The following is a 54916-nucleotide window of genomic DNA, read 5'->3' as shown; positions in this document are numbered from 1 at the left end:
CTCGACAGGTCGACCGCGCCGTCGATGGTGATCTTGTTGTCGTCCCACAGCACGATCAGCCGGCCCAGGTTCAGGTGCCCGGCAAGGCCGATCGCCTCATGGTTGATCCCTTCCATCAGGCAGCCGTCGCCCGCGATCACCCAGGTGCGGTGATCGACCAGATCGTCGCCGAACTGGGCATTGAGGTGCCGCTCCGCGATCGCCATGCCGACCGCGGTGGCGAGGCCCGATCCGAGCGGCCCGGTGGTCGCCTCGACACCCGCCAGCTCGAAATTCTCCGGATGGCCAGCGCACGGGCTGTGCAGCTGGCGGAAGCTGGCAATGTCCTCGATCGTCGGGCGGGCATAGCCGGTCAGGTGCAGCAGGCTATAGATCAGCATCGATCCATGGCCCGCCGACAGGACGAAGCGATCCCGGTCGGCCCAGCTGGGCAGCGTCGGATCGAATTTCATATAGTCGCTGAACAGCACCGTCGCGACGTCCGCCATGCCCATGGGCATGCCCGGATGCCCGCTGTTCGCGGCTTCAACGGCGTCCATGGACAGCGCACGGATGGCGTTGGCGAGCGACTTTTCGGAAACGGTCATGGCGGGCGGGCGTCTTTCCTGGGCTGATGCGCTATGGGCCCGCGCGCATGCGGGCGAGTCGAGTTGGCGCTTCCTTTGTCGCGTCAAGCCCTATGCGTCAACCATGGCCGGGGGCAAAGCCGCGCCGGTCCGCGCCATGGCGGGCTTTTGCCGCGCCGGGTCTTTGGCTATGACGACTCCATGGCAAGCGAGCGCATGATGCAGGCGATCGGCACGCTGGAGCGTGCGGTCGACCGGCTCGAACAGGATGTGGCCCATTATGTTTCGGCCGCCGCCTCCCCCTCCCCGTCGATCGACGTGCCCGCCGCCCGCGCGGCGCTGCGCTCGCTCGACGATCTGATCGACGAACTCAAGGGCCGGACCGATGGCTGAAATCACGCTGCAGATCGCCGGCCGGCACTATGATATCGGCGTGCGCGACGGGGACGAGCCGCACCTCGTCCAGCTCGCGCGTCTGATCGAGGAAAAGGCGCGCGCGGCGCAGCAGAACACGCCCGGCCTGACCGAAGTGCGCACGCTCCTGTTCGCCGCCCTGTTCCTGGCCGACGAACTGACCGACCTGCGCAAGGCAGAGGCCGGACGTCAGGAAAGGCTGAGCCTGGAGGCGGACGATGAGCGGGCGGCGCAAAGCGTCGAAGCGCTGGCGGCTCGGATCGAAAAGCTGCGCCAGACCCTTGCCGCAGCGGCCGCGGCCGCCTAGATTGCATGGCGACGGGCACTGCGCGGCACGAGCTTTTGCGAACATCCCTGAGGCGATAAAGACATCCTAGGGGGCTGTCCCTGGGCGGGCTCCGGCCCGATCTACATGGCCCCCACCTGACGTTGAGGCGTCAGAGGATTTTCCAGCAAACGACCGAGGCGGTCCCGTCACCCCCTTCGCAAGCGAGAACGCAGTCATGAGCGACGACAGCCCAGCCGCCGACAAGGTCAGCCTGCGCGCTATCGCCCGTCAGCGGCGTCGCAACTTCGTCGCCACGCTCGATCCTCTCGCTCATCGCCTGGCGTTCAAGGCCGTCCCCTCTCCGCTCGCCCGCCGCATCGCCGATGCCGGCGTTGTCGCTCTCTATATGGGGCTGGATGACGAAGCGCCCGCGCAGCGGCTGGCGCCGCCATTGCAGGCCATGGGCAAGATCGTCGCCCTTCCGCGCGTAATCGATCGGCTGGGCAGCATGGAATTTCTCGCCTGGAATGCCGATGACCAGCTGTTTCCCGGCCTCTATGGCACCAGCCACCCCGAACCGGCCGGCGGCGCCGTGACGCCCGACGTCATTGTCGCGCCGCTGATCGCCTTCGATCGCGCTATGAACCGGTTGGGCCAGGGCGGCGGCTATTATGACCGCGCCTTCGCCCGGTTCCCCGACGCGCTGCGCATCGGCCTCGCCTGGTCGGCGCAGGAAATCGACATGGTCCCCGCCGACCCCTGGGACTTGCCCCTGCATATGGTGATGACCGAAGTCGAACTGATCGAGGCGCTGGACCAATGACCATCGACCCGCGCCATTATCATCAGCCCAGCTGGCGCAAGCCCGTCGGCATGCTGGCGATCGTCGCGCTTATCGCCTTGTGGGCCGTGCTGGTGGGCAGCCTGTCCGGCTGGATCGGCAGCCTGCCGGTCTGGGCGCAGGTGCCGGTCTATGTCGTGCTCGGCATCGTCTGGATCTGGCTCCTCCCGCTCAAGCAATTGATGCGGTGGATGGAAACAGGGCTGTGGCGAAGATATTGAAATTCCCCGGCGGCAGCCGCGGGAATGGCGCGAGTGACGGGGCTCGAACCCGCGACCTCCGGCGTGACAGGCCGGCGCTCTAACCAACTGAGCTACACCCGCGCAGGGCGGCATCTGATCGTGACCTTCGCGGTCACCAGACGATGCTGATCTGGAAAACCTTTTTCCGCTTTCCCGTGTCGGAAAAGTGGCGCGAGTGACGGGGCTCGAACCCGCGACCTCCGGCGTGACAGGCCGGCGCTCTAACCAACTGAGCTACACCCGCGTTCGGTGTGGGCGGCCGTCTATGCGGGTCCGCAGATACTGTCAACCGTCCGCAACATCAGTTTCATCTTTATCTGCATTTTCTTTCGGCCGCGATACCGTCAGCGTGCCCTGCTCGAACAGGAAACCGGCAATATCGGGCGTTCCAGCGGCCGCGATCACCGTCTGCAGGATGATGAGCAGCGGCACGCCCAGCAGCGCGCCAGGCGTCCCCCACACCCATCCCCAGAAGGTCAGCGACACCAGAATCAGCAGCGGGTTCATCGTCAGCCGCCGGCCGAGCAGCATCGGCGTGACGACATTGGCCTCGACCAGGTGGAAGCCGACCTGCAACGCCGCCGGCAACAGCGCGACCCACACATCGTCGAACACCATCAACCCGCCCAGCGCCAGCAGCACCGCCGCCAACATCGGTCCGAAATAGGGCACGAAATTGAGCAGCGCGACGATGCCGCCCCACATCAGCGGGGACGGCATGCCGATCAGCCACAGCGCCACCGCGACGGCCAGGCCAAGGCACAGGTTGATCGTCGCGATGGTGATGACATAGGCCGACGTCGCATCGACCACATTCTGGATCACCCGCGCCACAGCCATGGCGCCGTCGAAACTGCCGCGGCTGTTGATCGTGCGCCGGCGCAGCCGGGTCCAGCCCGCGAGGAAGAAATAGATGATGAGCAGCGCGAACACCATCTGGATGATCGCAGCCGGCGCGGATGTCGCGGCAAACTGCAGCAGCGATCGCGGCGCTTCCACCGCCGCGGTCTGCGCCGCCGCTACTGGCCCCGTCGCCAGCATCTGCACGGTTTCGTCGACGAAGCGCTGCAAATTGGCGTAGAAGTCGATCACCGGCGCCAGGTTCGCCTGGATTTGCGGCAGCCGCTGGGGCAGCGCGCTGAACCAGTCGGTCGCCGGCACAATGATCAGCACAAGCGCGGTATTCGCCACCACGAGAAAGCCGATCACCGCCAGCAGCGCGGCAAGGCCCGAAGGCAGGCCGCGCCGCTCCATCCATTCCAGCAGCGGCACCAGCGCGATCGCGATCACCAGCGCGGCCGTCAGCGGCAGGAAGAATTCCGCCCCCGCGCGCAAGGCGAAGGGCAGCGCGAGGATAAGGCCCAGACCGGTCGATAGCGCGATCGACGCGAGCAGACGGTCGCGCCGCCGATTAATCTCCTGCTGTTCCGCCGCCGTCACGCCTGATTCTCTTCCCTGTTCCACCTGTTCGATGTGCGCTGCCCGTTCCCGCGCGTCAATTTGCAAAGCCGTTTGCGCCCTTCAGGGAAAACAGCGGCTTAACTATTTGTTGGCATCCGGCTGCTAGGCGAAGGCTCGGCCGGTCAAGGGGGGCAAGGCATGAACGCAGGATCAATGCGCCTTGGCGCCATCGCGGCAACGCTGGTCGCCTATGCTCTTGCCGCGCCCGCGGCCGCCGCGCAGCCGCCGCTGCGCCTCTTCAGCCAGACCTTTGTCGAGCGCGTCGCAACCGACCTCAACGGCCGCGCGCGCCGCATCCTTGCCAGCGCCGATCGCACTGCGCCGGGCGACCAGTTGATCGTCATCCTCGACTGGCGCAACGATGGTCCCGCGCCGCTGCGCAACATCGCGATCACGCGCCCTGTCCCGCGCGGGCTGGAGCCCGACCTCGACGATCCGATGATGCAGATGTCGGTCGACGGCGGCGCGCATTGGGGCCGCCTGGACGATCTATGGTTGCCGACGCCGCTGGGCGGCGTGCGCCGCGCGGTGCCGGCGGACGTCACCCATATACGCTGGCCGCTGCCCCAGGCGGCGCCCGGCCAGTCCGGCCGCCTCAGCTACCGCCTTACCCTGCGCTGACGCATCCGAGGCTTGAGGCCGGCGCTGGTCCTGATCTGCGAAACATGTGGCAGCCTTTCCGACTCGCCCCGCCCGTCAGTCCACGAACAGGAAGGCCGGCGCCTCCAGCAGCTTGCGCACCGCCTGGACGAAACTCGCCGCGTCCCAGCCATCGACCACGCGATGGTCGCAACTGACCGACAGGTTCATCAGCTTCGCCGCCACGACCTCCTTGCCGCGGAACACCGGCCGCTCGATCACGCGATTGGGCCCGATGATCGCGACTTCGGGCCGGTTGATGACGGGGGTCGTCGCCATGCCGCCCAACGGTCCGAGCGACGTCAGCGTCAGCGTCGATCCGCTCAGTTCCTCCGACTTGGCCTTGCCGCTGCGCGCCGCGTCGGCCAGCCTGCGGATCTCGCTTGCCAGTTGCCAGATATTGCGGTCCTGCGCGTCGCGGACCACCGGCACCATCAGCCCCGCATCGGTCTGCGTCGCAAGCCCCAGATGCACCGAGCCATGCCGCGTCACCACGCCCGCCTCGTCGTCATAGCGCGCATTGAGCATCGGAAAATTGGGCAGCGCCTTGCAGATCGCAACGATCAGCAGCGGCAACATGGTCAGCTTGGGCCGCTCGCCCCGGCCGGCATTGAGCTGCGCGCGCAGCTCCTCCAGCGCCGTCACGTCGATTTCCTCGACATAGGTGAAGTGCGGGATGTGCCGCTTGGACGCGGCCATATTCTCGGCGATGCGCCGGCGCATGCCGATGACCTTGACCGTCTCGTCCGCGCGCTTCGCCGATCGGCCGGCCGGCGCATAGCCCTGCCCCGCGCCATAGAGCAGATAGGCGTCCAGATCGGCATGGCGGATGCGATCGGCGGCGGGCTTCACCTGGGCAAGGTCGATGCCCAATTCCTTCGCGCGCGCGCGGACGGCGGGGGATGCGAGGATCGGCTGGCCAAGCACCTCGTCCTGCTGCGAAGGCAGGAGCCCAGGGTCCAGAGGCGGAACCTGGCTGCCCTGGGCGCCTGCTTCCGCAGGAGCACCGCTGCCGTCAGGAGCGGCTGCCTCCGCAATCACTGGCTCCACGGGCGCCTGCGCGTTGCGCGTTTCGTCAGCCGGCGACGGCGCAACCGCCCCCTCTCCGTCGACCTCGATCTCGACCAGCATCGAACCGATCGGCACCTGGTCTCCCGGTTCCCCCGCCAGCCGCACGACGACACCCGCAACCGGGCTTTCCATCTCGACCGTCGCCTTGTCAGTCATCATGTCGGCGATCGGCTGGTCCTCCTCGACCCGATCCCCGACCTGGATGTGCCAGCCGACGATCTCGGCTTCCGATATGCCTTCGCCGATGTCCGGCAGCTTGAATGTAAAGAGAGCCATGCGCTCAATCCTTCATGATCTTGGAAATGGCTTCGCCAATCCGCACCGGCCCCGGGAAATAGGCCCATTCAAGGCTGTGCGGATAAGGCGTGTCGAAACCGGTGACGCGCTCGATCGGCGCTTCCAGGTGGTAGAAGCAGCGTTCCTGCACCTGCGCGAGCAACTCCGCGCCAAAGCCGCTGGTCCGCGTCGCTTCATGCACGATCAGGCAGCGGCCGGTCTTCCTGACCGACGCCTCGATCGCCGCGATGTCGAGCGGCACCAGCGTGCGCAGGTCGACAATCTCGGCATCAATGCCCATCGTGGCGACCGTATTTTCCACCACATGCACCATCGTGCCATAGCAAAGGATGGTGAGCGCCTCGCCCGCCCGCGCGATCCGCGCCTTGCCCAGCGGAATGCGATAATGACCGGTCGGCACCTGCGCCTGGACATGGCCCGCCCAGCTTTTCGCCGGGCTGTCATAATGGCCGTCGAAGGGCCCGTTATAGATGCGCTTGGGCTCGAAGAAGATGACCGGGTCATTATCCTCGATGGCCGCGATCAGCAGCCCCTTGGCGTCATAAGGAGTGGACGGGATCACCGTCTTGACGCCGGACACATGAGTGAAGATGCCCTCCGGGCTCTGGCTGTGCGTCTGCCCGCCGAAGATGCCGCCGCCAAAGGGGGAACGGACCGTCATCGGCGATATGAACTCGCCCGCCGACCGATAGCGCAACCGCGCCGCCTCGCTCACCAGCTGGTCGAGCGCGGGATAGATATAGTCGGCAAACTGGATTTCGGGGACGGGCCTGAGGCCATAGGCGCCCATGCCCACCGCTACGCCGATGATCCCGCATTCGGTGATCGGCGTGTCGAACACGCGGTTCTTGCCATATTTCTGCTGCAGGCCCGCGGTGGCTCGGAACACGCCGCCGAAATAGCCAACATCCTCGCCCATCACGACCACGTCGGGATCGCGATCCATCATCACGTCCAGCGCGCTGTTGATCGCCTGGATCATGTTCATCTGCTGCGTGTCGGCCGCAGCCTCCATCACATCATCTGCCATGATGCGAATCCTCTCCATGCGTCATGCCACCGCAGGCTGGCATCCTTGTCTTGTTGGCCCTCTTCAAAAGAAGAGGGATCCCAGCCTTCGCTGGGATGACGGCGTTGGTACGCACCGCCCCCCTCACAGCCCGGCCGCCTTCCATTCGTCCAGCATCTGCTGCTGCTGTTCCTTCAGATGCCAGGGCATCTCCTCGAACACATCCTCGAACATCGATTCCATCGGATGATGGAGGCCATGGCCCAATATGCCGTTCTTCTCCGCCTCACGCGCCGCGTCGCGGACCATTTCGGCCAATTCCTTGTCCATCGCCGCGTGCCGCTCCTCGTCCCAGATGCCGATGGCGATGCAATGCTGCTTCAGCCGCGCGATGGGATCACCCAGCGGCCATTGGCTGCTTTCCTCGGCGGACCGGTAGGCGCTCGGGTCGTCCGACGTGCTGTGCCCTTCCACGCGATAGGTGAAATGCTCGATCAGCGTCGGCCCGGCATTGGCCCGCGCCCGGTCGGCCGCCCAGCGTGTGGCGGCATAGACCGCCAGCACGTCATTGCCGTCGACCCGCAAGCCGGCGATGCCATAGCCGACCGCACGCGCGGCGAATGTCGTCGCCTCGGCTCCCGCGAAACCTGAAAAGCTGCTGATAGCCCACTGATTGTTCACGACGTTCATGATCACCGGTGCGCGGTAGACGCTCGCGAAGGTGCAGGCCGAATGGAAATCGCCCTCCGCCGTCGATCCTTCGCCGCACCAGGTCGCCGCGATCCGCGTGTCGCCCTTGGCCGCGCTCGCCATCGCCCAGCCGACCGCCTGGGGATATTGCGTCGTCAGATTGCCGGAAATGGAGAAGAAGCCGGCCTCCCGCGCGGAATACATGATCGGCAACTGGCGACCCTTCATCCGGTCGCCCTTGTTGGAATAGATCTGGTTCATCATGTCGACGATGGACCAGTCGCGCGCGATCAGTATGCCCTGCTGGCGATAGCTGGGGAAACACATGTCGTCACGCGACAGGGCCAGCGCCGCGCCGATCGACACTGCTTCCTCGCCGGTCGACTTCATGTAGAAACTGGTCTTGCCCTGGCGTTGCGCGCGGAACATGCGCGCGTCGAACGCCCGCGTCAGCGCCATGTAGCGCAGCATCCTCAACAGCGTTTCGGCCGGCAGCCGCGGGTCCCAGGGACCGACCGCCCGCCCCTCCTCGTCCAGCACGCGCACCAGGCCATAGGCCATGTCGCGCATGTCGCCCGGCTGCGCCGCTTCGTCCGGGCGCGGCTGCGCGCCGGCTGCTGGAATGTCGAAATGGGTGAAATCCGCCGCTTCGCCGGGCCGCGCGGGCGGCTCGGGCACATGCAGGCGCAGCGGCGGGAGATTGCGTCCCGCCTGCCCTTCGCCGCCCGCTGATCCGGTGGGATCGCTCATCCTGCCTCCTATGGTGCATTGCAATAATATTGCTTACCGCAGATATTATATTTCAACGCGCCGGAAGGCAAGCCTTGCTGACCCAATTTACCCCTCTATCTGTCGCTTTCGCCGTCGGTCTTCATACAGCGACCGGCGCTGCGATATGGGCCTGCGGCGCGTAATCGAGCACCTCGAAATCCTCGATCCTGTAGTCGAAAATCGATGAAGGGCGCCGATTGATCCGCAGCTTCGGCGCGCCTGCCGGCGTCCGGCGCAACTGCTCCTCCACCAGCTCGGCATGGTTGAGATACAGATGCACATCGCCGCCCTGCCAGACGACTTCCCCCGGCTCCAGATCGCATTGCTGCGCCAGCATCCGCGTGATCATCGACAGGCCGAAGATGTTGAAGGCAAAGCCCAGCCCCAGGTCGCAGCTGCGCTGAAACAGCAGCCCGTTGAGCTTCCCGTTCGAGACCTGGAACTGATAGGTCATATGACAGGGCGGCAGCGCCATGCGCGGCACGTCCGCGACGTTCCAACCGGTGAAGAGCAGCCGGCGCGACCCCGGCGACGTGCGGATCGCTTCGACCAGTTCGGCAATCTGGTTCCGGCCCTTCTCCGCCTTGCGGTAGAGACCATCCCCCACGGCTTCATAGACCGGCCAGTTCACCCACTGCGCGCCATAGACGGGGCCTAGGTCGCCCCAGCGCTCGGCAAAGTCCGCGTCGGCAATGATCCGCCCTTCGAAGGCATCCCGGCCGATCGCCTCGCCCGTTGCCCGGCGATAGGCGTCGAGCGGCCAGTCGGTCCAGATATGCACGCCCTGCCGCACCAGCTCGCGGATATTGGTGTCGCCGGTCAGGAACCACAGCATCTCGCGCGCCGCCACCTTCCAATAGACGCGCTTGGTCGTCAGCAACGGCACGGCATCGTCCGCCAGCGAGAATCGCATCGTCGCGCCCAGGATCGATCGCGTGCCGACGCCGGTGCGGTCGATCCGCTCGTCGCCATCCCGCCAGATCCGCCGCATCAGGTCCAGATATTGCTGCTCATAATGCGGCGCGGGCGAGGCGGCTGTGTCGGTCAAGGCGATGTCCTGCAGATGTGAGTCCGGTCGCCCCGGCTCTAGCCCAGCCGGTGCGGCGCGCCAATCTTCCCGTCGAAACGGAGCCTTCTCCCGCTCGATCCCGCCGTTTCGGACCCGCTTCCCCTGGCATTGCGGCGCGCCGCGTTCGCACATTCGCCCCATGTCGGGACCCGCCGCCCTTGCCGTAACGATCCTGGACGATAGGTGGCGGCCGCGCCGCCTGCTACCGGTGCGCGAATCCTGGAGCGCAGTGCTGCCCGATCTGCTGATGCACGAAGGCCGCTGGATCGCGCTCATGCAGCGCCGCCCTTCGGACTCGTTCGCCGCGCCCCGGCCCGCCGACATCGCCCTCACCCGCGCCATCATCCGCAGCCTCAGGCCCTTGGACCTGCGCCTTGCCGACCACCTGATCGAGGCGCGCGACCAGCGCTTCAGCTTCCGCGACGCCGGCCTTCTGTAGGACGTGCAAAAAAAGCGTCATTGCCCGCTTGCCAGTGCGGAAAGCCCTCTCTATAGGCGCACTCCTGCCTTACGGGGCCGCTTTCGACGGCGGTTTCGGCATCGGTCGGGGAATAGCTCAGCCTGGTAGAGCACTGTCTTCGGGAGGCAGGGGCCGGAGGTTCGAATCCTCTTTCCCCGACCATTTTTGCTCACGGTTTTCCGTCATTTTTACCACCCCTATAGACAGGGGCTAAGCCTTCATTCTGAACCTGGATTTGCTTCCTTCGATCCCGTTCACGACGTTGCGAAGGTGCTCAGGACTGAATCGGGCATAGTGTTTCTGAGTCGTGCGATCATCGTCATAGCCCATCTTCTGGGCGAGTTCAGCCATCCAGACGCCGCCTTCTGCTGCCCGAACCGCAGCGGTGTGACCGACTTCACCGGCCTGCCGCCTGGCTCGATCGCATCTGCTGTCTGGCACGTCTGGCTGCGGTCAATCGGGTGCGACGTCCATCGTTCATAGTGACGACTCGCCGCGCTCGTCAGTCCGGCGGGCGAGGGCGATCACACCTCATTCAAAGTAGATTCGATCTCACGTCCGACGCCCGGTCCCGCCTGGCCCTTTGCGCTTGCCTGGCTCATCGCCAGCGCGTTGCTCTGGTGGTTCGAACGCAGCCGCTTGGGCCGCGATCAACCGACCCGGTCAACCATGTAGAAATCGCGCAGCGCACGCGCGTCGTGCAGCGCATTATGAGGCACCCTGCTGTTGGCCGCCGCGCTGAAGCCCGCCGCGTTGATCAATTCCAGCTTCAGCCCGAAATCGATTCCCGCCATGCGTCCCGGCCCGGTCACCAGCAAGGCGCAGAAATGCGCCAGATCCTCCGGCCAATCCGCAATGATGACCGGATCGGGATCGCCCGCCAGATAGGCCGCCACCAGATCGGCGGCTTCCGCCCGGTCCAGTTCATGGTCGATCCCGGGCGGCACATGGCGCAGATAGGGGATGACATGCCCCGCCACCCACGGTTCGATCACCTCCGGCAGCGGCAGCGAGACATAGCATTCCTGGTCGCCATGCTCAGGCACCAGGGCCACGCTGATCAGCGTGCCGCCAAAGCCGTTGAATTCGGTGTCGAGGAAATAGCGCATGAAGAAAGAGGCTGCCTGTGGAGAGTCGCAAGGAAGTGGCGGGCCGATAGCATCCGCCGCACGGGTCGGCCAATCGGCGGCCGCCCCACGCGACCGCCTGTAGCATTTGCGCGACGGAAGCCAAGCTGCCATGCGCTCTGGCTGATCAGACGATGCTAGGGAATGAACATGACGCCGCGTGAATATCTTGGCTCCGCCGCCGTGCCGGGCGGGCAGGAGTTGAAGCTCTACCGCCGCGGCGGCGATTACATGATCGTGCTTGATCGCAACGAGTTGATGAGCAGCCGCATGAGCGGCTCGGAAAAGCAGCTGGCGCTGATGACGATCGATCGGCTGCGCGGACGCAAGGCGCCGCATCTGCTGATCGGTGGCTACGGCATGGGCTTCACGCTGCGCGCCGCCCTGGGCGCGCTCGCGCACGACGCCACCGTCACGGTGGCCGAGCTGGTGCCCGAAATCATCGCCTGGGCGCGCGGGCCGATGGCGGATCTGGCGGCAGGATGCCTGGACGATCCCCGCGTGCGGCTGGTCATCGACGATGTTGTCGATGTCATCGCCGCGGGCCGCGGCAGTTACGACGCGATCCTGCTCGACGTCGACAATGGTCCTGACGGCCTTACCGCCGCGGCCAATGACCGGCTCTACGATCGCAAGGGGCTCGACGCCGCCCGCGCGGCGCTCAAGCCCGGCGGCATCCTCGCTGTCTGGTCCGCCGGGTCCGACGACGCCTTCACGCGCCGCCTGCGCAGCGCCGGCTCCTCGGTCGAGGAGGTCGCCGTGCGCGCCCGCGACAACGGCAAGGGGCCCCGCCACGTCATCTGGTTTGCACAAAAAGGCTGAACATGCTGCATTGCAGGATGCGCCCAGCCGCGCGAGAAAGACCAACTTCATGACCATGCAAGGGATGCCGGCGTGATCCAGACCGTTTCCACTACCCCCTTCACCGACCAGAAGCCCGGCACGTCCGGCCTGCGCAAGAAGGTGCGCGTCTTCGCCCAGCCCCATTATGCGGAAAATTTCATCCAGTCGGTGTTCGACAGCCTGGACGGCTTTGCAGGCCAGACGCTGGTCGTCGGCGGCGACGGCCGCTACCTCAACCGCGACGTCATCCAGACCGTGCTCAAGATGGCGGCGGCCAATGGCTTCGGCCGCGTGCTGGTCGGCCAGGGCGGCATCCTGTCCACGCCCGCCGCTTCGCACCTCATCCGCGCGTCGGGGGCCTTTGGCGGCCTGGTTCTTTCGGCCAGCCATAATCCGGGCGGACCGGACGAGGATTTCGGCATCAAATATAATATCGGCAATGGCGGCCCCGCGCCTGAAAAAGTGACTGACGCCATCGCCGCTCGCTCGCTCATCATCGACCGCTACAGGATCGCGGAGGCCGCCGATGTCGACATCGACAGCCTCGGCACACGCCAGATCGGCGACATGGTCGTCGATATCGTGGATCCCGTCGCCGGCTATGCCGACCTGATGGCCAGCCTGTTCGACTTCGACGCGATCCGCGCGATGATCGCGGGCGGCTTCACCCTCGCCTTCGATTCGATGAGCGCCGTCACCGGCCCCTATGCGAAGGAGATTTTCGAGCGTCGCCTCGGTGCGCCCGCAGGCACGGTGATGAACGGGACGCCGCTTCCCGACTTCGGCCATCATCATCCCGATCCCAACCTCGTCCATGCCAAGGCCCTTTACGAGCGGATGATGGCGCCAGATGCGCCCGATTTCGGCGCAGCATCGGATGGCGATGGCGATCGCAACCTCATCATCGGGCGCCATTGCTATGTGACGCCCTCCGATTCGCTGGCCGTGCTCGCCGCCAATGCCCATCTTGCGCCCGGTTATGCGCAGGGGCTGAAGGGCATCGCCCGCTCCATGCCGACCAGCGGCGCAGCGGATCGCGTCGCTGAAAAGCTCGGCATTCCGCTCTACGAAACGCCCACGGGCTGGAAATTCTTCGGCAATCTGCTCGACGCAGGCATGGCGACGATCTGCGGCGAGGAAAGCGCCGGCACCGGCTCGGACCATGTCCGCGAAAAGGACGGCATCTGGGCGGTGCTGCTCTGGCTCAACATCCTCGCCGCGCGCAAGCAGAGCGTGGCGGACATCATGACGGAGCATTGGGCGACCTATGGCCGCAACTATTATGCCCGCCACGACTATGAAGCGATCGCCAAGGACAAGGCGGACGCCTTGATGGCCGCGCTGCGCGAACGGCTCGACAGCCTGCCGGGCACGTCGAACAGCGGCGGCGCGATCCAGAGCGCCGACGATTTCGCTTATACCGATCCCACCGACCAGTCCGTCAGCCGCAACCAGGGCGTGCGCATCCTGTTTGCGGACGGATCGCGCGTCGTGTTCCGCCTGTCGGGCACCGGCACCGAAGGCGCGACTCTGCGCGTCTATATCGAACGCTATGTCGGTCCGGACGGCGACCTGCGCATGGAGACGGCCGAAGCGCTCGCGCCGCTGATCGCCGCCGCGCAGGAACTGGCCGACGTTCGCGGCTTCACCGGCATGGATCGACCCAGCGTCATCACCTGATCTGGCCGGCTCATTTCCGTCCGAAGAGCTTCTCTATGTCCCCATGGCCCAGCTTCACCCAAGTGGGCCGGCCATGGTTGCATTGGCCCGACCGCGGCGTTACTTCCATTTCGCGCAGCAGCGCGTTCATTTCCGCGACGCTCAGCACCCGGCCCGCGCGGACCGATCCGTGACAGGCCATGGTGGCGGCAACCAGGTCGATCTTCTCCTTCAGGGACAAGGCGCTGTCATAGGCGGCAAGGTCATCGGCCAGATCGATGACCAGGCCCTGTACGTCCGACTGGCCCAGCATCGCCGGCACCGCGCGCACCAGCATGGCGGAGGGGCCGAAGCGTTCGAGTTCCAGGCCGAAATCCCGCAGCTCTCCGGCCCGCGCCTCCAGCCGATCGCAGGCGGGTTCATCCAGTTCGATCACTTCGGGCAGCAGCAGCGCCTGGCTGGCGACCCCCTGACCGGCCATCGCCCGGCGCATCCGCTCCAGCGTCAGCCGTTCATGCGCGGCATGCTGGTCGACGATCACCAGCCCGTCCTCCGCTTCCGCGACGATATAGGTGCGCGCCACCTGTCCGCGCGCCACGCCGAGCGGGAAGCTTGTTCCCTCGGGCGCCGGGGCGGCGGCGGGTTCGGCGCGCGCCTGGGGCGGCGGCGCGTGGAAGGTGGGACGACGATCCGCCAGCGACGATGGCGCGGACTGGCTATAGCTCGCGCTCGCGGCGCTCCCCAGCCCATTCGCCGCCTCGAAGATCGGCATCGCGCTGATCGGGGTCGGCGACACCGGCTCGGGCCGCCACGCGGCAAGGCCCGCCGGATCGGCATGCTGCACCGCCCGAAACCCTTCCGCGTCCAGTGCGCGCCGCAGGCCGGACACGATCATCCCGCGAATGAGCGCCGGATCGCGGAAGCGCACTTCCGTCTTGGCGGGATGGACGTTCACGTCCACTTCCTGCGCCGGCACGTCCAGGAACAGCGCCACCACCGGGTGCCGGTCGCGCGCCAGCATGTCGGCATAGGCGCCGCGCAACGCGCCGATCAGCAGCCGATCCTTCACCGGACGGCCATTGACGAACAGATATTGATGATCGCCCACACCGCGATTGTAGGTCGGCAGCGACGCCACGCCCGACAGCCGCACCCCTTCCCGCTCCAGGCTGACGATCACATGATTGTCGGCCAGTTGCCGGTCGGTGAGCGCCGCCACTCGCTCCTCGCGCGCATCGCCGGCCTGCACGCCCAGCACACGGCGGCCGTCATGCTCGACCGAAAAGGCGACGGCGGGATGCGCCATGGCAAGGCGGCGGATGCAATCGAGGCAGGCGGCATATTCCGCCTTGGGCGACCGCAGGAACTTGCGCCGCGCCGGCACCTTGGCGAACAGCTGCTCCACTATGATGCGGGTGCCCGGCGGCAGCGCGGCAGGGCCTTCGGCGACCAGTTGGCCATTGTCGACCGTCCGGTTCCACCCGTCCGCGCCCCGCGGCCGGCTGTCGATGGACAAACGCGCGACGCTGGCGATCGACGGCAGCGCCTCACCGCGAAAGCCCAGCGTCGCCACATTCTCGATCGCGTCGTCGGGCAGCTTGGATGTCGCGTGCCGCTCCAGCGCCAGCGCCATCTCGCCCGAATCCATGCCGCAGCCATCGTCGCTCACTTCGATGCGATCGAGCCCCCCGTTGGACAGCCGAACCGCGACGCGGGTTGCCCCTGCATCCAACGCATTTTCGACGATTTCCTTGAGCGCGCTGGCGGGTCTTTCGACCACTTCACCGGCAGCGATACGATTGACCAGATGTTCGGGCAGACGGCGTATTGACATTGATTAGTGACTAGCCCAAGCGAGCGCTCTCCGCGAGCCGCGAACCGCAACTTTTTTGCACCGCAAGGTGCAATGGCGACAGGTAGGCGCTCAAGCGAACCGTAATCCGACCGGCCCCTTTCGCGTCGCGGGGACGGCGGGCGAAACAGGATAAGGCATGTCGATCTTCTCGCGTCTCTTGAAATTCTCCTCTCAGGATATGGCTATCGACCTCGGCACCGCCAACACGGTTGTCTATGTGCGCGGCCGCGGCATCGTGCTCAATGAACCCTCGGTGGTGGCGGTCGAGACGCTGAACGGCGTCAAGCGCGTCAAGGCCGTGGGCGAGGACGCCAAGCTGATGATGGGCAAGACCCCGGATTCGATCGAAGCCATCCGCCCGCTGCGCGACGGCGTCATCGCCGACATCGATGTCGCCGAACAGATGATCAAGCATTTCATCACCAAGGTGCATGGCGGCAAGCACAGCCCCTGGCGTGCGCCCGAAATCGTGATCTGCGTGCCGTCGGGCTCCACCAGCGTCGAACGCCGCGCCATCCGCGACGCCGCCAGCAATGCCGGCGCCAGCCAGGTCTTCCTGATCGAGGAGCCGATGGCCGCCGCGATCGGCGCCGACATGCCCGTCACGGAACCGATCGGGTCGATGGTCGTCGACATTGGCGGCGGCACCACCGAAGTCGCCGTGCTGTCGCTGCGCGGCCTCGCCTACACCACTTCGGTGCGCGTGGGCGGCGACAAGATGGACGAAGCGATCGTATCCTTCGTGCGCCGCCACCATAATTTGCTGATAGGCGAAGCCACGGCCGAGCGGATCAAGAAGCAGTTCGGCGTTGCCCAGCCGCCCGAGGATGGCGTGGGCGAAACCATCCACATCAAGGGCCGCGACCTTGTGAACGGCGTGCCCAAGGAAATCTCGATCAACCAGGGACAGATCGCCGACGCGCTGGCCGAACCGATCAGCACCATCGTCGAGGGCGTCCGCATCGCGCTGGAAAACACCGCGCCCGAACTGGCGGCCGACATTGTCGACCAGGGCATCGTCCTCACCGGCGGCGGCGCGTTGCTCAAGGGGCTGGACGACGAACTGCGCGACGAAACCGGCCTGCCCGTCACCATCGCCGAAGATCCGCTGACCTGCGTTGCGATCGGCACCGGCCGCGCGATGGAGGATCCGATCTTCCGGGGCGTGCTCCAGACCGCCTGATCGAAGGGGACCGCACATGGCGCGGCCACCCAGCCGACGCCCCGGCATCAACCGGAAGGCGCAATATAGCCTGTTTGCAAGCTATGTCGTGGCGGTCGCCGGCGCGGTAGCCGGGCTGCTGCTGGTCGTCATCGCGATCTTCGATCCGACCGGGTTCGCCGGGCTGCGCACCGTGACCGCGGAAGCGACGCGGCCGGTATCCGTCGGGCTCAAGAATATGGTCAGCGGCATCAGTTCTGTGGACGAAGTGCTGGCCGCCTATTGGCGCGCCGGCTCGCAGAATGTCTCGCTGCGCCGCCAGGTGGAGACCAATCGCAACCGCATCATCGAAGCGCGCGCGATCGCCCAGGAAAATGCCCGGTTGAAGCGCCTGCTCAAGCTGGTGGACGAGGATCAGAGCGATCTGTTGACCGCGCGGCTGATCAGCTCGACCTCGGGCAGCACGCGGCGCTTCGCCCGTCTCAATGCCGGTCGCTGGCAGGGTGTGCGGCCCGGCATGCCCGTGCGCGCCGCCGAAGGATTGATAGGCCGCGTTGACAGCACCACGCCCAATACCGCCGAAGTGCTGCTGCTCACCGACACTGGCAACATCGTGCCCATCCGCCGCGCCAATGACAGCGTGCCGGCCATCTCGACCGGCGCGGGGGACGGATCGCTGGAAATCCGCCCGCTGTCCGCCGGTCGCAACCCCTTCAAGCCCGGCGACCTGCTAGTGACGTCCGGCATTGGCGGCATTTATCAACCCAACATACCTGTCGCAGTCGTTGTCCGGGTTCAGGGGGAAATCGCCTGGGGCTTCCCGCTCGCCAACCCCTCGCGGATCGACGCGGTGGTGGTGGAGCGCGCCTTCGAGGAAGTGGTGACGCGGCCCGACCCGGCCGGCGCTGCGGCCGAGACCGCCCCCCCCAATGCCATGGCGGCGCCGTGATCGACCCGCATCTCTACCATGTGCCCAGACTCGGGCGACATCCGGGCCGCTTCCGCCTTGCGGGCACGCCGGTCATCATGGTCATGCTGGGCTCTGCGCTGACCGCCTTGCCCTTCGTTGCCCAGTCGCCGGTGATGCCCCCCTTCGGCCTGATGCTGCTGCTCGCCTGGCGCCTTTTGCGCCCGGAATTGTGGCGCGCCTGGATCGGGCTGCCCCTCGGCCTGTTCGACGACATGCTGAGCGGACAGCCCATCGGATCGGCCATGTTCCTGTGGACGGTCACGCTCATCGGCGTCGACGCGTTCGAACATCGGCTGGTCTGGCGCAGCTACCGACAGGACTGGCTAATCGCCTGTCTTGCCATTATCTTCTGCCTCATTGGTGGTTGGTTCTTCGCGCGCATCACGGGCGGAGGCGAAATTAGATTGCTCTTGGTCACGCCGCAGATGCTCTGGTCGATCCTGCTCTTCCCCTTCGTCGTCCGGCAATGCGCGCGGATCGACCGCTGGCGCGTGATGGCATGAAGTTTCCGTCCAAGCGCAAGATCGTCACCGAAGCCACTCAGTCCTTCACTTTCACTCGCCGCGCGATGGTCGTCGGCGGGATTCAGGGCGCGATTGGCGCGCTGCTGGTCGGTCGCATGGCCTGGATCAGCGTCGCCGAGAACGAAAAATATTCCGCGCTGTCGGAAAGCAATCGCGTCAACCTGACGCTCATTCCGCCCCGGCGCGGCTGGATCCTCGATCGCAACGGCAATGCGCTGGCGAACAACCGCACCGATTTCCGGGTCGACCTCATCCCCCAGCGGATGGTCGATGCGGACGGCACGATCCGCCATCTCGCGCAATTGCTCAGCCTGGAGTCGGATCAGGTTGATCGCATCCGCGACGAGCTGGAAAAATCGGCCGGTTTCCGCCCGGTGCAGGTCGCCGACAAGCTGACCTATGACCAGTTCGCCGCCGTCAGCGTCCGCCTGCCTGACCTGCCCGGCGTCGCGCCCAGCCAGGGCTTTTCCCGCTACTATCCCGCCGGCGCGACGGTCGGCCATCTGCTCGGCTATGTCGGCGCCGCCACGGCGGAGGATTATCAGGAGCGCAAGGACCCGCTGCTCATCACCCCGGGGTTCAAGGTCGGCAAGGATGGGCTGGAAAAGGCGTTCGACCGGCATCTGACCGGCAAACCCGGGGCGAAACGGGTCGAGGTGACTGCGCGGGGCAAGATCGTGCGCGAACTGACCACGCGGCCGGACACGCCGGGCCGCTCGATCAAGCTCACCATCGATGCTGGTCTGCAGGAATATGCAGGCCGCCGCCTGGCGACGCAAAGCGGTGCGGTGGTCGTTCTCGACTGCACCAATGGTGATGTGCTGGCCATGGCCTCCATGCCCAGCTTTGATCCCAACAGCTTTTCCGACGGCATCAGCCATCTGGAATGGAACATGCTGTCGCAGGACGATCATGTCCCGCTGCGCAACAAGACGCTGCAGGGCCTCTATCCCCCGGGCTCCACCGTCAAGCCGATGGTGGCGCTGGCGCTGCTCGAAGCGGGCGTGGGGCCGCAGGAGACGATCAGTTGCGGCGGCGCGATCCGCGTCGGCAACACATTGTTCCACTGCCACAAGCGGCGTGGCCACGGACCGCTCAACATGCGCGGCGCGATCGCCCAGAGTTGCGACATTTATTTCTACCAGATGGCGCAGCGCATCGGCATGGAGCGCATCGCCGAAATGGCTCGCCGTGTCGGCATGGGCCAGCGATTCGACCTGCCCTTTCCCAGCCAGAGCTATGGCACCGTCCCCGACCCGACGTGGAAGGAGCGGAAATATGACCAGAAATGGCAAGTCTACGACACGGTGAACGCCACCATCGGACAGGGCTATATGCTGATCAACCCGCTGCAAATGGCGGTGATGGCGGCGCGGCTCGCCACCGGGCGGCAATTGATGCCCAACTTTCTATATGGCGCGCCCCGACCCGATCCGGGACTGGTGGGCGCCAGCGAGGATCATCTGGCGATCATCCGGGACGCGATGAGCGCGGTCGTCAATGGTGGTGGCACGGGCGGTGCGGCGCGCATGAACATTCCCGATGTGTTGATAGCGGGCAAGACCGGGACGGCGCAGGTGCGGCGCATCACCATGGCGGAGCGCGCTGGCGGCGTCCGCGGCAATAGTTCGCTCGCCTTCAAGCTGCGCGACCATGCGCTGTTCCAGGGCTTTGCTCCGTTCGACAAGCCGCGCTATGCGGTGGGCTGCATCATCGAACATGGCGGTCACCTGATCCGCAACGAGGACGCGCCCATGATCGCCAGCGACACCCTCTCCTATCTGTTCGATCCGACGCGGGCGATGGAGAAGCTGGTGACGCTGGAAAAAGGCTGGGGCGGCACGCCGGGCGAACGGCAGGCGCGGCAGATGGCGGCCTTTCGCATGGCCGATGCGATCCGCAAGGGCGAAGTCCCGCCGCCACCGGCCGCCAGCGGGTCCAACGCTGCGGATGCCGCCGAAGGCAACGCCGCTTCCCCCGCGCCCGACAATGGCAGCGACGCGGCCGACGCGCCATGAGCATCATTCCCCAGCCCCTCACCCAATTTCCCTGGCGCGTGCTGGCGCTCCTGCTGGCGATCGCGGGCTTCGGCACGCTGGTGCTCTACAGCTCGGCGGGCGGAAGCATCTTTCCCTGGGCCTTCAATCAGGCGGTTCGTTTCTGCATTTTCACGGTGATGGCGCTGGCGCTCAGCCGAATCCCTGTCGAAGTCTTCGCCCGCTACACCTTTCCTGCTTATGGCGCGGTGCTCGTAGCGCTGGTGCTGGTGGAATTGATCGGCGGTGTCAGGGGTGGCAGCCAGCGGTGGATCAACCTGGGCTTCATGCAACTCCAGCCCTCCGAATTCATGAAGCCGATCATCGTGCTGACGGTCGCGCGATTCTATTCCTTGCTGCCGGTGGGCGAAATCCGCCGCTGGAACGCCATCTGGCCCGCCCTGGTGCTGATCGGCCTGCCCTGGGCGCTGGTGCTGGTTCAGCCCGACCTTGGCACTGCGACGATGATCGCGGCGGGCGGCGTGACGGTCATGTTTCTGGCCGGTCTGCCGCTTCGGCTGTTCATCGGCTCGGGGCTAACCATCGCCGCCGCCATCCCGATCGCCTTCAGCTTCCTGCACGACTATCAGCAGAAACGCGTCCTCATCTTTCTCGACCCCGAAAGCGATCCGCTGGGCGCTGGCTATCATATCACCCAGTCGAAGATCGCGATCGGTTCGGGCGGCATCTGGGGCAAGGGCTTCCTGCAGGGTACGCAAAGCCATCTCGACTATCTGCCCGAAGGCCACACCGACTTCGTCTTCGCCACCATGGCGGAGGAATGGGGGTTGGTCGGCGGCGTGCTGATGATCGGGGCGTTCATGCTGCTTTTCCGCTGGGGACTGCGCGTCGCCATGCGGACGCAGGACAAGTTCGCCCGCATGGCCGCTGCCGGTCTCATCACTACGGTCTTCTTCTATGTGGCAATCAACCTCATGATGGTCATGGGCCTGGCCCCCGTCGTGGGTATTCCCCTCCCCTTCATGTCCTATGGCGGGTCGTCGATGCTGACGGTCATGCTGTGCATCGGCATCATCATGGCGATCGACCGGTCGGGCCGGCGCAAGCGGCGCCCGGGCAACTGGGCCTGACGTCGGGCCCGGGGCAAAAAAATGGCCGCGCCTCGATTTTTAAGGTTTGCAAAAGTCGCAGCCACTGCTACCAGCCCGCCCACGCCGGAACGATGGCCCTGCCGCCACCCCGGAATGGACGCATAGCTCAGTTGGTAGAGCAGCTGACTCTTAATCAGCGGGTCCTTGGTTCGAGCCCAAGTGCGTCCACCACTACTTTCTTAATAATTTCAGTGACTTGTCACAGTAACCTAAGGTCGATTTTCGATCAAGATTCCGCTGGTGTGCAGCAAACTGTGCAGCAGATTTCACGTGATGCGAGGCTCCCAGAGGTTCGGGAATGTTCCTGCCAGTGACGCCTTGTTCGCGTGCGCCGACCTCAAAATCTGCCGTGCAAGACCTGACTTGAGGCATCTAGCCCTGGCTTGTGAACGAGCCTTATGCTGCTCACGGAAAGCCGATTCGCAAGCGACGTTCGGGGAAGGCTTTGCCTGCGCACCGTTCGGAACTAGCGGACGTTCGGTCTGCTATCGTGAAAATTGACTATGGGTTTCCTGGCCGCGATGCCAGAGCCTCATCCCGGGCGGCCTTTCGCTGATCCAACCAGTCATCGATCTCGGAAGCTATCCAGCGGTTCGTGCCTACGCCCAGTTTGATCGGTGCGGGAAAGCGCCCCTGCTTGATCAAGCGTGCCACATGCTGGCGGGTGAAAGGAATATCCTTCGCCTTTAGATCGGAGAATGCCAGCAGATTACGCATTGCAACGTCCGATCGGGTCGCCTGCCGACTTCAGTGTTGTGGTTGAGGGATTGGGGTCTTCGACAGTTGTCTGTCCGCTGCTTCCGCTTCCTTCCCTCTCCCTTCCCTTCCGGCCGATTTGGAACGGTTGGACCGCCATCCGGCCATTACGCGAACGCGTTCGCCGAAGCTGATCGTATGAGTCCGCATGGGAATAGCGCATGGATTGCTACCCTGTGGGCAACGCAGGCAGGCCATGACGCGCAGCCAATCTAGCATTTCCGGAGCGGCTTCCAAAGGACGAAGATCGCGCTTTCAGGCAAGCAAATGCCGCATATTGCGTTCTCGCTTATCATTCCCGCGGCGGGATCTCGTCGCTTAGCTCCGGTGTATGCCACCGCCCGCCCGGAACAGTTGTCAGCCTGTCCCTAAATAATATAGGGGGGTATAGTATGGCACACACATCTCGAAACGACTCCGATCTCATGGCGCGGGTCAAACGCATCGCAGGACAGGTCGCAGCGGTCGAACGCGGCCTCACTGACAAGGCGCCCTGCGCCGATATTCTCCAACTCGTCGCGGCGGTGCGCGGCGCTGTGAACGGGTTGATGGACGAGATCATCGTCGAGCATCTCAATGAGCATGTCGCACGGCCCGGCCTTGACGATACCGAGCGCGCGGCCGGCGCCGCGGAGCTGACAACCGTGATCCGGCGCTATTCCAAATGACTCGCGATACGGACGTCTTGCGAAGCGCCGAGACCCTCGCGCACTATCACAACTTCCTGGGCGCGAGCCATGACGAGAATGCGCGGCGCACCCGCATCGTCGTCGTGCTGACCTTCGCGATGATGATCGGCGAGATCGCCGCCGGCTATCTGACCGGATCGATGGCGCTGCTCGCGGACGGCTTCCACATGGCGACCCATGCGGGCGCGCTCGGCGTCGCGGCCTTCGCCTATGGCTATGCCCGGCGCCATGCGCGCGATCCGCGCTTCACTTTCGGCACCGGCAAGGTCGGCGAGTTGGCCGGCTTTGCCAGCGCCCTCGTGCTGGCGATCATCGCGCTCGGTATCGGCATCGAGTCGGTCCGGCGACTCTTCGCGCCCGCCGACATCGCCTATGTCGAGGCGATCTGGATCGCGATCCTCGGCCTGATCGTGAACCTCGTCAGCGCCTGGCTGCTCGGCAGCCATCATCATCGCCACGGTCACGAGGGCCATCACGATCATCATGCGCACGACCATCACGGGCATTATCGCCATCATCACGAGCACGACAACAATCTGCGCGCGGCCTACTTCCATGTCCTCGCCGACGCGCTGACCTCGCTGCTGGCGATCGCCGCGCTGCTTGCCGGTTTGTTTCTCGGCTGGCGCTGGATGGATGCCGCCATGGGAGTCGTCGGTGCGGTCGTGATCGCCCGCTGGTCATTCGGCCTGCTGCGCGACAGCTCGGCCGTGCTGGTCGACGCGGCCGCCAATACCGAGCTTGAAGACGAGATCCGCGAGGCGATCGAGGACGGCGATGCCCGCATCACCGATCTTCACGTCTGGCAGGTGGGTCCGGGCAAGTTCGCCGCGATCGTCGCTCTGGTCGCGGAACGACCCTTGCCTCCCGGGGATTATGCCAGACGGGTCCGGGTGCATGACGAGTTCGTCCACGTCACGATCGAGCCGCACCCCGCCAGAGAAGAGACCGGGCACATATGCGGGCTGTGTAGTCGCTGACCGTTGGTCTGGATCCAGCTGCGTTGGCCGATCATCGCAAAGCAGCTGTGGCCCTATTTGTCTGCGGGTCAATCGGATCGAACAATATCCGCTCGATGAAGATGCGCCGCAGTTCGGAGCGGTCGCGGGTTTCATATCTGGCCGCAATCATCGCCGCGCCGCCATTGGGGTGAGAGATCCTGCTTGAGCGCGGTGAGCACCGAATCCGATATCATCTCGATGCACTTGCGCTCGATGGCGGGCAGATCGCCGTAGATGAGCTGACGCGGGAACCGCATGCGCTGGCCCGCAAAGAGGATCGAGAAGGCGATATGTCCCGTCGGCATACCGAGGCTGAGCGTGGCTTTCAGATGATCCTCCAGCTTCGTGCCCGGCGCCCCGGCCTCGATCTCGCGCATCCAGCGCGGGCTGCCGCCCATGTTGGCGGCAAGCTCTATTTGCGTGATGCCGCGCAGGTTCCGCTCGTGCCTGATCCGCTCGCCGGACAGCAGCTTGATCTCCCTGAAGATCGACGTGTCGACGGCGGCAAATTTATCGTCGGGCTCCATGATCTCGTCCTCCGCAGCAACGCGTCCTGGCGCGATGGATCGCCCGAAATATCTAATTAGCCCAGACGGTCGTCCGCAATAATAGATGCCGATGATTTTAGAGGAATATATCTACCGAATAGGCATGAATACGTGCCCGCACCAGTCGAATACGGTATAGTCGGCATTTCGTTGCCGAATTCATCCAAAATGGGGTGTTTCGGAGTTTATCTTCCGAAAGTGCGACAGAGCGGCGCGAACGAACCCATCATACCGAAATAAAGCTATTTTCGAGCAATTCCGGCTAATTTCGAAGCTGGCGGCACTCAGCTGCCGGGGCCTGTTGCAATCGACTTCGAATCCCATCAGTCAAACCTCGTTCCGAACAACTCAAGTCGAATCGGGCCTGATACTTCGGATCGTTAAGTAACTTTAACCTTGGCGCGTTGCGCCGACATGGAGTCGTGCATGAAGCCGATTGCCAAAGCGATGACGGCTGCCCTGGGCGTCCTCGTCCTTACGACGACAGCCTGCGCGACGCCGGACAATCGCTCCCAGCGCCTCAGCTCCATGCCGGACGTGGGGCGGCATCGGACCATCGCCGCGACGGCGGACGGCTTTGTGATCCGCGCGGCGGCATCGGCCCCGGCGGAGAACGGCGGCCTGTCGGCCACGGCCCGTGAACACATCCCGGTAGGATCGGGCACGCATCTCGATGCGCGCCTGCTCTCACCTCCGGTTAGCGCCATTCAGGAGATTTCGCATGCGCATCCGTAAGCTCGGGCCAAAGATCGGGGCAGCAGCCCTCGCCCTGCCTCTGATCCTCGCTGCCCAAAGCGCCGCCTCGGCGCAGCAAGCCGATCCGCTCGCCGCGGCGGCGCGCGAAGCCGAGAGCGAACTGCGGCAGACCTTCACCAATCTCCAGTTCGAGGATTTCGGACCGGCGCCGGTCAAGGGTCCGATCTACCAGGCGAGCGCGGGTGGTCGCATCATCTACTACGCGCCCGAGAGCGAGCACCTGCTGTTCGCGGAGGTCTACGACCGCAACGGGCAGAATCTGACCGCGCTGGCGCAGAATTCCACTGCGGCGAGGAAGCTCGCCGCGATCGACACCAGCAAGGCCCTAGCTATCGGCCCCGAAGGCGCACCCGTCGTCCTCGAGTTCACTGATCCCGATTGCCCCTACTGCCGCGCGCTCGACCGCTTCTGGGCAGCAAAGGCCGCCGAGGGCAAGCCGGTGCGCCGCCTCATCTTCTTCGTCTCCGGCATCCATCCCGAGGCTGCCGCCAAGGCCGAGCATGTCCATTGCTCGCCCGACAAGGAAGCCGCGTTCAAGGCGATCTACGCCGGTGCCGCTCCCGCGCAGTTGCGCAAATGCGCGGAAGGCAAGGCGCGGGTCGAAGCCGACGCCGGCGTCGTGCGCAGCGTCGGGATCACCGGCACGCCGACGCTGATCGCGGAAGGCAAGATCATCTCCGGCTTCCGGCAGGCCGAGATCGAGGAGTTCCTCGCCGGGACGAAGGCGCTCGCCAATGCCGGGCGCTGACCACGTCCCGATCCCTGGTGCGGCGATCACCGCGCCAGCCCCATGCCGGCGGCGAGACCCGAGACGGGCCGTCCAGCCTCGCCGCCGGCCGACAGCGATCCCCATCGATGCCGGCAAGCAGATCCCGGAGCGGCCCATCTTCACAGGAGCAAATGCATGTTGAGGACCATCGGTCGGCAGACCGTCTCGCTCGCCAATGTCGGCATCCCTTTGACCGCGCTCGCGCTGCTCGGCGCCGGTGGGGCTCACGCCTTCTCCGCGCCGGCCGCGGGTGACCTCGGCTACGACATCTACGATATCGTCGTGAACCAGGGCGTCAAAGGCCCGCTCGGCTTCGTCGGCGGCGTCGCCGCCTTCCTGTTCGGCGTGAGCAGGCTGTTCTCGAACATCATGATCGGCATCCCGACGATCGTCGCGGCGGTCTGCCTGATCAAGGCGGACTCGATCCTCCAGACCTTCGGGATGGTCATCTGACGGTTCGGTCCGTGGTCCGCCCACGCGGACCGCGGGCCTCAACGGGCCAGCGCGCACAGGCGCGATGGCGAGACAGCCCACGAAGTTCAACCGGCTTCGGAAGGGAGGTCACGACGCAAGGAGGAGAAGGCTCATGAACGAGCGGCTACCCCAATATCTGCACAAGCCGGTCCAGATCCTGTGGTTCGGATCGGACGAATTCGTGCTGGTGATCACCGTCATCTTCGTCGCCGTAGTCCTCGGCGGGATGCTCGGTTGGGCGCTCGTTGCGGGTCTTCTCCTTTTCGTCCCCTGGCTTCGCACCAAGCCGCGCGGGTTCATCCCGCACATGGCCTGGCGCTGGGGCCTCGTCAGCTTTCGCAACTATCCGGGTCCGACGCAGACCCGCTTCTTCGAGTGAGTCCAAGCGATGTTCGGACGCAAATCCCCCGACGCGCCTCCACGCGACCCCCTGCTCGGCAAGCCCGCAAGCTTCGGCATGCACCGCTACCTGCAGGGCGCGAGCAACCTGTTCGAGGAGAACCGGCTGCTGAAGCTCGCCGTGATCGGCCTGTTCGGCATTACCGCCGTGCTCGGCACGCTCATCTACACCTCGAACCAGAACACCCGCACCGTGGTCGTGCCGTTCGGCAGCGGCGGCGACCTCTATGTGACCGGCAGCGAGCCGTCCGAGGCATACCTGCGCACGATTACGCGCAACGTGGTGTCGCTGTCGGGCACCTATTCGGCTTACTCGGCGGACCGGCAGTTCCAGGAGCTGCTCTCGATCGTCCACCCCTCGACCTACAATAGCGTGCGCGACAGTCTCAACCGCCTGCTCGACGAGCTGGCCGACAATCCGACACTCTCGATCGCGACTTATATCCGCCCCGATCAGCCGGTGACCTGGACCAGGACCGAGATCCTCGTTCCCGTCGAAAAGGTGCGCGTGATCGGCGGCGTGATCCGCAAGTTCCGGGGCAATCTGCGGATCCGATACGTGATCGACAACGGCCGCTTCTGGCTGACCGCCCTCAATGAGGAGAAGTTTGATGCACAGCCCCGCTAAGCGGCTGCTGGCGCTCGGCCTCGCCCTGATGCCGCTGCCCGTCATGGCGCAGACCATCGTCGCGCTGCCCGACCAGACCAGCACGATCCGCCTGTCCAACCGCGACATCAATCATGTGATCTGCGCGGGCGGCGAGATCGAGGACGTCAAGTTCTCCGCCGAGAAGGCGATCGCCGTCGAAAAAGCCGGACGCGACGCGTGGATCAAGTTTCTCGTCCGCGAGATCGACGACGCCGGTGCGGTGACGCGGACTTTCGTGACGGTCCCGTCCGAATTCTTCATCACCTGCAACGGCGCGGTCTTTGCGCTTTACGCCGAACCATCCGACATTCCGGCGCAGACGGTGACGTTGCAGCCGGGGGGCGCCCAGCGCGCGCAGGCGAACGAGGAACTGCTCGGACCGCTGGTCGAGGAAGAACGCGCGGTCTCGATCACGCTCTCGATGCTCCAGGACCGGATACCGGCGAGCTTCACCAGCGTCGCACCGCGCTCGGGCCCGCTCCGCCTGGGGCTGCTCCCCGATGCCAGCATCGAGGAACGGCGCCGCATTGAGGTCGACGGCTCGGGCCTCTCGGCCTCGGAGTATCTGGTGTCGGTGGCGAGCGACACGCTGCTCGACGAACGCAGCTTCCTCGACAGCGCGCTCGGCGCCAATATCTTCGCGGTCACGCTCGACCGCGGCACTCTGTCGGCGGGCGAGACGGCCCGGCTGATCGTCGTGCGCCGGGGAACCATACAATGAGCCCCGCCGGTCCCAATGATCGCAGCCCCGGCAATCGCGGCGGTCGCGGTGATCGCACGCTTCAGGACCGGGACGGCGAACTCGACCTCGACGGTTTTCAGGAGGAACGCGTTCGTCCCGACCTCGCCTCGCGCGGTCCGGCATTGCTCGATCTCAAGGCGCGCTGGCAGACGCTGAGCGCGCGCCAGCAGCTGCGCTTGAAGCAGCTCGGCGTCGCCGGCGTGATCGGCGCGCTGGGGCTCGGCCTCTATTCGGCGAGCGGCGACAAGGCCGAGGAAGCCGCCGCGCCGCCGAGTTCGCATCTCGACATGGGTGCGGGACTTCGCGGCGACAGCCTCGAGATCAAGCTGCGCGGCGACCTGAAGAAGATCCTCGACGGTCAGACGCTGCTCGGCGAGCGCGTGACCGCGATCGAGGAAGGCAAGATCGTGCCTGGGACCGGCACGGCGGGCGCGATCGACGGCGACCTGCCGCCGGCGATCCCCGGCGCGGTTCCCGACTTTCCCGAACCGCCCGCGACCGGCGACATCGATCCATCGGCGTCCGCTCCTCCGGCGCCTCCCGCGGCCCCGCCCGCACCCCCTGCTCCGCCGGTCGAAAAGACAGTGGGCGCGATCGGCGCGGCGACCGCGCCGGTCGGCGGCGGAGATGCGGCAGCGGGCGCTAAAAAAAAGGCCCGGACGATCTATTTGCCGCCTGGTTTCATGAAGGCGCGGCTGCTGACCGGGATCGACGCGCTGGCGAGCCGGGACGCGACCAACAATCCCGAGCCGCTGATCGCGCGTGTCCAGGCGCCTGCCGTGCTGCCCAATGACGTCAAGGCCAACCTCTCCGGCTGCTTCGTCATCGGCAACGCCACCGGCAGCCTCGCCAAGGAGCGGGTCGAAGTCCAGCTGGTCTCGCTGTCCTGCGTCGACTTCGACGAACGCTCGGTGGTCGATCAGCCGATCAAGGGCTTCTTCGTCGATGCCGACGGCAAGAAGGGCCTCTCCGGCAAGGTCGTCACCCGTGCCGGCGCGGCGCTGGCCCGCTCCTTTATCGCGGGCACCATCACCGGAGTCGCGCAGACGGTCGAGAACACGGTCGGCAATGTCTCGACCTCGGCGCTGGGCTCGGTCCGCACGCTGGATGCGGGCGACGCGGCGCAGGCGGGCATCGCCGGCGGCCTGTCGCGCTCGTCGGACAAGCTGACAGACTTCTATCTCGATCTCGCGCGCCAGGCCGGCCCCATCGTCGAGGTCGGCGCGGCCAAGGATGTCGTCGTCGTCATCCAGGAAGGCGTCAGCCTCGAAATCAAGCCCACCGCGGGGAGCAAATTCTGATGCGCCCGCCAGCAAACACCAGGGGAGTACGTCCCATGTTTCATCGTCCGCGAGGCCGCGCGATCCGGGCCGCTGCATTGATCCTCACGCTTCCCTTGCTCGGCGGCTGCGCGACGCTGGGATCGGTGATGTCGCCCTACAGCGAGAAGTTCAGCTGCAAGAACGACGATCATGGCCAGTGCATCCATCCCGACAAGGCCTATGCCGACGCCGTGGCTGGCGTGGCGTCGAAGTCCGATCCGGCCGTCACCAACGACAGGAAGCTGCTGAAGGACGGCAAGCCCGCGCGCGGTTCCGGCAAGGCAGGCACCGCAAAGACAGGGTCGGGCGCGTTCGCGGGCTATCGTGACTCCGTATATCGCGAACTGCAGGGCCTGATCGAGCAGCCAGTCACGCCGATGCTGAAGCCCCCGCGCACGGTACGCACCCTGATCCTGCCCTATGCCGATCGGCAGCGGCCCGACCGGCTCTACATGCCGCGCTATGTCTATTCTTTGGTCGAGCGCCCGCAATGGGTTGTGGGCGACTATCTGGTCACGCCCGTATCTCCGGCATCGCGCGCGAACGTGCTCGAACAGGTCAGGGATCGTGCCGACGACGGCCAGAACGACACGGGACCGCGGCCATGACCAGCTACCAATCGGGCATGACGCTCGCGCGGCTGCGCCGCAGCGTCGAGCGCGACAGCTATTCCGACTATCTGCCGCTCGCCGCCTGGGTCGAGGAAGAGCAGGCCTTCCTCACCATCGACGATGGCTGGGGCTACGCCTGGGAGCTGGTTCCCACCGCCTATTTGTTCGCGCATGTGCATGAGGCGTTGCTGGGGCTCCTCAATGTCAACTTTCCCGAAGGGACGATCCTCCAGCTTCAGAGCTTCGCCGATCCGCTGGTCGAAGGCGCTCTCGATGCCTTTCTCGATCTCAAGACGCGCCCCGATCCGCTGATCCAGGCATCGGCGCGGCGGACCTTCGACTATCTCCAGGCGGGAACCATGGGGCTGAAAGCGCTCCACGGCATCCCGGTCCGCAATTTCCGCACTTTCCTCTCGGTCAAGGCCAGGGCGCCGATGGACAGCGATCTGCGCCGGCAGATCGAGGAGCAATTATCCAAGCTCGGTATCCGGCCGATGGGGGCGGGCGAGATCGTTAGTTTCTATCGCCGCATCTTCAACGGCGTCCATGCCGCCGCGCCCGGCGTGTTCACCCAGACCGCCGATGTCCCCTTGCGCCGCCAGATTATCGACGCGGGACCGGCGCTGCTTTTCGACGGACCGGAAGTGTTTCTCGGCAACCAGGTGGCGCGCTGCCTGACCCCCAAGTCGCCGCCCAAGCGGATTACCGCCGAGCGCGCCAATCGCCTGACCGGCGGCATGCGCGGCTCGGCCGAGGACAGCGACCAGATCGGCGGGCCGTTCCTCTTCACCCTGAACGTGTTGTTCGACCATTCGCAATTCGAGATCCACAAGCGCGCGCAGATCCTCTCGGCGCAGAAGGCCGCGGGCAGCTTCGCGGTCGAGGTCGGCAAGCAGATCGAGGAGATTTCGTGGATCCTGGACGAAGTGGGCAACAGCCGCTTCGTCTCGGTGATCCCGACGCTCTGGGTGTTCGGCCGCGATCGTCACCAGGCCCGCGAGATGGCGGCGCGCGCCAAACGCCTCTGGGAGAGCGAGCCGCTGCCCTGGATGGTGCAGGAGGAAAGCTACCTCAATCCGATCCTGCTCGCCGCGAGCCTGCCGTTCGGTCTCTATCCCGAGCGCCGCACGGTCCGCATGCTTCAGCGCGATTTCCGCGTGCCGGTGCGCGCGGGCGTGCTGATGTCGCCGATCCAGACCGATTTCCGGGGCGGCGGCCGGCCGGCGCTGCTCTACACGGGCCGCAAGGGTCAGCTTATCACGCTCGACCTCTTCGATCCTCGGATCAACAATTACAACTTCATCGTCTCGGCCGAGTCCGGCGCGGGCAAGAGCTTCCTGCTCAACAACCTCTGCCAGCAATATTTCGCGCAGAACGCGCTCATCCGCATCATCGACATCGGGGGCTCCTACCGCAAGCTCTGCTCGCTCTGCTCGGGCCGCTACATCGACCTCGGCGAAGAGCATCTCGTCCTCAATCCCTTCGATCTGGGCTTGGCCCTCGACGGCGACGATCGCGAATCCGCGATCAGCATGGCCGTGTCGATCGTCGCGGAAATGGCCAATGCCGCGACCCGCAAGGGCGTCACCACCTCGGAATGGAACCTGCTCAAGTCCGCGGTGCAATGGGCGATCGACAGCGGGCGGGCCGAAGCCGGGATCGACGCGGTGCGCGAATGGCTGGGAGCCTATCCCGCCAACACCGCCTCCGATCTCGACCGCGTGGACCATCTGGTGCCGACCGCGCGCGAGCTCGCCTTCAACCTGCGCGATTTCGGTTCGGACGGGGCTTACGGCCACTATTTCAACGGGCCTTCGACCTTCGACATTTCGAGCGACGAATTCGTCGTGCTCGAACTCGAGCGCCTGAAGGCCATGCCCGACCTGTTCAACGTCGTGATCATGGTCGTGGTCAACGCCGTCACCCAGGAACTCTACCTGTCGGCGCGTGACCGGCCCCGCTTCGTGCTCTGCGATGAAGCCGCGCAGTTCATGACGCGCAGCGACGGGCAGGATCTGTCACGGCTCGCCGAGGCATTTTCCCAGGGGTATCGCCGCGCCCGCAAATATCGCGGCAGTTTCGGCATTGTCCTCCAGAGCATGAACGACCTCATGCTGTTCGGCGGCACCGGCCAGGTCATCCTCGAGAACGCCGCCACCCGCTTCCTGCTGCAGGGCTCGACCTACGACAAGGCGGTCGAGAACAAGATCCTCGACTATTCGGGTTTCGTTCTCGATCTCCTGAAATCGGTCCGCAATAACAAGCCCAACTACAGCGAGGTGTTCGTCGACTCGCCGCTCGGGCTCGGCATTGCACGCCTCGTCGTCGATCCCTTCTCCTACTGGATCAACACCTCGGCGCCCGAAGATGTCGCGGCCTTCGAGGCGCTGGTGCGCCGAGGCCGATCGCCGCTCGAGGCGGTCTGCGATCTTGCCGGCGTCGATCCCGCCGAGGTCCTCGGAAACGCGGGCCAGACGGACAGCGCCGTCGCATTCAAGCGGGGTGCGCGGTCATGAGCCGGCGTTTTGCCTCCCCCGACCAGCTGCCGCTCCGGCTCGTCGAGAACGGCGACAATGACCTCGAACGGATCGTCGAGGCGCGCGTGGCGAAGCGCGCCGAGGCCGATGCGCTGCGCTGGCGGTTCCGCCTCGTCGTCATCGAAACGGTGATGATCGCATCGCTGGTGCTCGTCGCCGGGCTGGTTCTCGAGCAGCCGACCGGACTCGTCCTGCGCAGCGCTGCGCTGGTCGGCGCTGGCTGCTTCCTGACCGGATTGCTGATGATCGCGCTGACCGGTGCCGTGAGCCGGTTGCTCGCGAAATTGCGGAGGCCTCGATGATCCTCGACCCGCTCCCGCCCCAAGACACCAATCCCCTGGCGGCCGTTCAGCGCCGGCCCGACGAAACGCTGCACGCCTACCTGCTCCGCTGCCAGGAGGAACTGAGCGGCCGGATCCAGCTGCTCGCGGCGGTCCGCGATGCCTATATCCAGATCCTGGGCATGGAGCGCATCCGCTGGCGGCGGTGCAAGCTCCTGCTGGCGTTCACCGGGCCGGTGATCGCCAGTCTGGCCTATGCGGGCCTTGCTTGCTGTGCAGCCACGGACAGCGTTCCCGCGCCGCTCATGGCCGCCCTGATCGCCTGTGCCGGGCTCGCCGGCGCGGCGCTGGCGCTCGCCGTCGCGCACATTCTCGATCGGCTTCCCGATTGGATGGCCGCGCGAAGGTCACGGAGATGGCGATGAACGGCATCTTCTCCGCCTCGCCCTGTCCGTCCTCGATCCGCCTGCTGGTCGGCACGCATCTGCTGCTGATCGTGCAGTCGGGGCTGGTGCTGTGGTCGGCCCCGGACCTCGGCGGCAACCAGGCGCTCATCTGGCTGACCCTCGTGCTCGGCCTCTCGGCGTTCATCTGTGCGGTCTGCGGCGAAAGCCGCACGCCGCCCGTGCCGTGGAGGGAGCGCCGCCGTGGCCGATGATCGCACCCGCCAGCGCTGGCCCATCGTCGCCTTCCAGTCCGCGACGATCGCCGGGCTCCTGGCCCGCGCGGTGCTGATCGCGTCGTCCGCCCGTGCCGACACCTCGACCATCGGCCGCACCTGGCCGATCGCCGAGCCCGACGCGATGGCCGAGATCGAGGCCCGCGCCGCGCAGCAGCCGCCCGATATCAGGGCGAAGTTCGGCCCGCGTTCGGCATGGAGCGCGCTCAAGGGTGCGACTCTCGCCACCGCGCGCGAGAATCGTGTGCGCCATGTCGTGCCTTTCTACACGCTCGACCAGGAAATCCGTCTGCCCGACGGCAAGCTGCTCTATCCCAAGGGCTTCACCTTCAACCCGCTGACCTATGTCTCGCTGCCGCAGCGCCTCGTCATCGTTCACCCCCGCGATCTCGCCTGGGCGCTGAAGACGGCGACGCTTACCGACTGGATCGTCCTGACCGGCGGCGGCGATCCAAAAGACGATGCCCTGTCGCTCGGCGAACGCCACAGCCGCGCGCTGTTCATGCTCGAGGAACGAGTGAAGGACCGGCTCGGCCTCACGGTCGCGCCCGTCATTGTGCGGCAGGTCGGACAAAAGCTCGAACTCACCGAAGTCAACCTGTCAGCCAAGGGAGGGCGAGGCCAATGACCCGCCTTGCATCCGCTCTGCGCGTCGGAGCCGCCGCGATCCTGCTGTCGCTGCTCGCGCCCACCACGCCCGCGCATGCTTCCAAATGCCCTTCGGACACGGTGTTCAATCCGATCACCAAGGTCAGGTGGAATTGCATCTTCCCGATCACCATCGGCGGCGTGCGCGTCGGCAGCTACGACAAGCTCGACAAGGCGCTCGACGCGCAGTCGGCGTCCAAGCCGCTCTGCGCCTGCCGCAAGGGCGCGACCTTCTGGTTCGGGGTCAAGGTCAGCTTCTGGACACCCAACCGCATGGTTGACGTCGTCACCGAGCCCGGCTGCATGACGGCGCTCGGCGTCGACCTCCTGCCGACCGGCGGCAAGCTCCAGGGCAGCCAGTCGTCGATCTCCGACGGGACCAACACCACCAAGCTGTTTGCGCAGGCGCATTACTACATCGCGCCGGTCTGGAAGATGCTCGACATGTTCACCGACCTGCCGTGCATCGAGGATGACGGCTTCGATGTCGCGATGATCACCGAGGTTCTGCCGACCTGGCAGTCGGGCACGCTCGGCGCGATCATCCAGCCCGAGGGCATCCTGTTCGGCAATCCGGCAGCAGGCCTTGCCTGCATGGCCGACAGCGCCGCCGCCGCCGCGGGCAAGACCATCGATCCCCTGTTCTGGTGCATGGGGTCGTGGGGCGCGACCTATCCGGTTGCCGGCGACATCCATATGGGCGACCGGGTCGAGGCCTGGGCCGGGCTGGCGGCGCGCACGACATTCATGATGGGGCGCCTGGGCGCACTCACCATCCATTCCGAGGACGGCTGCTCGTTCAAGGCTCAGCCGATTTGGACCAAGAGCCGCTACAAGCTCCAGATCATGGAGCCCGTCAAGGGCGGCAAGTGCGTCAACATCGGCCGGCCCGGCGCGCTCTGGACCAGCGGCAAGCATGCGCCGGGCAAGGACAACGCCCAGTTCATGCTCTTCGAAAAAGCGATCTGCTGCGCGGGGATTTCCACGCCATGAGCCGGTCGCTTCCCCCATCCCGCGCATCCGGCACGGGCGGTTGTCCCGCTCGTCACGGAAGGCTCCCCACCGTGAGCGGGCGCGCGGACGGAGCGGCGGCGGTGCCCCCTGCCGCCGTCGCTCCACCTATGGTCAGCGCGGCCGAATGCCCCCCATCGTGGGCGGCAGGCCCCCCTCATGCCGCGCCGGTGGCGGCCGCGCTGACCACCTTCGAGGGCCAGGCCGTCTTCCGGATACTCTCGCCCGGATCCAGCGCATTCCGCGCGGGAGACGTGTTCCGGTTCCGGCGCGGTTCACGCGGCACGCGGGCGAGGCAGCCATGAAAGTGCGCTGTCTCCTCCTGCTGGCGGCGACCGCCACTCTACCAATGTCGGCCTCGGCGCAGACAGTCGAGGATCGCGCCCGCGCCGCCGCCGAGGCCTCGCGCGCGAAGACGTCCGACAGCGATGCGATCCAGGAGAACTATCTGACGCCGGGCCTTGCCGGGCAGCCGATCACGACCGTCGACAACAGCAAGACGTTCAACCCGAATATCGCGTGCCAGAAGGCGGCGACGCTGCTCGAACTGCTCGCGCAGCCTGCCGGAACGGGGGACATCGGGACGCTCCGCATTTCGCGCGACAAGGATCTCGACGGCAGCGTCGACCAGACATTGACCTTGCCCGTGCCGGTGTCCGGCATCTGCGCCAACGGCATTGTTTCCTGCCAGCCCGGCACCTGGAACCAGTGCAAGACGTTCAAATGGGATGTCGCCTCGAGCGGCGACCTCAAGCTCACCGAGGTCGGGTTGACCGATCTCGCCGGCTGCTACTGCATCAACAACAGCTGCGGCGCGAACCTGGTCTGGGGCAATATGGCCTCGGTGCTGAAGGACCTGGGTGGCGGGGTGATCGGCGCGCTCACCACCGCCGATCCGCGCGTCGGCGTCGCGCAGGCCGCGATCGACGGCCCGGTGATCCGCTATACCGGCGCGCAAAGCACCGCCTGCACGCCCAATCCGTCGCTGCCCCAGACCGCCTATCGCGCCAATCCGACCGCGATCCAGGGTGACGCCTCTGCGGCGTCGACTTCGAGCAGCATCTTCCAGGCGCTCAAGGCCTCGCCCGCTGGCGTCGGCAAGGCGGATCAGGTGAGGCTCTGCACGATCGAGCGGGAAGTGACGCTGGCGCCGGCGATCTATGACGACATCATCAGCGTTTCCGGACAAGTCCAGTCGGTCACGAGCTGCGGAACCGACTGCCGGCGCTACCGGATTGGCGGCAACGGCAATTGCTCGGCCGCACCGCCCATATTCACGGCGACGTTCCAGGTTCTGAGGCCAGACGGCCTCGTCTCTGCCCGCATCGTCCGGCAAGACGCCAATGACTGGCTGCAATCACGCGTCAACGGCGAGGTCGTCGGCTATGCCGGCAAGCGGCCGTGGCTGGGCGACGCCCTGCCTTCGGGCGACTGCAACGTCGATGCCGAAACGGTCAACCTGACGCCGATCGATCTCACCGAACGGTTCCGCGCTGGAACGGCGGCGCTCGGCGTGCGCGTGCGCGGCGGCGGTGACGGCCGTTGGGGCTGGGTCGATATCGAGGTCCGGGTCGATGCGAGCTGCGGTGTCTCCGAACGCCTCGTCGATCTCTGCTCGGGCTATGCCGCCGATTCCGCCTGCCGCCTCGATGGCGAGACCGTCGACGGCGTGCAGACCGTCAGGAACGGCGTCGGCACCGGCCTCACGCCGCTACCGCAAACGCGCCTGTTCGGCAATGGGATCTGCACGATCCGGCTGACCCGCGATTTCTTCAAGCGCGAGCGCCGCTACAAATGCGCCGTCGATCTCGGCTCGCCGACGCCGCCCGATCTCAGCCGCGGCGCCTATATCATCGACCATTCGACCGAGGCGCTGCTCGCCGACCGGGTGAAGACCGCCGATGACGGCTATACGACGTCGTCGCGTCCCTTCGCGCTACCCGATCGCGGTACGGTCCCGGCCTGCGAGCCGGTCTGCAAGACACGCGCGCCCAAGGCTAATGACGGCGTGGCATTGGATGGCGTCGTCAGCTCCAAACAGAACGCGCCCACGGGTTGGGACACATTCTACTACGCTTGCAAGACCGGCAGCGCGGGCGGTGACATCTGCCCCGCCGGTCCGGGCGAAGAGATCGTCTCGGCCTGCGGCTGTCTCGACGATTTTCCCGAAGCAGTCGTGATGATGCAGACTGTCCGTCTCGGCGGCGCCGATCTCGTCTGCACCGGAGAAGTGCGATGATCTGGCGTCCTCTCCTCTGGCCGACGCAGGTTGCCCTGATCGCGCTCGCCATCTGCGGGTTTCTACTCGCCGGTCAGTTCGCTCCGGCGCAGGCGCAGCAACCTGTCTGCGCGGTCGACCTCGACGGCAATGGCGATGCCGGCGATCCCGGCGAGGTCGTGAGCTGCTCGGCCATGGCCGACGACGCCTGGCTCTGCCCGGTCCAGCAGGTGATGTGCGTCGCCGATGCGCAGGGCGAATATAGCTGCCCGCTGGGATCGCAGCATCAATGTCTGACCCCGGCGGGCGGCGGAACGCCGATGTGCTCGCCCCATGCGTGCACGGGGAGCGACGGCGCTGGAATCGAGGACGATCCGGTCATCGACGATCCCGGCGCGCCCGCCGACGGCGTGGTCGATGCAGAGGGGCATTGTCTCGGCAATATCGAGATCTTCGCAGGGCGCGCGGTGCGCTGCCGCCCGGCGGGGCTGCGCACCACATTCCAGAATTGCTGCAAGGACAAGGGCAAGATCGTCAAGGACGGGATGGGCTCGTCCATCTCATCGATCCAGACCAAGATCGCCGTGGCCAAAGGCGTCTATACCGGCATGAGCGCCGCCTACACAGCCTTCCGGGCCGGAGCGACCGCTGGTCAGGCCGCGACATCAGGCGCGAACGCCATCATCGCCGGCATCGATCCGACCTCGATCGCGATCAGCCTCGCGATCAACTTCATGATGGATTTTCTGCTCTCGGGCTGTGACCAGCAAGACATGGAAGTGGGCATGCTCCGGGGATCGGGCATGTGCCACGAGGTCGGGCGCTACTGCTCCTCGCGCATTCTCGGCGTCTGCGTCCAGCGGTCGCGCGGCCATTGCTGCTTCAACACCAAGCTTGGCCGCATCATCCAGGAACAGGGCCGCCCGCAGCTCAAATCGTTCAACAGCGTCGGCTGGGGCACGCCGAAGAACCCCTATTGCCGCGGCTTCACCCCGGAAGAGTTCCAGGCGCTGGATTTCTCCAAAATGGACCTTTCCGAATATTATTCCGAGATCGAGGCCCGCGCCCAGGCCGACATCCAGATCGACATGAAGGACAAGATCGATGCCCATATGCAGGCCATCGGCCAGTAGCGTGCGGCCTCTCGCCGCCGCGATGGCGATGCTCGTCTCCGCTTCCGCTCTGGCGCAGGACAACCCTCGCCCGGACAATGCGCGTGATGGGGCAGCAGCGCAAGGTGAGGCCGCACTCGACCGGCTCGAACGCGCCACGGCCGCCCGAAAGCAGGAAGCGGAAACGCGCGGTCCGACGTCACTGCCGACGCCATCGGAAGAATCCCGCCGCCGCGCCTTTGAAGGCCTGCGCAAGCGTGCCCCGTCCCCTGCGATGGACGCCCGCGCGCGTACAGCCATGGACAAGGCCAAGGAGGCTATGGCGGCCGAACGCGAAGCAATGGCACTTCGCCTTGGCCAAGCTCTCGGCCTCGAAGCGCCCGACATGGAGGCGGTCGTCGGCATCACCGCGCCGCCGAGCGCCAAAGGCTGGGTGCCGGTGCTGTTCGTGTCCTCGTCCATGCCGGTGACAACGCTGCGGACCTACGCAGGGCAACTTGAACGGGTCGGCGGCGTGCTCGCCTTTCGCGGAATGCCGGGCGGACTCACGAAGGTCGCCCCGATGGCGAAGCTCTCGGCCGAGATCCTGCGCCATGATCCCGGCTGCGAAGGCCCGGCCTGCGCGATGCGCGACGTGCAGTTGATCGTCGATCCACTGATCTTCCGTCAGCACAGTGTCACCCGCGTTCCAGCGCTCGCCATGGTGCCGGGCGATCCCGCCCTGCCCTATTGCGAGCGCGAGGATGACAGCCCGCGCGCGGCCCATGTCGTCTATGGCGACGCGGCGCTTTCCGGACTTCTCGAAGAATATGCCCGCCTCGGCGGAAAGAAGGAGGTCAGCGATGCTCAGGCTCGCCTTCAGGGCCGCTAAAGCCGGCTTCGTCGAATTGAAGGCGCTGCCGCTGAAGGCGGCGGTGGCGCTCGGCAGTTCGGGGCTCGGCCAGCCTCCGCGCCCGAAGCAACTGTGGAAGGCCTTTGGCATCGTGTTGCCGGTCGGCCTCTTCACCTGGTGGGCGATCCCGCAGGCGACGATCGTCATGAGCCCGTCGATCGACGCGTGGCTCGTCCGCAAGGCGCCGGGACCGATCGGCCGGGACGATCTCGTCTCGTTCACCTTGTCGCACCCGCTCGCCGGCCCCAAGCCGGTTGCTGTCACCAAATATGCCATGTGCCTCCCAGGGGACCGCATCTCGCTGATCGAGAAGCCGTCCATGACCTATGGCGAATGGGATGGCTGGTATTACTGCAACGGCAGGCTGCTTGGCGTCAGCAAGCCCTTCGGTCACGACGGTCAGCGTCTCGATCATTGGCAACCCGACAACGGTCTCATCCTGCCCGGAACAATCTATGTCGGATCACCGCACGCGAGCGGATTCGACAGCCGTTACTATGGTCCGGTCGAAATCGGACAACTCCAACGCATGGAGAAACTGCTGTGAGCCGGGCGGCCCTCCTGCTCGCGGCGGCGCTCGTGCCTGCCATGCCGGCCCCTGCACAAGCCGCCGACCAGCGCACCGGCTATTGGTGGTATCAGGCCCCGCCCGGCCCTGCGGATGATGAAGCCGATCCAGATGCGCTGATGAAGCCGGCGATCCCGCCGATGGCGGAGCTGGCGACATGGACACCACCGAAGATCAGGAATCTGATCGAGCAGCAACGCGACTATGCTGCGACCGTACTGACGGTCGATGCCGTGGCGGATTTCTGGCGGTTGCAGGATTTCGCGAGGCGCAAGGCGCGCGCCTTCGCGGGAGTCACCCAGATCGCCATGCTCCAAAATCCCGAACTCAACGCCAAGTCCGCCAATCCGATGGTCGGCGAGGCCCGCGACCAGCTTTCCGCGCAAAAGGATCAGGTCCGTCGCCAGTATCTGCGCGGCCGGGCCAACGAGTTCGCACTGGTCATGTTCTCGCGTTCGACTTGCGGCTATTGCCGCGTCCAGTGGCCGATCGTCCAGCGCTTCCAGGAGGAGATGGGCTGGCAGGTCACGCTGATTGACATCGAGCGCAGGCCCGAGCTGGCCCAGCGGTTCGGGGTCGAGATCACGCCGACGACGATGGTGATCAGGCGCAACAGCCAGCAGCGCATGGTGATCGCGAGCGGGGTCGAGGCTTATCCCAATCTCATCCAGACGGCCTATCAGGCGGTGCGGCTGCTTGCGGGTGATATCCGGCCCGAACAGTTCCTGACCGGGGCCGGCGAAGAGGACGGCTTTTTCGATGCCCTCTCGGCCGGGCCGGTGTCCGCAACCGATCCCCGCGCGCTTGGCGGCGATCTTGTCGGCGCGAGCCTGGAGCCGCAGCGGTGAAGCGGCACCTGGCCTGCACGCTGGCCGTGTTCCTTGCGGGCGCTTCCCCGGCGTCCGCACAGCCTGTCACCCGCGAGCAGGCGATGCGCGCGGCGATCCATCCCGTCGCAACCGAGGCCGGGATGCGACAATGGCTCGCCCGCGTGCCGGTGACACGCAACTGGCCGCCCGATTTCGCGGAAACCATGAAGGGCCAGGGACCGGCCTTCATCGTCGAGATGAGCACGGCGCCGGGTTGCGTGCCCTGTGCCGATCTCTGGAACAGACTCGGTGCCCTCGGGCAACGCTATGGTTGGAAGGTGCGCACGATCGGTAGCCAGGAGGCGATGCTGCGCTCCGGGCGACTCGGTCTGCCCTGGGTGGGGCATCCCGTCGCCTGGGTGCGCCCGGTCTCCGATCCCAATCGCATCATTCCGGTTGCGATCGGAACCGACCACGAGCCGAACCTGGCGCGCAACCTCTACCTTGCCGCCAAGATGCTGACCGGGGTGAAGCCCACCGTCGGCGTGCGCGGCATGTCGAAATTCACCGGGATCGTGGCCGCATCGCCACGCCCCGTCCCCAACCGGGCGAGGAATTGACATGGGGAGCCACGTCCTCGCCCACTTCCAGGAAAGTTGTCTGCCATGGCCTCCGCTCGTTGTCGTCTGACCTTGCTTGCCCTGCCGCTGCTGGCGGTCTGCGGCTTCGCTTCCCCCGCGTCCGCGCAAAGCTGGGCCGAGAGCTGGTTCGACAATGTTACTTACACCAGCCCCGGCAGCTTCGAGGATCAGACTCGCGGCTACATCACCGCGGGCGGCATGTCGGGCCGGGTCGACGTCCATAACGACTATCTGATGAGCGTCACGCTGCCGAAGATCAGGGCGGGCTGCGGCGGAATCGACATGTTCCTGGGGGGAATGAGTTTCCTCGATCCGGACTACCTCGTGCAAAAGCTCGAAAGCATCCTGCAGGCCGCGCCCGCCGTTGCTTTTCAATATCTACTCGAAACCCTTGATGAAAAGATGGGCAACATCATCTCGAAGATGGAGGCCGCGACCAACTTCCTGAACTCGATCCAGGTCAACGACTGCCGTCTCGCCAACCGCATGGTGCAGATCGCCAAGGGTGACGACAACATGTCCGGCATCATCGAGGAGATGACCGGCTATAAGTCGGTGCGCGAAGGTTTCTCGAAAAGCTATCAGCAGAGCCGTGAGAAAATCCAGGCCAATCAGGGCAATCCGACCGAGGATTTGAAGGACGCGCTCGAAAACTGCCCCGCCGAGGTCACCGACATCTTCAAGACCGGCTCGCTGCTCGCCCACGCCGCCGCGCGGGTCGGAGCATCCGAATGGGCCGGCGTTATGCGCGCGCGCGTCGGCGACGTCTATATGCGCTGGGACGCCACCGATCGCGTGCCTCTGTTTAGCGCGATCCCGGCCTGTCCACGGCAGGATACCGAGAGCGTGGACGATTTTCTAACGGGCAAGGTCCAGACCCGAGCCATCGCCGTGCCGCCAACCTCGACTGATTGTTCCGTGGACGGCAGCGGCAAGGGCGCACTGATCCTTTCGCGCGGACGGATGGAGTCAATTGCGGTCAAAATCCGCACCCGGGCTGCTCTGACGCCCGAGGAACGCCAGTTCGTCGCCAATGTCCGTACATTGCCGGTCTATCGCCTGCTGGAATGGGGCGTGCGGCAGGGCATGGTCGAGAGCGTGATCGGTGACACCGATGAACTGGTCGCCCTGACGCTCGCCTATCAGATGCTCAACGACCTCACGCGCAGCATCGACTTCGCGGTGTCCAATGCCGAACGCGGCGCGACGGCGGCAGGGGCCAGCGATCCCGGAAATGCCAAGGTCTGCCAGACGCGCATCCTCAGCAAGGGAATCGAGCAATTGAGCGGACTGCGCGACGAAGTGCTGCGCCAGCGCGCGCAGATGCGTCAGTCCTATATGGCAGCGCTTGAGTCGGCGAATCTCTCGGCCAACTATGCCGGGGTGGTTCGCCAGCGCGACCGCGATGCGCGTGATGCCGCCGGCGCCGCCGCCAACCGCAACCGCTGAGCTAGGGCCACGCCATGATCCGCATTCTCCGCGCCCTGTCCGTCCTGATCGCGCTTTTCGTGGCCACACCCGCGCTGGCGATCGATACCAGCTTCCATACTTATGACGGCTTTGCCGAGACTGTGGACGCCTTCCGCCTGGTCTCGATGATCTTCGGCGATCCGCGCTACGAGACACTGGTACTGATCGTCGCGGTGGTCGGCATCGGCCTCGGTGTCCTGCTCGCCGGCATCCGCGGTCAGGGCATGGGGCTGGTCGGGTTCGGTTTTCAGATGCTGATCGGCGTCGGGCTGTTCGTCGGCATGGTGGCGACCACGGGCACGGTCCATGTCTATGACCGCGTCCGCAACGCCTATCAGCCGGTCGGCGACGTGCCGAACCTGATCGTGCTGGTCGCGGGCGTGACCAATATGATGGAGCGCGCGCTGGCCGAGGTCATCGACGACAATACGACCGATCCGCACGCCAAGCTCGAGTTCGGCGCGGGCGGCCACACGTTCGATCTGTTTCTCAATGCCGCGTCCCCGCGCGGTCCGATGACCGACACCTTCCTAGATAGCACGATCAAGGACTATGTCCGGCAATGCTATCCGGTCGCGCGCGTCTCGCCCGCCTATGGCGTTGACGATGATATGCTGTTCCGCACCGCCACCGATCTGCCCGCCGCCTTCGCGGGTATGGCGGGTCCCGCGACATTCAGCACGGTGTTCACGTCCACCGACAAGGGCGGCACGACGGTCAGCTGCACCGAAACCTGGGAGCATATCTCGACGCGCCTCTCCGAGCCCGCGCTGTTCGACAATTACGTCGCGCAGGTCTGCACACGCACCGGCTACGATATCACCAACGCGACCCAGCTACAGCGTTGCCGATCCAACATCGGCGAACTCGGCCAGATGATGATGGACACACCCCAGTCGCTCCAGCAGTTCCTGACCAATGTCATGCTCGGCAGTACGGTGGGAGACGTGCTGTTCGAGGACAGTCCGGCAACCGCCGCGCGCGTCATGGCCAATCGCGCCGTCGTCTCCTCCGGCCTCGCCACCATGTCGACCGCCAACGAATGGATGCCGACCATCCGGGCCACGGTCTTCGGAATCATGTTATTCATGATGCCGATCGCGCTCCTGTTCATCCTCACCCCGATCAACCTGCGCGTCGCGTCGTTCGCGCTCGGTCTTTTCGTGTTCGTCGCGCTTTGGGGCGTGATCGACGCCGGCATCCATCAACTCACCTTGGGCCGCGCGACCGACGTGCTGGCCGAGATGCGCGCGAACAATGTCGCGGCCAACGCATGGATGCTCGCGCCCTCCTCCGCGATGAAGGCGCTCGCCATCTTCGGGAGCTTCCGCACGGCTGCGGCGGGACTTGCGGGCGCCTTCGTGTTCACCGTGTTCCGTTTTTCGGGCAACGTGTTCACCTCGTTCACCAGCGGCGCCCTCGGTGTCCAGGGACAGGGCACGGCCGCCGCCGCGCCGCTCGCCACAAGCGAGGGCTATGCGGGCGCGCTCGAGGCGCAGGCGACGGCGGCGGGCACCATGGCGCGGCGCGGTGCGGCGTCGAACTTCGGCGACTTCGGGGAGCGCTCGACCTTCGGCGCGAACCGGGCATTCGGCGCCGCAAGCCGGGTCCTCGGCGAGCACGGCGGCGGGGCGAACGGCACGGCCGCATTCGGCATGGGTGGGCTCGATAGCGCACGAGAACTGGGCGGGTTATCGCCAGCGCTCACTGGCCGTAGTCTGACCGATCCAGCGACCGTTCGCGCAGTGCGCGACAATGCCGCGACGACGGCGATCCATAATTTCGCGGAGAAGGATGCGCTGCGCGCGCTGGGCACGGGATATTTCGGCCAGGGACAGGCGGGCGAAGGTGCCTTTGCCGCCTTTACGCAACGGATGGTCCAGTGGAAGGCGTTCGGCGATACGCGCGCCTATGACATGATGTTGTCCGGCGCACAGCGGCATTTCGAGCGGAACGGCTACGACCAGAAGGACGCGGTACTGAAAGCTTCGACGGTGATCGCGCAGGCATCGGCCGATCCAACCTTCGCCAAGCTGATTGCCAACACCTTCGACCAGGAGCAGATGCTGCGGAACGACCTCACCGCCGCTCAGGTCCAGGTCGGCGCGATGGAAGGACGGCGCGATTTCGCGGGCGACAATGTGACGCGGATCGAGCGCGGCAATGTCGCGACCGAGCAGGCACACCGCACCGGCAGCAATGAGGGGCAGCGTAATGCCGCATCGATGCTCGGCCTCGGCGTGCAGGAAACCTCCCGTCGGATCGCCTTCATCAACGCCCTCTCGGGCGAAGCCCGCTCCACCGCCATTTCCCAGCTCTCCCGCGCAACTGGCCGCAACGAAGCGCAGGTGATGCGCGCGCTCGAAACCTACAATGCCGCTGTGCAGGTCGGCACCGCCGACGGCGCGACGGCCGAGGCTGCCCGGGAAGGCACCAGCGTCTACGGGCGCACACGCGAGGCGGCGGGCTACGACTTCGCCGAGCGGTCGGGCAAGCTCGATGCGCAGCGCGAGGTCGGCCATGATGGAACGCGCTCTGCGGCTCGGATCGGCGAGCAGCGTCGACAGGCCGACAATGCCGGCTTTGCCGAGGGTGCGGCGGCTGCGGGCATGTCGGTGCGGCAGGCGGCCCACCTCGATAGCTTCATTCGCACATTGTCGCAGGGTGCCGGCAATCAGGTCGATATGGCCGAAGGCGGCGCGGAAGGAATTGCCGATCGCGCGCGCAACGAGCGCCTGACCCGCATTGTCGACAATGAGCGCCTGACCCGCATGCAGCAACTGCTGGGCGAGCATGGCGTGCAGATGTCCAAGCGCCAGATCGCCATGGCGCAAAATGGTGACCTGAGCCTCAATCTGACGCCGGAGACCGCAGCGCAGATGTGGCGCGGTGGTCTGATCAACGAGAGCCAGCTCGGTGCGATCGCCAATGGCGGGCGTGCGCGATTTTCGTTCGCCGACAACGATGTGCTGGTATCGAGCTCGGTCGGGTTCCAACAGTCGGCGCGCAACGACACCAGTACGCGTTTCGAGGCGGGCAAACAGGCCGGGCCCGACACGATCGAGCATTTCCTGAGCAGCGGCGAACAGGGCCAGGCCATGATGCAGAACTGGCTGCGCGGCGGGTTCGAGATGGACCGGCACGGCAACTGGCGGCTCAATCCGCAGGTAGCAGATACGCTCACCAGGGACGTCCAGGCGATCATCGCGCAGACCGGATGGCAGCGGGGGCTGTCGCGCTCGGCGCAGGATCAGGTCACGATTGGTACGTCTGTCGGTGCTCATGTCGGAGGGAGTATCGACTCTCAGGAATCCGAAGCTATTGGCGGCCGCGGACAACCGGCCGGCAAGGGACAGCAATCGAGCCAAACGCCGACCACCCAGAAGGGCCGTTCCACCTCGGGACGTGTCGGCGGAAGTCTGGGGTTCGAGAGCCGTGATGTTGGCATTTCAACGGAGAATGCTCAGTCGAGCCTGGATATCGTGAACTACGACGTTCGAGAGGCAATTGCTGCCGCCGAACGTGCCGCGGCCCGGTCCAGCGATCCGGCTGCAACCTTCTCCCGCGAACTGTCAGATCGCATCCTTGGCCCGGATGGCATGCGTAACCGCTACCTTCAGGACGCGGATTCCGGGCGCGCGACATTCGACGTTACTGGCCCTCTCACATCGGTTGAACAGAACGCGGTTCTGAAGGGCGGGAGATTCTCCACGGACATCGAGGGCAGCCCGGGCGATGGCGACAGCAGCTTCAAAAAACGCTGATACGAGCGCCATTGTTAGGGCTTATCGGATTGCCGATGTATAGCGCCCCGGAGCGCGGATCGTGGATATCGCTGCCGGCTCGGATATCTTCCATAGCGCGATCATGCTCTTCCCACAGACGGGCAATTCTAGCCCGCGCCTCATCGGATATAGGATCGCCCTCGCCCTGCGGCGCAAATGCCGTCAGCCAATCCTGCGCGTAACCGACACCCAGCGCCAGGAGCGCAGTCATCGGGAAGAAAAGCACATTGAGAAAACCGGCAGGCGCGCTGTCGTAGAAGGCCTCCAGCGGCGCGATCTTCGTGGACGCCGCCATGCCGATCCACCAGACCGGGATCGTGGCCCACCACGCCTTTGCATACCACGGACGCCACAGCCAATCGGCTAGCCTCAGCCGCGGCGCTGCAGGATCGGTTGGGGGCATGTCGGCTGCGGTATTCATCGATAGTTCCTCGCAGCCGACTATAGCAGAGATCTTGTCATTGTTCCATCATTCATAGCCGGTTTCGTGCGGCAAATCGCACTGGAACACTGGTTTGACCCCGCTGATTCTGTTCTCTGCAAGCCGATCTGGAGCGCGCCTCAGCCTTCGGGTTCCGATGTGGATATGGTCGCGCGAGTGACCCCGGTGTGGAGCTCACGTCGAAGACAAACGACATTGCACGGCGCATCGCGCCCTGAACGCCTAGAACTGGCCTGCAGCTCTCAATTCACGTTCGAGTGTCGCAAAGGGCAATATGAGCGTCAGCGGTTTGTCGTGCAGCGGAATAGCGCCGTAGCCGGCATACCAGTCCGCGGCGCGCTCGTTTTTGGCGTCGATGATCAGCATAACCCCGCCGACCTCGGTCGCGACGCGAATGCATCTGCGCCCGATCGCGCCCAGGAGCTGACCCCCGAGCCCTTGCCCCTGCACACGCAGATCCGTTGCTAGCCGCGCGAGCCGGAAGCCCGGCACCTCATGCCTGGCGAGTCCTCGCCTCGCCAGTTCTGGCGTATCCGCATGATCCATGCTGCCCGGAGCGATGCTGTAAAAGCCGAGAACCGTCTTGCTGTCGGTGTCGTCGATGGCGAGGAACGTCTTCGCCCCGCCTGCCTCGTGGCTTTGCCGCGCATAACGCTGCAAGTAGACGTTCAGATCATTGTCGCCGCAGTCGAATGAAGTCCGGTCATGCGCTTTCGAAATCGCTTCCTCGTGCCATGAAGGAAGCGTCATGCCAACTTCGGCATCGCGGCGATGGCAGCGCGCAGTTTCGCATTCACCGGCGGCGGGTTCTCGAGCAGATCAAGAACGAGCAGGCTGTCTCTCTCGCTCAGTTTCGTCCGCTCCGACTCTTCGATCACGTTCTCGGCCTCGCGCAGCGCCGAACGTGTGACAAAGGTCGTGAGATCGGTATGCTTGAGCGCAGCCGCCCGGGCAAGCAAAGCCTTTTGCTCCGGCCGAATCCGCAGGCTCATGCGTCTGTTGTCTTCCACTACTGCTCGCGGCATTGTGTGCCTCCACTCGTACAGCTTCAATTGGTACACCCTTCCGCTGCCGTTCGTCAAGCAGTGTACGCTTTGAAAGAGCACCGGGGCGCTTGGGGGCGTTAACGCGCTTCCCCACTCACCACCTTTCCGATTCTACTCCACCGCCTCAACCAACCTCCACCCTTCCGCGCTGCTCGCCGCAAAATGGTCCAAGCCGTATCTGGCGCATCGTCCGCTCCCGCAACGCGATGTGAGCTATCCACGCTCCGGCTTGTCGTCGGCGCTCTCGGGCACCTTGCTATCCCTGTCCTGGCCATCACGGATGACCTGAGCATCGATGATCGCGCGCGCGACCAGCTCCGAGCGCCTGAAGACGCCGTAGCGTTGCTTCGCTCTCGTTATGAAATACCGAACCGTGGTTTGGGCGATCCCGAGGATCTGGCCGATCTCCCAATCGGTCTTGCCGAGCGCGATCAGCGCCGTGCATTCTGCCTCGCGGCGCGTAAGCCGGGGAACATTGCGGTCGTGCATGGCGTGATGGAGATAGAGGCCCGCCCTGAACGCGAAGCCGGCGATGATCTGGAGCGTGGTCATCAGCGATGGCGTGATCTCGATCGGTTCCGGGCGGGCGAAGGTGCATGACGCGTAGGACTCGCTCGGGATGTGTAGCGGCACGGTGACGCCGTGAACGATCCCGTAGCGCCCCGCTTCCTTGAAAAGGGCATGCTGGTGATCGGCAAGCTCGACGACGTTGCTGATCTCCTCCCAGCCGAACGGCCGATCGAGAAGCTGGCTCACTTCATAGACCGGGTCGATAACATAATAGTGGTTTGCGATGTAGGATTGGACGAACTTCGCCGGATAGTTGGTGACCACCATCGAGCACTCGACCAGCCGCGGCAGACCGCCGTGTTGGACCAGCGCGATATAGGGAAAGCCCATTTGCCTGGCGGCATCAGCCAGTCCGTCGCGCAGTGCCTCGGTCGACGATGCCATGTTGAGACGGGATAGCGCTTCAAGCAGGCGGGGTCCGACATACACGGGTTTCTCCTCCTCGCCGGCGCAGATCTTCGTCCAGTCGCAGGCTTCCGCTCCGACCAGACTAGGCGGAAACTTCTCGAAGAAGGGACGCATCTGCGGTTGTCTTAGCGTCTTGCGGACGACAACTTTTCTGATCGCGTGAGCTTGAAAAGCAATTTTTAGCCGAATCGAGGCCGGTCGTGCTAATATTCATAAAGGATGGATCCTTTGCTAGATTTGAGGGGCCTGCTGCTGCTCCAGAGCGGCCGTGATTATGGCGGCCTGCATGTGCGGCAGAAAAAGCAGTATCCTCGCCGCCTCTGGATGAGCAATCGGGAAGGGCGCGCGGACGTTCATGTTCGCCCCGTTGGGAGTATTGTCGGTCATCATTCAGTCTCTTTGGCGTAAGAGGTTGACTGACCGACCGGCCTTTTTCCAGCAATGCGGGATTCTACGCACCAGGGTCTGTTGCGCGCCGCCTAGCGCTATCGCCGTCGCAACCAGGCTCGCGATCGAACTAGCGTCGAGCTTGCGCATGATTCGGGCGCGATGAATCTCAGATGGCCGATTTGCCGCAACACTCAGGGTATTGGCGTAACCTGCTGGTATAGGTGCTGGATATTGTCTGGTCTGGCGAGATCGTGACCCGGGCTCATCACGGCGGCAGCGCCAGCAGCAATTCCGAAGCGGAACGCTTCGGCCGTATCCCAGCCGATCGAGATCGCAAAGAGCATGGCGGAGAGGAAACTGTCACCGGCGCCAACCGCACTTTTCGCCTCTATGGAGGCGGCCGGCAGAAAAAGCTGTCCGGTGGCAGTGGCAAGGATTGCGCCGTCATGGCCCATGGTCACGGCGACATGCGCGGCTTGTCCCGATCGAACGATTTCCATTGCGGCATTGGCGATCTCGTCGGGTGTCGCGAGTTTCTGGCCGGTGAATTGCCGCAACTCGCCGATGCTGGGTTTTACGAGAAAGATGCGGCCTTCCTGAAGGCCACCCTTGAGACCGGGCCCTGAACTGTCGAGCACAACCGGGATATTGCGTCGGTGCATCAGCGCCGCGACCTGACCGTAGAAGTCACCGGGCATACCCCGGGGTAGCGAACCGCTTAGGACCATGAATTTGCACTGCGCGTTTTCAAGCTGGGCAAGACACGCCTGCCATTCGACAGGCTGGATTGTCGGGCCGGGCGGGACGAAGCGGAATTCCTTGCCGCTTTCGATCTCCAGCACGGCAGATGCAACGCGGGTGTGGCCCGCGATGGTGATGCGATTGCGAACAAGCTGATGAAGGTCGAGCAGGCCGTCGAGCGCATCGCCCGTTGCGCCACCCGCCATATAATAGTTTCGAGCATTGCCGCCGAGGCGGACGAAGACCCGGGCGACGTTGATGCCGCCACCGCCTGGGCTGTAAAACTCGGATTTTGTCCGCATCTTGCGCGTGTGGAACATGCGATCGACTTCGTAGGCGACGTCGATCGTGGGGTTCAGCGTCAGGGTGGCAATGTTCGTCATTCTGCCATTGAGCGGGCCGGCCGCATTCCGGTCTATCCGCAATATCCCCAATTCAACCGGCCCATATTCGCGGATGTGATCGAGGATCGACGACGTCGCGGTCAGCGCGATGTGCTCGGCCAGTACGGCAATGCCAGTTGACGCGGCCCACTACGGGATATCTCGCATAGCTCGAGTTATAGGGGTGTCTAAGGGTCGGACTGTTGCAGACCAAGCAGGAGCAGAGTGAGCCGATGAGTAACGAGCCCAAGATCACCTTCCACGGCGCTGCAGGGACAGTCACCGGCTCGTGCATGGAACTGCACTATGGAGGGAGTACTGTGCTTATCGACTGCGGCCTTTTCCAGGGATCGCGGACTCTCGAAACGCTCAATCGGGACCCATTTTCATTCGATGTGCGCAGGATCTGAGGATCAGCGTGCAATAGGCACCCCCTTCGTGGGGTGATCGGCGTGCAAAAAGGACCCCTTCATCCCGGGGATTTAGTCGGCCGACTGGTTTTGATCAGTTGGCGAGAACGGGATGTTGATCGTGGAGACAGTGGTTCGGATTCGGCGTGAGCATGCAGCGGGTAAGGCGATCAAGGCGATCGCTCGTGACCTTCGTTTGTCGCGGAAGGTCGTCCGCAAAGCGATCCGGTCGCCGGAGGCGGCGTTCAACTATCAGCGCAAAGTCCAGCCGCTGCCGCGGATCGGTCCTTATCAGGATCGTCTCGATGCGCTGCTTGAGGAGAACGAAGGTCGCGGCCGCCGCGATCGGCTACGGATGACGCGTATCCATGACCTGCTGGTGCGCGAGGGGTTCGATGGATCCTATGATGCGGTGCGCCGCTATGCGGCGCGCTGGCGTGCTGCGCGGCGGAAGGATGCTGGCGAAGGCGCACCGGCGTTCATCCCGATGACCTTCCAGCCGGGTGAGGCCTACCAGTTCGACTGGAGCCACGAGGATGTGGAGATCGCCGGCAAGCCGATGCGGGTGAAGGTGGCGCATATGCGTCTCTGCGACTCGCGCGCACCCTATGTCCGGGCCTATCCGCGCGAGGGCCAGGAGATGCTGTTCGATGCCCATGCCCGGGCGTTCGCGTTCTTCGGCGGTGTGCCGCGACGCGGTATCTACGATAATATGAAGACGGCGGTGACGGCCGTGTTCACCGGCAAGGAGCGTGTGTTCAACCGCCGCTTCCTGATCATGACCGATCATTACATGGTCGAGCCGACCGCCTGCTCGCCGGCGGCGGGATGGGAGAAGGGCCAGGTCGAGCAGCAGGTCCAGACAATCCGAGGCCGCTTCTTCCAGCCGCGGCTCCGGTTCGCCAGCCTGGCCGAGCTCAACGGGTGGCTGGAGGCCGAGTGCCGGCGCTGGGCCGAGCATCATGCCCATCCCGAACGCGGGGATATTACCGTCGCCGAGGCGCTGGATATGGAGCGACCGGCCCTGCAGCCGATCCTGGCACCGTTCGACGGCTTCCATGAGAGCGAGCATGCCGTCACCGGCACCTGCCTCATCAGCTTCGATCGCAACCGCTACTCGGTCATGTCGACGGCCGCACGCCGGACCGTTCAGGTGCGCTCCTATGCCGATCGCATCGTCATACGCTGCGGCGATGCGATCGTCGGGGAGCATGAGCGCCACTTCGGTCGGAACCGCACGATATACGATCCCTGGCATTATCTGCCGGTCCTCGCGCACAAGCCCGGCGCGCTGCGTAACGGCGCACCGTTCCAGGACTGGGATCTGCCGCCCGCCCTGCACCGATTACGGCGAAGGCTCGGCACCGGGGACGAGGCCGATCGCAGGTTCGTGCGGGTCCTCTCGGCGGTGCTCACCGATGGCCTGGAGCCGGTAGAGGCTGCCGTGCGCGAAGCGTTGGCGAACGGAACGGCCAGCGACGAGCTGATCCTCAACATCCTCTCCCGGCGCCGCGAGCCGGCGACACCCCACAGCATCGTCACTTCGGAAGACCGGATGCTGCAGCATCCTCCGCTCGCCGACTGTGCCCGCTATGATCTGCTGCGAGGCTATGATGCAGCGGCATGATATGATCGACACGATGCGCGGCCTCGGACTCAAGGGCATGGCGGCGGCGTTCGACGAGGCGGTCACCACCGGCCTCCAGCGCAAGCGCACCACCATGGAGATACTGACCGACCTGCTCCGTGCTGAGGCGACCCACCGGGATGCAGCCTCCATCCGCTATCGGATGACGGCTGCGAGGCTGCCCGTGGTGAAGGACCTGGAGCGGTTCAGCTTCGAGGGCACACCGATCAATGAGGAGATGATCCGCTCCCTTCACGATGGCTCCTTCCTCCCGCCTCGCCGCAATATCGTGCTGGTCGGCGGCACGGGGACAGGCAAGACCCACCTCGCCATCGCGATCACCGCCAATGTCGTGCGAAGGGGCGCTCGCGCCCGCTACTTCAACACCGTCGATCTGGTGACACGCCTCGAAGAGGAGACCCGGATCGGCAAAGGCGGGACCCTGGCGGCGCAGCTGTCGCGGCTCGACCTGATCGTTCTCGACGAGCTCGGTTATCTGCCGTTCGCCCGCTCGGGAGGGCAGTTGCTGTTCCACCTCATCAGCAAGCTTTATGAGCGGACCAGCGTCATCATCACCACGAACCTCGCCTTCGGCGAATGGCCGACCGTGTTCGGCGATCCCAAGATGACCACGGCGCTGCTCGACCGCGTCACCCACCACTGCGATATCGTCGAGACGGGCAACGACAGCTGGCGCTTCAAAAACCGCAGCTGACAGCCACCTTCGGCGCCTTCAAAAATCTATCTTGCGCTGCGCGCGCCTCCGGTCGGGCTACGCCCGCCCTCCGCCGCACGCAGCGCAAGGCCATCTTCAACAAACCAGCATCATATTATCTGAAAAGGGGGTCCCTCTTCGACGCCGATCGGGGGTCCCTTTTGAACGCCGTTTGACAGGTTCGAGCCGGTACCGGGCTTCAGGACCCGGTTTTGGAATGCAGGGCATATTCTGGGGTCAGCGTCGGCCGAGATGCACGTCGGAGGCTCGCACCTATTGTTCTCGGGAGACCTTGGACCGCATCACAAGGCATTCCATGCGGATCCTGTCAACGGCGGCGTAAAAGTCGTCCATTGGGCGGAGCAAAACCAGGCCACTTGATCCGGGTGTTGGCGAGCGCCGGGAGGGCGTAGCCCGAGCGGGGGTCGCCAACACCCGGATTGCCGTTTCTGTCAGGGGTTGGGACGTGCTTTGCGTGCCTGGCTCTGGGCCAGGCGATAGCTCTCGCCGTTCATCTCGAGGATGCTGACGTGGTGGGTGAGCCGGTCGAGGAGCGCGCCTGTCAGGCGCTCGGAACCGAACGTCTCGGTCCATTCGTCGAACGGCAGGTTGCTGGTGATCAGCGTCGAGCCGCGTTCGTAGCGCTGTGAGATCAGCTCGAACAGCAGTTCCGCGCCGGTTTTGGAGAGGGGCACGAACCCCAGCTCATCGATGATGAGAAGCTTATAGCCGGTCATCTGCTTGTGTAAGCGCAGTAGGCGGCGTTCGTCGCGTGCCTCCATCATCTCGCTGACCAGCGCGGAAGCAGTGATGAACCCGACCGTCAGGCCCTTCTGGCAGGCCGCCAGGCCAAGACCGATCGCGACATGGGTCTTGCCGGTCCCCGACGGGCCAAGGGCGATGACGTTCTCGCGACGGGTAATCCAGTCACAACGCGCCAGTTCGAGCACCTGCATCTTGTTGAGCTTCGGAATGGCGGCAAAGTCGAAGCTGTCGAGGCTCTTGGCGGCCGGGAACCGCGCGGCCTTGATCCGGCGCTCGACCATCCGGCGTTCCCGGTCGATCAGTTCCAGTTCGACAAGCCGAGCAAGGTAGCGGACATGATCTACGCCCTCTGCTGCGCATTGCCGGGCCAGCTTGTCATGCTCGCGCAGGAAGGTTGGCAGCTTGAGCGTCTTGAGGTGGCTGGCGAGCAGCAGTTCGGGAGCTTGGCTGCTCATGCCGCTGCTCCGCCGGTCAACAGCCGCATGTACGAGCGCGCCGATGTTGTCTCCACTCTGGCCCTGGGCAGGTAGGGATAGATCGCCATGTCCAGTCGGGGCGGGCGGCGCTCCACCCGGCATAACAGGAGATGCTTCACCGCATCGAAGCCGATCGCGCCCATATCAAGGGCCTGCTTCACCGCGCCATGCAGATCGGCCAGAGCGAAGCTCTCCAGCAGGCGCAGTACCTGCACATATTCGCGCCGGCCATGCTTGCCCATGCGCGTCTCCATCAGCCGGCGCAGCGTTGTAAATACCTCGGGCAGGTCCCAGCCCTGCAATGGTGCGGCCTGATCGAGGGCATTGATCTTCTGTTCGATCAGGGGAAGGTAATGGATCGGATCGAAGATCACATCCTCGCGCTCGTAGCTGCGCACATGGCGGGCAATGATCTCGCCCCGGCAACCGATCACCACCTCGTCGACATAGCCCCTGATCCACACCTCCTGGTGGCCGAAGCGCACCGGCA

57 protein-coding genes and 4 tRNA genes (2 of these 61 cut by a window edge) are annotated in these 54916 nt (G+C 65.1%); 41 read left to right on the top strand and 20 right to left on the bottom strand.

What is annotated here, in order from left to right; genetic code table 11:
- A protein-coding gene (tkt, locus tag ACGGKE_RS03075) for a transketolase (RefSeq protein WP_394439919.1) crosses the window boundary here: on the bottom strand, positions 1-587 show its 5' end (the start). Its footprint begins 1384 nt before the window's first position; the window shows 587 of its 1971 coding nt (coding positions 1-587); it begins with the start codon at positions 585-587; the stop codon falls past the left edge of the window.
- A gap of 180 nt (positions 588-767) precedes the next feature.
- On the opposite strand from tkt, the gene ACGGKE_RS03070 reads away from it, so the two are divergent.
- The 4 genes from ACGGKE_RS03070 (at position 768) to ACGGKE_RS03055 (ending at position 2310) form a co-directional block, all read left to right on the top strand.
- A complete protein-coding gene (locus ACGGKE_RS03070) occupies positions 768-959 on the top strand; it encodes a hypothetical protein (protein WP_317516237.1) in 192 nt (63 codons plus the stop codon).
- A complete protein-coding gene (locus ACGGKE_RS03065) occupies positions 952-1287 on the top strand; it encodes a cell division protein ZapA (RefSeq protein ID WP_394439916.1) in 336 nt (111 codons plus the stop codon). The genes ACGGKE_RS03070 and ACGGKE_RS03065 overlap by 8 nt, the downstream gene beginning before the upstream one ends.
- Positions 1288-1483: 196 nt before the next feature.
- A complete protein-coding gene (locus tag ACGGKE_RS03060) occupies positions 1484-2071 on the top strand; it encodes a 5-formyltetrahydrofolate cyclo-ligase (RefSeq protein WP_394439914.1) in 588 nt (195 codons plus the stop codon).
- Positions 2068-2310: a DUF2842 domain-containing protein gene (locus tag ACGGKE_RS03055; protein ID WP_394439912.1), complete on the top strand. Its 243-nt coding sequence runs from the start codon at positions 2068-2070 to the stop codon at positions 2308-2310. Before ACGGKE_RS03060 ends, ACGGKE_RS03055 begins: the two co-directional genes overlap by 4 nt.
- A gap of 25 nt (positions 2311-2335) precedes the next feature.
- Here the strand turns inward: ACGGKE_RS03055 and ACGGKE_RS03050 are convergent.
- From ACGGKE_RS03050 to ACGGKE_RS03040, 3 genes are all read right to left on the bottom strand, one after another.
- Positions 2336-2412, bottom strand: a tRNA-Asp gene (locus tag ACGGKE_RS03050).
- A gap of 86 nt (positions 2413-2498) precedes the next feature.
- A tRNA-Asp gene (locus ACGGKE_RS03045) sits at positions 2499-2575 on the bottom strand.
- Between the two features lie 41 nt (positions 2576-2616).
- The gene (locus ACGGKE_RS03040; protein WP_394439910.1) at positions 2617-3771 is read right to left on the bottom strand and encodes an AI-2E family transporter; all 1155 of its coding nucleotides are present in this window, start codon (positions 3769-3771) and stop codon (positions 2617-2619) included.
- 159 nt (positions 3772-3930) lie between these two features.
- On the opposite strand from ACGGKE_RS03040, the gene ACGGKE_RS03035 reads away from it, so the two are divergent.
- Positions 3931-4413 carry a hypothetical protein gene (locus tag ACGGKE_RS03035; protein ID WP_394439908.1) on the top strand — a complete coding sequence of 161 codons (483 nt, stop codon included), beginning with the start codon at positions 3931-3933 and terminating at the stop codon, positions 4411-4413.
- Positions 4414-4488: 75 nt separating this feature from the next.
- Here ACGGKE_RS03035 and ACGGKE_RS03030 read toward each other — a convergent pair whose 3' ends face one another.
- The 4 genes from ACGGKE_RS03030 to thyA all read right to left on the bottom strand — a co-directional run bounded on the left by ACGGKE_RS03030 (position 4489) and on the right by thyA (position 9317).
- Positions 4489-5778: a dihydrolipoamide acetyltransferase family protein gene (locus ACGGKE_RS03030; RefSeq protein WP_394439906.1), complete on the bottom strand. Its 1290-nt coding sequence runs from the start codon at positions 5776-5778 to the stop codon at positions 4489-4491.
- 4 nt (positions 5779-5782) lie between these two features.
- Entirely contained in the window at positions 5783-6787 is a 1005-nt protein-coding gene (locus tag ACGGKE_RS03025) for an alpha-ketoacid dehydrogenase subunit beta (RefSeq protein WP_394441705.1), read from the bottom strand.
- Positions 6788-6952: 165 nt separating this feature from the next.
- Positions 6953-8248, bottom strand: coding sequence for a 3-methyl-2-oxobutanoate dehydrogenase (2-methylpropanoyl-transferring) subunit alpha (locus ACGGKE_RS03020; protein ID WP_394439904.1), 1296 nt, complete (start codon positions 8246-8248; stop codon positions 6953-6955).
- Between the two features lie 121 nt (positions 8249-8369).
- Entirely contained in the window at positions 8370-9317 is a 948-nt protein-coding gene (gene thyA, locus ACGGKE_RS03015; protein WP_394439902.1) for a thymidylate synthase, read from the bottom strand.
- A gap of 160 nt (positions 9318-9477) precedes the next feature.
- Between thyA and ACGGKE_RS03010 the strand changes: the two genes are divergently transcribed.
- Together ACGGKE_RS03010 and ACGGKE_RS03005 are read left to right on the top strand one after the other, a co-directional pair.
- Positions 9478-9777 (top strand): JAB domain-containing protein, encoded by a 300-nt coding sequence (locus ACGGKE_RS03010; RefSeq protein WP_394439900.1) that lies wholly within the window; start codon positions 9478-9480, stop codon positions 9775-9777.
- Between the two features lie 106 nt (positions 9778-9883).
- A tRNA-Pro gene (locus ACGGKE_RS03005) sits at positions 9884-9960 on the top strand.
- A 488-nt stretch (positions 9961-10448) separates the two neighbouring features.
- On the opposite strand, the gene ACGGKE_RS03000 is transcribed toward ACGGKE_RS03005, so the two are convergent.
- Positions 10449-10907 (bottom strand): hypothetical protein, encoded by a 459-nt coding sequence (locus ACGGKE_RS03000; RefSeq protein WP_228166791.1) that lies wholly within the window; start codon positions 10905-10907, stop codon positions 10449-10451.
- Positions 10908-11075: 168 nt separating this feature from the next.
- Between ACGGKE_RS03000 and ACGGKE_RS02995 the strand changes: the two genes are divergently transcribed.
- Together ACGGKE_RS02995 and ACGGKE_RS02990 are read left to right on the top strand one after the other, a co-directional pair.
- Entirely contained in the window at positions 11076-11747 is a 672-nt protein-coding gene (locus ACGGKE_RS02995; protein ID WP_394439898.1) for a spermidine synthase, read from the top strand.
- Between the two features lie 72 nt (positions 11748-11819).
- Complete coding sequence (locus tag ACGGKE_RS02990) at positions 11820-13448, top strand: alpha-D-glucose phosphate-specific phosphoglucomutase (RefSeq protein WP_394439896.1); 1629 nt, start codon at positions 11820-11822, stop codon at positions 13446-13448.
- 10 nt (positions 13449-13458) lie between these two features.
- On the opposite strand, the gene mutL is transcribed toward ACGGKE_RS02990, so the two are convergent.
- Positions 13459-15261: a DNA mismatch repair endonuclease MutL gene (mutL, locus tag ACGGKE_RS02985; protein ID WP_394439894.1), complete on the bottom strand. Its 1803-nt coding sequence runs from the start codon at positions 15259-15261 to the stop codon at positions 13459-13461.
- 157 nt (positions 15262-15418) lie between these two features.
- Between mutL and ACGGKE_RS02980 the strand changes: the two genes are divergently transcribed.
- From ACGGKE_RS02980 to ACGGKE_RS02955, 6 genes are all read left to right on the top strand, one after another.
- The gene (locus ACGGKE_RS02980) at positions 15419-16465 is read left to right on the top strand and encodes a rod shape-determining protein (RefSeq protein WP_009821586.1); all 1047 of its coding nucleotides are present in this window, start codon (positions 15419-15421) and stop codon (positions 16463-16465) included.
- Between the two features lie 16 nt (positions 16466-16481).
- The gene (gene mreC, locus ACGGKE_RS02975) at positions 16482-17393 is read left to right on the top strand and encodes a rod shape-determining protein MreC (RefSeq protein WP_394439892.1); all 912 of its coding nucleotides are present in this window, start codon (positions 16482-16484) and stop codon (positions 17391-17393) included.
- Positions 17390-17917 (top strand): rod shape-determining protein MreD, encoded by a 528-nt coding sequence (gene mreD / locus ACGGKE_RS02970; RefSeq protein WP_394439890.1) that lies wholly within the window; start codon positions 17390-17392, stop codon positions 17915-17917. The genes mreC and mreD overlap by 4 nt, the downstream gene beginning before the upstream one ends.
- Positions 17914-19956 (top strand): penicillin-binding protein 2, encoded by a 2043-nt coding sequence (gene mrdA / locus ACGGKE_RS02965; protein WP_394439888.1) that lies wholly within the window; start codon positions 17914-17916, stop codon positions 19954-19956. Before mreD ends, mrdA begins: the two co-directional genes overlap by 4 nt.
- Entirely contained in the window at positions 19953-21065 is a 1113-nt protein-coding gene (rodA, locus tag ACGGKE_RS02960) for a rod shape-determining protein RodA (protein ID WP_394439886.1), read from the top strand. Before mrdA ends, rodA begins: the two co-directional genes overlap by 4 nt.
- 116 nt (positions 21066-21181) lie before the next feature.
- Positions 21182-21257 (top strand) — tRNA-Lys (locus ACGGKE_RS02955).
- A gap of 330 nt (positions 21258-21587) precedes the next feature.
- Here the strand turns inward: ACGGKE_RS02955 and ACGGKE_RS02950 are convergent.
- Positions 21588-21803, bottom strand: coding sequence for an AlpA family transcriptional regulator (locus tag ACGGKE_RS02950; RefSeq protein ID WP_086485633.1), 216 nt, complete (start codon positions 21801-21803; stop codon positions 21588-21590).
- Positions 21804-22234: 431 nt separating this feature from the next.
- Between ACGGKE_RS02950 and ACGGKE_RS02945 the strand changes: the two genes are divergently transcribed.
- Together ACGGKE_RS02945 and dmeF are read left to right on the top strand one after the other, a co-directional pair.
- Positions 22235-22510, top strand: coding sequence for a metal/formaldehyde-sensitive transcriptional repressor (locus ACGGKE_RS02945; protein WP_086485632.1), 276 nt, complete (start codon positions 22235-22237; stop codon positions 22508-22510).
- Entirely contained in the window at positions 22507-23511 is a 1005-nt protein-coding gene (gene dmeF, locus ACGGKE_RS02940) for a CDF family Co(II)/Ni(II) efflux transporter DmeF (protein WP_257541538.1), read from the top strand. The genes ACGGKE_RS02945 and dmeF overlap by 4 nt, the downstream gene beginning before the upstream one ends.
- A 131-nt stretch (positions 23512-23642) precedes the next feature.
- Here dmeF and ACGGKE_RS02935 read toward each other — a convergent pair whose 3' ends face one another.
- The gene (locus tag ACGGKE_RS02935; protein ID WP_086485630.1) at positions 23643-24059 is read right to left on the bottom strand and encodes a helix-turn-helix transcriptional regulator; all 417 of its coding nucleotides are present in this window, start codon (positions 24057-24059) and stop codon (positions 23643-23645) included.
- Between the two features lie 447 nt (positions 24060-24506).
- On the opposite strand from ACGGKE_RS02935, the gene ACGGKE_RS02930 reads away from it, so the two are divergent.
- The 22 genes from ACGGKE_RS02930 (at position 24507) to ACGGKE_RS02825 (ending at position 46432) form a co-directional block, all read left to right on the top strand.
- Positions 24507-24815, top strand: a complete 309-nt coding sequence (locus ACGGKE_RS02930; protein WP_086485629.1) for a hypothetical protein — start codon at positions 24507-24509, stop codon at positions 24813-24815.
- Entirely contained in the window at positions 24802-25584 is a 783-nt protein-coding gene (locus tag ACGGKE_RS02925) for a DsbC family protein (RefSeq protein ID WP_160985502.1), read from the top strand. The genes ACGGKE_RS02930 and ACGGKE_RS02925 overlap by 14 nt, the downstream gene beginning before the upstream one ends.
- Before the next feature lie 156 nt (positions 25585-25740).
- A complete protein-coding gene (locus ACGGKE_RS02920; protein WP_086485627.1) occupies positions 25741-26058 on the top strand; it encodes a hypothetical protein in 318 nt (105 codons plus the stop codon).
- Positions 26059-26191: 133 nt separating this feature from the next.
- Positions 26192-26458 (top strand): type IV conjugative transfer system protein TraL, encoded by a 267-nt coding sequence (locus tag ACGGKE_RS02915; protein WP_086485626.1) that lies wholly within the window; start codon positions 26192-26194, stop codon positions 26456-26458.
- Positions 26459-26467: 9 nt separating this feature from the next.
- Complete coding sequence (locus tag ACGGKE_RS02910) at positions 26468-27106, top strand: TraE/TraK family type IV conjugative transfer system protein (RefSeq protein ID WP_086485625.1); 639 nt, start codon at positions 26468-26470, stop codon at positions 27104-27106.
- Complete coding sequence (locus ACGGKE_RS02905; RefSeq protein ID WP_086485624.1) at positions 27090-27848, top strand: type-F conjugative transfer system secretin TraK; 759 nt, start codon at positions 27090-27092, stop codon at positions 27846-27848. Before ACGGKE_RS02910 ends, ACGGKE_RS02905 begins: the two co-directional genes overlap by 17 nt.
- Positions 27845-29170, top strand: coding sequence for a TraB/VirB10 family protein (locus ACGGKE_RS02900; RefSeq protein WP_086485623.1), 1326 nt, complete (start codon positions 27845-27847; stop codon positions 29168-29170). The genes ACGGKE_RS02905 and ACGGKE_RS02900 overlap by 4 nt, the downstream gene beginning before the upstream one ends.
- Before the next feature lie 35 nt (positions 29171-29205).
- Positions 29206-29799, top strand: a complete 594-nt coding sequence (locus ACGGKE_RS02895; RefSeq protein WP_086485622.1) for a TraV family lipoprotein — start codon at positions 29206-29208, stop codon at positions 29797-29799.
- Positions 29796-32318: a TraC family protein gene (locus ACGGKE_RS02890; protein WP_086485621.1), complete on the top strand. Its 2523-nt coding sequence runs from the start codon at positions 29796-29798 to the stop codon at positions 32316-32318. Before ACGGKE_RS02895 ends, ACGGKE_RS02890 begins: the two co-directional genes overlap by 4 nt.
- Positions 32315-32641 (top strand): hypothetical protein, encoded by a 327-nt coding sequence (locus tag ACGGKE_RS02885; RefSeq protein ID WP_086485620.1) that lies wholly within the window; start codon positions 32315-32317, stop codon positions 32639-32641. Before ACGGKE_RS02890 ends, ACGGKE_RS02885 begins: the two co-directional genes overlap by 4 nt.
- On the top strand, positions 32638-33045 hold the full coding sequence (locus ACGGKE_RS02880) for a hypothetical protein (protein ID WP_086485619.1): 408 nt from the start codon (positions 32638-32640) through the stop codon (positions 33043-33045). The genes ACGGKE_RS02885 and ACGGKE_RS02880 overlap by 4 nt, the downstream gene beginning before the upstream one ends.
- A complete protein-coding gene (locus tag ACGGKE_RS02875; RefSeq protein ID WP_086485949.1) occupies positions 33042-33278 on the top strand; it encodes a hypothetical protein in 237 nt (78 codons plus the stop codon). The genes ACGGKE_RS02880 and ACGGKE_RS02875 overlap by 4 nt, the downstream gene beginning before the upstream one ends.
- A complete protein-coding gene (locus ACGGKE_RS02870; RefSeq protein WP_254908046.1) occupies positions 33268-33927 on the top strand; it encodes a conjugal transfer protein TraW in 660 nt (219 codons plus the stop codon). The genes ACGGKE_RS02875 and ACGGKE_RS02870 overlap by 11 nt, the downstream gene beginning before the upstream one ends.
- A complete protein-coding gene (locus ACGGKE_RS02865; protein ID WP_086485618.1) occupies positions 33924-34940 on the top strand; it encodes a TraU family protein in 1017 nt (338 codons plus the stop codon). Before ACGGKE_RS02870 ends, ACGGKE_RS02865 begins: the two co-directional genes overlap by 4 nt.
- Before the next feature lie 319 nt (positions 34941-35259).
- Positions 35260-37197 carry a hypothetical protein gene (locus ACGGKE_RS02860; RefSeq protein ID WP_394441702.1) on the top strand — a complete coding sequence of 646 codons (1938 nt, stop codon included), beginning with the start codon at positions 35260-35262 and terminating at the stop codon, positions 37195-37197.
- Entirely contained in the window at positions 37194-38309 is a 1116-nt protein-coding gene (gene traN, locus ACGGKE_RS02855; protein WP_160985500.1) for a conjugal transfer protein TraN, read from the top strand. Before ACGGKE_RS02860 ends, traN begins: the two co-directional genes overlap by 4 nt.
- Positions 38281-39159: a type-F conjugative transfer system pilin assembly protein TrbC gene (locus ACGGKE_RS02850; protein ID WP_048577678.1), complete on the top strand. Its 879-nt coding sequence runs from the start codon at positions 38281-38283 to the stop codon at positions 39157-39159. The genes traN and ACGGKE_RS02850 overlap by 29 nt, the downstream gene beginning before the upstream one ends.
- Positions 39131-39727, top strand: a complete 597-nt coding sequence (locus ACGGKE_RS02845; protein WP_048577677.1) for a S26 family signal peptidase — start codon at positions 39131-39133, stop codon at positions 39725-39727. Before ACGGKE_RS02850 ends, ACGGKE_RS02845 begins: the two co-directional genes overlap by 29 nt.
- Positions 39724-40596, top strand: coding sequence for a conjugal transfer protein TraF (locus ACGGKE_RS02840; protein ID WP_231923301.1), 873 nt, complete (start codon positions 39724-39726; stop codon positions 40594-40596). The genes ACGGKE_RS02845 and ACGGKE_RS02840 overlap by 4 nt, the downstream gene beginning before the upstream one ends.
- Positions 40597-40679: 83 nt before the next feature.
- Positions 40680-41177, top strand: coding sequence for a hypothetical protein (locus ACGGKE_RS02835; RefSeq protein ID WP_373886193.1), 498 nt, complete (start codon positions 40680-40682; stop codon positions 41175-41177).
- A 45-nt stretch (positions 41178-41222) separates the two neighbouring features.
- Entirely contained in the window at positions 41223-42647 is a 1425-nt protein-coding gene (locus tag ACGGKE_RS02830) for a conjugal transfer protein TraH (RefSeq protein WP_048577675.1), read from the top strand.
- A 14-nt stretch (positions 42648-42661) separates the two neighbouring features.
- Positions 42662-46432 (top strand): conjugal transfer protein TraG N-terminal domain-containing protein, encoded by a 3771-nt coding sequence (locus ACGGKE_RS02825; protein ID WP_048577674.1) that lies wholly within the window; start codon positions 42662-42664, stop codon positions 46430-46432.
- On the opposite strand, the gene ACGGKE_RS02820 is transcribed toward ACGGKE_RS02825, so the two are convergent.
- From ACGGKE_RS02820 to ACGGKE_RS02795, 6 genes are all read right to left on the bottom strand, one after another.
- Entirely contained in the window at positions 46419-46874 is a 456-nt protein-coding gene (locus ACGGKE_RS02820) for a hypothetical protein (RefSeq protein WP_048577673.1), read from the bottom strand. The genes ACGGKE_RS02825 and ACGGKE_RS02820 overlap by 14 nt on opposite strands.
- Before the next feature lie 243 nt (positions 46875-47117).
- On the bottom strand, positions 47118-47645 hold the full coding sequence (locus tag ACGGKE_RS02815; protein ID WP_048577672.1) for a hypothetical protein: 528 nt from the start codon (positions 47643-47645) through the stop codon (positions 47118-47120).
- Positions 47642-47887, bottom strand: a complete 246-nt coding sequence (locus ACGGKE_RS02810; protein WP_237449632.1) for a DUF1778 domain-containing protein — start codon at positions 47885-47887, stop codon at positions 47642-47644. Before ACGGKE_RS02810 ends, ACGGKE_RS02815 begins: the two co-directional genes overlap by 4 nt.
- A gap of 267 nt (positions 47888-48154) precedes the next feature.
- Positions 48155-49033 carry a LuxR family transcriptional regulator gene (locus ACGGKE_RS02805; protein WP_202408155.1) on the bottom strand — a complete coding sequence of 293 codons (879 nt, stop codon included), beginning with the start codon at positions 49031-49033 and terminating at the stop codon, positions 48155-48157.
- Positions 49034-49150: 117 nt separating this feature from the next.
- Complete coding sequence (locus ACGGKE_RS02800) at positions 49151-49309, bottom strand: hypothetical protein (RefSeq protein ID WP_158500997.1); 159 nt, start codon at positions 49307-49309, stop codon at positions 49151-49153.
- 191 nt (positions 49310-49500) lie between these two features.
- Entirely contained in the window at positions 49501-50433 is a 933-nt protein-coding gene (locus tag ACGGKE_RS02795) for a 1-phosphofructokinase family hexose kinase (protein WP_048578303.1), read from the bottom strand.
- A 522-nt stretch (positions 50434-50955) separates the two neighbouring features.
- Here ACGGKE_RS02795 and istA (ACGGKE_RS02790) point away from each other — a divergent pair.
- Both istA (ACGGKE_RS02790) and istB (ACGGKE_RS02785) read left to right on the top strand, forming a co-directional pair.
- Positions 50956-52470: an IS21 family transposase gene (gene istA, locus ACGGKE_RS02790; protein WP_021238707.1), complete on the top strand. Its 1515-nt coding sequence runs from the start codon at positions 50956-50958 to the stop codon at positions 52468-52470.
- Positions 52457-53185 (top strand): IS21-like element helper ATPase IstB, encoded by a 729-nt coding sequence (istB, locus tag ACGGKE_RS02785; protein WP_031304487.1) that lies wholly within the window; start codon positions 52457-52459, stop codon positions 53183-53185. The genes istA (ACGGKE_RS02790) and istB (ACGGKE_RS02785) overlap by 14 nt, the downstream gene beginning before the upstream one ends.
- Positions 53186-53637: 452 nt before the next feature.
- Here the strand turns inward: istB (ACGGKE_RS02785) and istB (ACGGKE_RS02780) are convergent, their stop codons facing one another.
- Both istB (ACGGKE_RS02780) and istA (ACGGKE_RS02775) read right to left on the bottom strand, forming a co-directional pair.
- Positions 53638-54405, bottom strand: a complete 768-nt coding sequence (gene istB / locus ACGGKE_RS02780) for an IS21-like element helper ATPase IstB (RefSeq protein WP_048578302.1) — start codon at positions 54403-54405, stop codon at positions 53638-53640.
- Positions 54402-54916, bottom strand: partial view of an IS21 family transposase gene (istA, locus tag ACGGKE_RS02775; RefSeq protein ID WP_081261070.1) — the 3' portion only. 976 nt of this gene lie beyond the right edge of the window; only the last 515 of its 1491 coding nucleotides appear in the window; its start codon lies beyond the right edge, outside the window; its stop codon occupies positions 54402-54404. The genes istB (ACGGKE_RS02780) and istA (ACGGKE_RS02775) overlap by 4 nt, the downstream gene beginning before the upstream one ends.

The sequence above is a fragment of the Sphingobium naphthae genome (assembly GCF_043589935.1).
Taxonomy (GTDB): domain Bacteria; phylum Pseudomonadota; class Alphaproteobacteria; order Sphingomonadales; family Sphingomonadaceae; genus Sphingobium; species Sphingobium naphthae_A.
Note: the sequence above shows the minus strand (reverse complement) of the source record. Positions and strands in the feature narration are given on the sequence as shown.

What these genes read in the sequence shown, in the direction of transcription:
- ACGGKE_RS03055 (WP_394439912.1), top strand. Translation starts at nt 2,068, where the DNA reads ATGACCATCGACCCGCGCCATTATCATCAGCCCAGCTGGCGCAAGCCC.
- ACGGKE_RS03060 (WP_394439914.1), top strand. Translation starts at nt 1,484, where the DNA reads ATGAGCGACGACAGCCCAGCCGCCGACAAGGTCAGCCTGCGCGCTATC.
- ACGGKE_RS02850 (WP_048577678.1), top strand. Translation starts at nt 38,281, where the DNA reads ATGCCCATATGCAGGCCATCGGCCAGTAGCGTGCGGCCTCTCGCCGCC.
- ACGGKE_RS02895 (WP_086485622.1), top strand. Translation starts at nt 29,206, where the DNA reads ATGTTTCATCGTCCGCGAGGCCGCGCGATCCGGGCCGCTGCATTGATC.
- ACGGKE_RS02825 (WP_048577674.1), top strand. Translation starts at nt 42,662, where the DNA reads ATGATCCGCATTCTCCGCGCCCTGTCCGTCCTGATCGCGCTTTTCGTG.
- ACGGKE_RS03065 (WP_394439916.1), top strand. Translation starts at nt 952, where the DNA reads ATGGCTGAAATCACGCTGCAGATCGCCGGCCGGCACTATGATATCGGC.
- ACGGKE_RS02830 (WP_048577675.1), top strand. Translation starts at nt 41,223, where the DNA reads ATGGCCTCCGCTCGTTGTCGTCTGACCTTGCTTGCCCTGCCGCTGCTG.
- ACGGKE_RS02910 (WP_086485625.1), top strand. Translation starts at nt 26,468, where the DNA reads ATGTTCGGACGCAAATCCCCCGACGCGCCTCCACGCGACCCCCTGCTC.
- ACGGKE_RS02935 (WP_086485630.1), bottom strand. Translation starts at nt 24,059, where the DNA reads ATGGAGCCCGACGATAAATTTGCCGCCGTCGACACGTCGATCTTCAGG.
- ACGGKE_RS03025 (WP_394441705.1), bottom strand. Translation starts at nt 6,787, where the DNA reads ATGAACATGATCCAGGCGATCAACAGCGCGCTGGACGTGATGATGGAT.
- ACGGKE_RS02805 (WP_202408155.1), bottom strand. Translation starts at nt 49,033, where the DNA reads ATGCGTCCCTTCTTCGAGAAGTTTCCGCCTAGTCTGGTCGGAGCGGAA.
- istA (WP_021238707.1), top strand. Translation starts at nt 50,956, where the DNA reads ATGTTGATCGTGGAGACAGTGGTTCGGATTCGGCGTGAGCATGCAGCG.
- ACGGKE_RS02860 (WP_394441702.1), top strand. Translation starts at nt 35,260, where the DNA reads ATGAAAGTGCGCTGTCTCCTCCTGCTGGCGGCGACCGCCACTCTACCA.
- mrdA (WP_394439888.1), top strand. Translation starts at nt 17,914, where the DNA reads ATGAAGTTTCCGTCCAAGCGCAAGATCGTCACCGAAGCCACTCAGTCC.
- traN (WP_160985500.1), top strand. Translation starts at nt 37,194, where the DNA reads ATGATCTGGCGTCCTCTCCTCTGGCCGACGCAGGTTGCCCTGATCGCG.
- ACGGKE_RS02815 (WP_048577672.1), bottom strand. Translation starts at nt 47,645, where the DNA reads ATGACGCTTCCTTCATGGCACGAGGAAGCGATTTCGAAAGCGCATGAC.
- ACGGKE_RS02925 (WP_160985502.1), top strand. Translation starts at nt 24,802, where the DNA reads ATGCGCATCCGTAAGCTCGGGCCAAAGATCGGGGCAGCAGCCCTCGCC.
- ACGGKE_RS02875 (WP_086485949.1), top strand. Translation starts at nt 33,042, where the DNA reads ATGAACGGCATCTTCTCCGCCTCGCCCTGTCCGTCCTCGATCCGCCTG.
- ACGGKE_RS03035 (WP_394439908.1), top strand. Translation starts at nt 3,931, where the DNA reads ATGAACGCAGGATCAATGCGCCTTGGCGCCATCGCGGCAACGCTGGTC.
- ACGGKE_RS02920 (WP_086485627.1), top strand. Translation starts at nt 25,741, where the DNA reads ATGTTGAGGACCATCGGTCGGCAGACCGTCTCGCTCGCCAATGTCGGC.
- ACGGKE_RS02995 (WP_394439898.1), top strand. Translation starts at nt 11,076, where the DNA reads ATGACGCCGCGTGAATATCTTGGCTCCGCCGCCGTGCCGGGCGGGCAG.
- ACGGKE_RS02820 (WP_048577673.1), bottom strand. Translation starts at nt 46,874, where the DNA reads ATGAATACCGCAGCCGACATGCCCCCAACCGATCCTGCAGCGCCGCGG.
- ACGGKE_RS02945 (WP_086485632.1), top strand. Translation starts at nt 22,235, where the DNA reads ATGGCACACACATCTCGAAACGACTCCGATCTCATGGCGCGGGTCAAA.
- mutL (WP_394439894.1), bottom strand. Translation starts at nt 15,261, where the DNA reads ATGTCAATACGCCGTCTGCCCGAACATCTGGTCAATCGTATCGCTGCC.
- ACGGKE_RS02845 (WP_048577677.1), top strand. Translation starts at nt 39,131, where the DNA reads ATGCTCAGGCTCGCCTTCAGGGCCGCTAAAGCCGGCTTCGTCGAATTG.
- mreC (WP_394439892.1), top strand. Translation starts at nt 16,482, where the DNA reads ATGGCGCGGCCACCCAGCCGACGCCCCGGCATCAACCGGAAGGCGCAA.
- ACGGKE_RS02980 (WP_009821586.1), top strand. Translation starts at nt 15,419, where the DNA reads ATGTCGATCTTCTCGCGTCTCTTGAAATTCTCCTCTCAGGATATGGCT.
- ACGGKE_RS02930 (WP_086485629.1), top strand. Translation starts at nt 24,507, where the DNA reads ATGAAGCCGATTGCCAAAGCGATGACGGCTGCCCTGGGCGTCCTCGTC.
- ACGGKE_RS02835 (WP_373886193.1), top strand. Translation starts at nt 40,680, where the DNA reads ATGCGCGCGGCGATCCATCCCGTCGCAACCGAGGCCGGGATGCGACAA.
- ACGGKE_RS02865 (WP_086485618.1), top strand. Translation starts at nt 33,924, where the DNA reads ATGACCCGCCTTGCATCCGCTCTGCGCGTCGGAGCCGCCGCGATCCTG.
- ACGGKE_RS03010 (WP_394439900.1), top strand. Translation starts at nt 9,478, where the DNA reads ATGTCGGGACCCGCCGCCCTTGCCGTAACGATCCTGGACGATAGGTGG.
- ACGGKE_RS02800 (WP_158500997.1), bottom strand. Translation starts at nt 49,309, where the DNA reads ATGATGACCGACAATACTCCCAACGGGGCGAACATGAACGTCCGCGCG.
- ACGGKE_RS02900 (WP_086485623.1), top strand. Translation starts at nt 27,845, where the DNA reads ATGAGCCCCGCCGGTCCCAATGATCGCAGCCCCGGCAATCGCGGCGGT.
- ACGGKE_RS02795 (WP_048578303.1), bottom strand. Translation starts at nt 50,433, where the DNA reads ATGACGAACATTGCCACCCTGACGCTGAACCCCACGATCGACGTCGCC.
- ACGGKE_RS02915 (WP_086485626.1), top strand. Translation starts at nt 26,192, where the DNA reads ATGAACGAGCGGCTACCCCAATATCTGCACAAGCCGGTCCAGATCCTG.
- ACGGKE_RS02810 (WP_237449632.1), bottom strand. Translation starts at nt 47,887, where the DNA reads ATGAGCCTGCGGATTCGGCCGGAGCAAAAGGCTTTGCTTGCCCGGGCG.
- ACGGKE_RS02905 (WP_086485624.1), top strand. Translation starts at nt 27,090, where the DNA reads ATGCACAGCCCCGCTAAGCGGCTGCTGGCGCTCGGCCTCGCCCTGATG.
- ACGGKE_RS02885 (WP_086485620.1), top strand. Translation starts at nt 32,315, where the DNA reads ATGAGCCGGCGTTTTGCCTCCCCCGACCAGCTGCCGCTCCGGCTCGTC.
- dmeF (WP_257541538.1), top strand. Translation starts at nt 22,507, where the DNA reads ATGACTCGCGATACGGACGTCTTGCGAAGCGCCGAGACCCTCGCGCAC.
- ACGGKE_RS03020 (WP_394439904.1), bottom strand. Translation starts at nt 8,248, where the DNA reads ATGAGCGATCCCACCGGATCAGCGGGCGGCGAAGGGCAGGCGGGACGC.
- ACGGKE_RS03070 (WP_317516237.1), top strand. Translation starts at nt 768, where the DNA reads ATGGCAAGCGAGCGCATGATGCAGGCGATCGGCACGCTGGAGCGTGCG.
- ACGGKE_RS03000 (WP_228166791.1), bottom strand. Translation starts at nt 10,907, where the DNA reads ATGCGCTATTTCCTCGACACCGAATTCAACGGCTTTGGCGGCACGCTG.
- ACGGKE_RS02950 (WP_086485633.1), bottom strand. Translation starts at nt 21,803, where the DNA reads ATGCGTAATCTGCTGGCATTCTCCGATCTAAAGGCGAAGGATATTCCT.
- istB (WP_031304487.1), top strand. Translation starts at nt 52,457, where the DNA reads ATGCAGCGGCATGATATGATCGACACGATGCGCGGCCTCGGACTCAAG.
- istB (WP_048578302.1), bottom strand. Translation starts at nt 54,405, where the DNA reads ATGAGCAGCCAAGCTCCCGAACTGCTGCTCGCCAGCCACCTCAAGACG.
- ACGGKE_RS02880 (WP_086485619.1), top strand. Translation starts at nt 32,638, where the DNA reads ATGATCCTCGACCCGCTCCCGCCCCAAGACACCAATCCCCTGGCGGCC.
- ACGGKE_RS02890 (WP_086485621.1), top strand. Translation starts at nt 29,796, where the DNA reads ATGACCAGCTACCAATCGGGCATGACGCTCGCGCGGCTGCGCCGCAGC.
- ACGGKE_RS03030 (WP_394439906.1), bottom strand. Translation starts at nt 5,778, where the DNA reads ATGGCTCTCTTTACATTCAAGCTGCCGGACATCGGCGAAGGCATATCG.
- rodA (WP_394439886.1), top strand. Translation starts at nt 19,953, where the DNA reads ATGAGCATCATTCCCCAGCCCCTCACCCAATTTCCCTGGCGCGTGCTG.